Raw genomic sequence first — 56588 nt, forward strand, 5'->3', positions numbered from 1 at the left:
GCGGACCCGGCAGGACGAGGATCGCTGGTGTGCGGTGGGCGTCCTCAGTGACCGCGGGTATCGCGATACCCGGCGCAGTGCCGACCGGGGGGATCGGTTGTGCCCCTTGAGGAATCATCGCCTGCTTGCGGGTACCAGCCTGCGACGACTCTGCCGTCGGCTCACTGCGCTGCTGCTGCCAGCGCGAGATAATTTGCGCGATATGGGTTTCCAACTCCGCGTCGAGATGCAGCGGGCGTCGGCAGAACTGGGCTACCGTCTCCACGGTGAGGTCGTCGGCCGTCGGGCCGAGACCTCCGGTGGTCACGATGAGGTCCACCCCGGACGCGGCGAGGAAGTGCAACTGCGCGGTCAGATCGTCCGGGCGGTCGCCGCAGATGGTGATGTGGGCGACGTCGACGCCGAGGCCGAGCAGGCGTCGGGCCACCCACGGGCCGTTGGCGTCAGAGATTCGACCGGTGAGGACCTCGGTCCCGGTGACCACGATTCCCGCACGCACGTTCACGAAGTCGAGCATAGTGCGGCGGGGTCGTGGGCTGTGACGCCAGTGGTAGTTGCCGCAGGAGACCTACTTGCTCTTCGACGAGTTCCTCCGACGGTTCGGGCTGTTCTCCATCACCGAGTTGCCGATGCCGATCAGAATCCGGATTGCCTACTTCACCAACTCGAACTTGTGGGCCGAGATCCTGCGGCCGCCCGGATGGATCCAGGACAAGACCGAACAGTTGATGCCGCCAAGGCGCCGGGACTGAGAGCCACCCGGTCACAGGGCTGCGAGGGTTGGGCCCATCCAAGTTCGCATCGGCGTCGAAGTGCTGTTGTCTGGAGGCACGCCGGGCCGATCGTGGCCTGACCGACCAACGAGGAGTAGACCGCGCATGACCGAGGACCTGGCTGAGGACCTGGTGGTACTCGTCGAGCCCGACGGCACGCCATGCGGTACCGCCGACCGGACATCGGTGCACACCACCTCCACCCCGCTCCACTTTGCCTTCTCCTGCCACCTCGTCGAGGCCGGCCGGTTGCTGATGACTCGGCGGGCGCTGACGAAGAAGACCTGGCCGGGTGTGTGGACCAACTCCTACTGCGGGCACCCCCGTCCGGGCGAGAGAGCCGTGGACGCTGTGGACCGTTACGCCCAGCGGGAATTGGGCGTCGACGTCACCGATGTGCGCTGCGTCCTGCCCGATTTCCGCTATCGGGCCGTCGATGCCAGTGGTGTGGTGGAGAACGAGGTGTGCCCGGTGTTCGTCGCGCGACCGACCGGTCCACTGCGCCCCAATCCCGACGAGGTGATGGACGTCGCATGGACCGACGTCGACGACGTGTGGTCGGCGGCGCGACGCACCCCGTGGCTGCTCAGCCCGTGGTTCGTCGAACAGGTGCATGAGCTCGGTGCCCATCCCTACGCTGTGCCGGAGCGGGAGACGCTATGAGCCCGCGCCCGATGGCTTCGCGCCGATCGCCCGCGACCACCAGTCAGTATGTGCGCTACGACGAGGTCGCCGAGGCCAGTGCCGACCTGGTGATCCGCTCGTATTCGTCGTCGTTCGGCCTCGCCTCCCGGCTGCTGGCCGGTCGGATCCGGCGTGATGTACGCAACATCTATGCGTTGGTTCGCGTGGCCGACGAGATCGTCGACGCCCCGCGACCCGGCCAGGACGTCGACAGCAGGCGGGTCGCACTCGATCAGCTCGAGGCGGACACCCTCGCGGCGATGGACAGCGGGTCGAGTACCAATCTGGTGGTCCACGCCTTCGCCCGCACGGCCCGCCGGGTCGGCGTCGACGACTCGCTGACAGCGCCGTTCTTCGCGTCGATGCGCACCGACTTGACCTGTCGAGAACACGACGACGACAGTCTGGCCACCTACATCTATGGGTCGGCGGAGGTCGTCGGGTTGATGTGTCTGCGGGCATTTCTCGTCGAAGAACCCGACCCTGACGCCGGCTATGAGGCGATGGCACCGGGAGCGCAACGTCTTGGGGCCGCGTTCCAGAAGGTCAACTTCTTGCGCGACCTCGGAGTCGATGACGGTGAACTCGGCCGACGCTATCTCACCGGTCTCGACCCGCAAGCCCCGAGCGATGCGGCGTGGCAGAGGTGGCTCGACGACATCGACGACGACCTGGCCGCCGCGGCGCTCATCATTCCCGAACTGCCCGTTGCGGCACGGGTCGCGGTATGTACCGCCCACGATTTGTTCGCCGAGTTGTCGGCGCGTCTGCGCACCGTGGCACCGGAGGACGCGGTGACCGCGCGCGTACGGGTGCCCGGACCGGTGAAGGCACGTATCGCTGCGGCGGCTGCGGTGCGCCGCGGATATCCACGAGCGGAAGGGGTGTCGAACCGGTGACTACACCGAAGAAGGTCGTCGTCATTGGCGGCGGTGTGGCCGGACTGGCCACTGCTGCATTGTTGGCCGCCGACGGGCACGACGTCGACATCATCGAGAAGAACGCCAATCCTGGTGGGCGGGCCGGGAGTTGGGAGAAGGACGGATTCCGCTTCGACACCGGACCGTCGTGGTGGCTGATGCCGCAGGTCTTTGATCACTTCTTCGCGTTGCTGGGGACGTCGACGGCTGAGCAACTGGAGCTCACCCGACTCGAACCCGGATATCGGGTGTTCTTCGAAGGCGAGCCGGATCCATTGGAGATCTCCGGTGATCGTGTTCGTAACCGGGAGTTGTTCGAGCGCACCGAACCCGGTGCGGGCGTGCGATTCGACGAATACCTGGAGTCGGCACGCGACACCTACGACGTGGCCGTTCGACGATTCCTTTACACCAGCTTCTCCTCGGCCCGGGCGTTCACCGCCACCGAACTGCTACGCCGTCTCCCCCGGTTGGCGCGACTGCTCACCGAGAGCCTGGAGTCGTTCATCGCCAGGCACTTTCGTGACCGGAGGCTACGGCAGATCCTCGGCTACCCGGCAGTGTTCCTCGGGGCGTCGCCCGAGCGTGCGCCCGCGATGTATCACCTGATGAGCTGGCTGGATCTCGACGACGGGGTCCGATACCCGCAAGGGGGTTTCACCCGATTCGTCGACGCGCTCGTCGGCGTCGCCGTCGATCATGGCGCGCGCCTGCACACCGGGGTGACGGCGACCGAGATCTGTACCCGCGATTCGGGTCGCGGACCGATCGGGAGGCGGGCAACGGTTACCGGTGTGCGGGCGACCGGTGCGGACGGTACCGAGAACGTGTGGCCTGCCGACATCGTGATCGGCGCGGCCGATCTACACCACCTCGAGACTCGCTTGCTGCCAAGAAGGTTGCAGACATTCCCGCAACGGTGGTGGGACCGCCGGACGTCGGGGCCCGGTGCAGTGCTGGTCTTCCTCGGGGTGCGTGGGCGGCTTCCGCAACTCGCGCACCACTCGCTGTTCTTCACCCAGGACTGGCACGCGAACTTCGATGCCATCTTCACCGAACCCACCCGCGTCCCCGAGCCCGCATCGCTGTATGTGTGTCGGCCGTCGGCGACCGACGATTCGGTGGCGCCGAGCGAGTACGAGAATTTGTTCATCCTGGTACCCATACCGCCCGACCCGTCACTGGGCCGTGGCGGTGTCGACGGCGCAGGCGATCGGGTGATCGAGCAGACCGCCGACCGCGCCATCGGCCTCGTCGCCGACTGGGCAGGCATCGAGGACCTCGCGGATCGGATCGTCGTACGCCGCACGATGGGGCCGGGCGATTTCGCGGTCGACGTCAACTCGTGGTCCGGTGGTGCGCTCGGCCCCGCGCACACGTTGCGCCAGAGTGCCTTTCTGCGCGCCACCAACCGATCACGCAAGGTGGACGGACTCTACTATGCCGGTGGCTCGACTCGCCCCGGCATCGGACTGCCCATGTGCCTCATCAGCGCCGAACTGATCCGCAAGCGCCTGCGCGGCGACCATTCCACCGGTCCCTCTGTCTGACTGCGTCGGAATGCGTCTCGTCGCGCGTGCGCCTCAGCGCGCTACGCAACGAACAGGCACGCCCGCGCGATCTTGTCCATCCGATGGACGAGCGCCTCGCGCGGCAGCCCGCTGTCGAAGTTGACGATCGACTGTATGGCACCGATCGCGCTGTAGACCATCGCGCGCGCATTCGCCTCGTCGAGTTCCGGGCGGGTCTCGAGGAGAGTGGCAATCCACTCCTCGTTGTAGCGCCGCTGCATTCGCTTGAGCCGACGGGCATCCTCGGGGTTGAGGCTGCTGATCTCCTGGCGGTAGAGCTGCACCTCAAGGCGGCGGTCGATGCAGAAGTTGATTTGTTGATGGACGAGGCGGGTAAGGATGTCGCTGCTGGAGAGACCGGCATCAGCGATCTGCTCGGCCTCGTCGAGTAGATCGCTGATCGCCTTGTCGAGCAGAGCGACGAGCACGGCGTACTTGTTGTCGAAATGCCGGTAGATACCCGATCCGACGATGCCGGATGCGGAGCCGATCTCACCAAGACTGACAGCGTGAAAACCCCTGTCCGCGAAGAGGGTAGCAGCGGCGCTGAGGATCTTGAGCCCGCGTTCGGGGTCGCGCACGCGTTTGGCGCGCTTGGTGCCATGTGGTGCTGACAACCGCGCCGTCTCCTTCCCTCGTTCGCTCTCCGTCCTGGTTGGTGAGTGGACAGTAGTGATCATTCAATCACTCACCATTGGGTCCAACAAACGGGCGGGAATGTCGGTGTGGCGTGCGCGGAGGTATTCACCAAGGCCCTTGGCCTGCGCATCCGGGCGCACCGATGAGGCCACGCCGTCGCCGAGAAACCCGTCGATGACGAAATTGAGGGCACGCAAGTTGGCGAGCTCATACCTGGTGACGGTCAGTCCCGCGGCCTCGGGAATGAGTTCCACCAGACGCTCGACGGTGAGATGGTCGCACAACCACTCCCATCGCTCGTCGGTGTCGGTCCACACGCCCACATTCGCCCTGCCCCCCTTGTCTCCCGAGCGGGCGGCGATGACGCGCCCGATAGGTCTGCGCTGCGTTGGACCCCAATCCTGCTGGGCCACTATCTCTTCCGTACAACCGGACGTTCGCGGTTCGGCGACGCCGGGCGTATGCGGAATGACCTCGCGGTGCCCGTCGGCATGGACCACTGTGTGGGTGATCTCCTCGGCTTCCACCAGACACGGCCAGTACACGCCGAATTCGGTGGCCGAGGATGGTGGCGTTGTGGTGTGGAATCCCGCATAACCACCGAGTGCGAGTTCCATCAGCGAGTTCGAGAACGCGCGGTCGACCTTCTTGCGGTCACCGTCCTTCACCGTGACACGTAGATGCGCGCTGGCACGGGCGGCAGTGTCGGGATCGGGTGAGTCGTAGCGCAGTAGTTGAATATCGATGTCGTCGAAGGCATCTGCGCCACCGAGGATCTCCAGCATTTCCTCGGTCGCCCAGGCCGCCTTCTCCTCGATGTCCAGGCCGGTGAGTACCAAGGTCATCGTGTTGCGGAAGCCGCCGACATAGTTCATGGCGACTTTCAGTTGGGTTCCCGGCGCCGTGCCACGGACACCCGAAACGCGAACCCGGTGTTCGGCTTCCTGGGTGATCTGCGCGGTGTCGAAGTGTGCCACCACGTCGGGGTTGAGGTAGTGGGGGTGGTCGATCTCGTAGAGCACCTGTGCGGTCACGGTGCCCGGCGAGACCAGGCCGCCGGTACCGGGATGTTTGGTGATGACGGCCGATCCGTCGTGCGCGACCTCGGCGATGGGGAATCCGGGATAGCGGCGGTCAGTGATCTCGTGGATCTGTGAGTAGTTCCCGCCGGTGGCCTGCGGTCCGCATTCGATGATGTGGCCGGCCAACACGGCGCCGGCGAGCGCGTCGAAGTCGTCACGGTTCCACTTGTGCCACCACGCGCACGTTCCGACCACCAGCGAGGCGTCGGTAACGCGTGGGCAGATCACGATGTCGGCCCCTTGCGCCAGCGCGCTGGCAATGCCCCACCCACCGAGGTAAGCATTCGCCGACACCGGGTGCACGCCCGCGTCGGCGAGCGGGATGCCCTTGTCCAGGTGCCGGAATTCGTGTCCGGCGGACTGTAATTCGGCCAGCCGGGGCAGCACGTCGTCACCCTCGATGTAGGCGACGGACATGTCGACGCCGAGATCGGCGATGAGTTTCTCCAATTCATCGGCCAGGCCCGCGGGATTGAGCCCACCGGCGTTGACCACGATCTTGATGCCGCGCTCGGCGCAGTCCCGCAAGACATCGCGCGCCTGGGTCACAAAAGTTCGCGCGTAGCCGGTTGTCGGATTCTTCTGCTGGGCCTTCCACAAGATCAGCATCGTGAGTTCGGCCAGGTAGTCACCCGTCACGACATCGACGGGGCCGCCGTCGATCATCTCCCGGAAGGCGGCGAGACGGTCACCGTAGAAACCGGAGATGTTGCCGATGCGGACGGGGGGCCGGCGTGCGTGCGCGGTCGTCATAATGCTCCTGGCCGATCGTTGTTGGGGGTGCCCTGATCCGCGGCTGGGGGTGCGAACTGACCGGGGTCACGGCCTTGGCCGGCCGGTCCGGCAAAGGCCTGGGCGATGGTCATCCATTGATCTGCGACCGCACCAGAGATCTCCAGGGCGGTGTCGTCGCGATGGCGCCGTTGGGTGACCACAAGGCAGAAGTCGAGGGCCGATCCGCGGACCGAGTCTGTTGCTGCCGGGTCGCCCCACTGCCACACCGACCGACTGTCGGGTGCGGTGAGTTCGACGAACACCGGGACGGTCGGCACGTCGAGTCCGCGAGTACGGAAACTGTTGGGGAGGGCAAGCACACCGATGCGGCAGACGTTCTGCAGGCGATCGGTGGGCTCGCGGACGACGCCGAGGGCATCGGCGACGTCCTGACCGTGTGCCCAGGTCTCCATGATGCGGGCGGTGATCTTCGAGGGCAGACTCATCGCCGGCCCAAACCAGGGGACGCGCTGGGCGGGATCGGCGGCGAGCATCGCCGCGGTCAGCTCGGCGCTCTCCGAGCGCCACCACTGCAGCATCTCGGTGCCGGTCCTATCCGCATAACGGGCGCCGACCTCGTCGACGTAGCTCTGCAGATCGTCCACGTCGTCGTCACGCAAGGACTCGAATGCCACCGGATCGGCGATGGCGAGTCGGGTGATGCTGTCGAAGTGGGCGAGGTGGGCGATCTGGTCGCGGATGGTCCAGCCCACGGCCGCAGTGTCGATGTCCCAGTCGGCATCGTCGAGGGTCGCGAGAATCTCCTGCAGCGCAGCGGCTTCGGCGCTCAGATCCGCGACGAGTCCGGCCACCACCTCTGTGCGGCTCATCGTCCCCGCCAGACGGGGGTGCGCTTCTCGGCGAATGCGCGCGGTCCCTCTTGCGCGTCTTCGCTGAGATACACGGGTGTCCAGATGGCCTCGGCGGCGTCGAAGGCGTCGTCTCGGTGGTGGCGCGCCGCAGCGTAGACCGTGGCTTTGCCCGCACGTACCGACAGCGGTGCGTTTGCGGCGATGCGCGAAACCCATTCTCTTGTGCGCGTCATCAGCTTGTCGTACGGGACCACCTCGTTGACCAGGCCGACCTCATAGGCCCGCTGGGCTGTCAACGGATCGCCGGTGACCAGCATCTGCATGGCGATACGTGGCGGGAGCAGCCACGGCAGCGGCGCGGCCCAGGGCGCGCCCCGGCCGATCTTGATCTCGGAGATGCCGAACCTCGCGTTCTCCACCGCGATCACCAGGTCGGCCGACTGCGCCAGCAAGAAGCCGCCACCGTAGGCTCCACCGTTGACTGCCGCAATGACAGGCTTGGTCATCGGTACCGTCCGATTAGGTTGCGGCACATAGTCCGGCGGCGGGACCGTCAGCGACACGTCGGCCATCTCCTTGAGATCGCCGCCGGCGCAGAATGCCTTGTCGCCGGCGCCGGTGAGCACCACCACCGACACCTCGGGGTTGGCCTCGGCAGAGACGAAGGCCGTCTTGAGACCTTCACGCACCGCCCTGTTCAGCGCGTTGCGCGCCTCCGGGCGATTGATCGTGATCCACGCGGCGCCGCCTTCGACGTTGTAGAGAACCTCGTCGGTCATTGGCCTTGCACCTCGGAGTTGTCCTCAAGCACGATCAGGACGGTTCCGGTTTCCACGGAGCGGCCCACCGAGACGGGGATCTCGCTGACCACCGAATCGGTTTCGGCCACAATGGAATGCTCCATCTTCATGGCTTCGAGGACGAGTACAACAGTGCCTGCGGCGACTTCGTCGCCCACAGCGACCTGCACACGTGAGACGGTGCCTGGCATGGGAGCGACGAGCGACCCCGGGGTGATTGCCTCGGTGGAGTCCGGGAATCGGGGCACGTCGACGAACTCGATGCTGCCCGATGCCCACGTCACCAGGCGGGAGTTGTGGCCGGTCGACATGGTGAATCGACGACGCACCCCATCGGTCACGATGTCGACGTCGGTGGGTGTCATCGTCAGCACCTGCGCGTTTACCGGCTGGCCATCCACCTCGAACCGCGGGGCGACGCCGAGACCGTAGCCGACACGCACCACCTCATCGCCGACAAGATATTCGCGAGACTGCAACTGGGCGAGATTGTTTCGGAAACCCGAGGCGATTCCGGCCAACGCTCGCGCCTGGGCCCGCTGCTCGGACTGGTCGGCGAGTGCGGCGGCCAGAGCGGCAGCCCGCACCGTGGCGGCGTCGGGCCGTCCGATCAGGTCTGGGATGTCGCTGCGGTCCAGATAGTGGGTGTCGATGTCGCCGGCGGCGAACTCGTCGCTGCGCAGAACACCCACGAGCAGATTGAGATTGGTGGTTACCCCCTGAATCCTGCTGCGTTGCAGGGCACGTGCCAGACGTGTGGTTGCCTCCGCGCGGGTGGCACCGTAGGCGATGACCTTGGCCAGCATCGGATCGTAGTTGGTGGAGACCACATCGCCGGACCGCACACCGGTGTCGAGCCGGATACCGGGTTCCATGGCGATCTCGAACAGATCGAGATGGCCGGCCGCAGGCAGGAAGCCGTTGGCGGCGTCCTCGGCGTAGATACGCGCCTCGATCGCGTGCCCGGTGATGGTCGGGGCGGTCGCCGCCGATGGCAGCGGGGCGCCATTGGCGACGTCGATCTGCAGCCGCACCAGGTCGAGTCCGGTGACCAGCTCGGTGACCGGATGCTCTACCTGCAGGCGGGTGTTGACTTCGAGGAAGTAGAACCGACCGTCGGGGGCCAGGAGGAACTCGACGGTGCCCGCGCCGACGTATTCCAGCGTTCTTCCCGCTTGGACAGCCGCCGCACCCATGGTGGCGCGCAACTCGGGACTGACTGCGGGGGATGGGGATTCCTCCACAATCTTTTGGTGACGACGTTGGATCGAGCACTCACGTTCGTTGAGGTGAACGATGGTGCCGTGCGTATCACCGAAGATCTGGATCTCGATGTGGCGCGGTTCGTCGAGGTAATGCTCGAGGAAGACGGTGTCATTGCCGAAGGCGGCATCCGCCTCGCGCCTCGCGGAGGCGATGGCGTCGATGAGCGCGGCATGGTCGCGGACGATACGCATTCCGCGTCCACCGCCACCGAAGCTGGCCTTGACCAGTATCGGCCAGCCCACCTCGTCGGCCAGCGCGGGGATGTCGGCGTCGGCGACCCCGGTCAGGTCGCAGCCCGGCAGCACCGGCACCCCGGCGTCCTTCATGAGGTCGCGGGCGGTGAGCTTGGAGCCCATGAGTTCGATGGCCCTGATACCCGGACCGATGAACACGATACCGGCTTCGGTGCACTGCTCGGCGAATTGTGCATTCTCCGAGAGGAATCCGTATCCGGGGTGGATGGCGTCGGCACCGACTCGCTGCGCTGCGGCCAGCACCAGGTCGGCGCGCAGGTATGACTCGGCGGGCGTCGTGCCGCCGAGCGGCACGGCTTCGTCGGCCTCGAGCACGAACAGGGCATCGGCATCGGGGTCGGAATAGACGGCCACGGTGTAGACACCCATGTCGCGGCAGGTACGGAAGACCCGGCGCGCGATCTCGCCGCGGTTGGCGACGAGGATCTTGGTGATCACGGTAGGCACCTCACATCCGGAACACCGCGAAGCCGCGGGTTCCCTCGATCTTGTTGTTGTGGCACATCGACAAGGAGATCCCGAGGACCGACCGGGTATCACGCGGATCGATGATCCCGTCGTCGAAGCCCTGGCCACTCATGAACAGCGCCAACGACTCTGCTTCGACCTTCTCCTCAAGTGCGGCTCGCCGAATGTTGTCGGCCTCCTCGTCGAATGGACGTCCTGCGGCTGCGGCCGCTTGCCGCGCGACGATCGACATGACGCCGGCCAACTGCTCGGGCCCCATGATCGCGGTCTTGGAGTTCGGCCAGGTGAACAGCAGTCGCGGATCATACGATCTGCCTGACATTCCGTAATTGCCTGCGCCGTATGAGGCCGCCATGTTGATGGTGATGTGCGGTACCTTCGAGTTGGTCACCGCGTTGATCATCTTGGATCCGTCTTTGATCATGCCTTGCTGCTCGTACTCGGTGCCGACCATGAAGCCGGTGGTGTTCTGCAGGAAGATCAAGGGCGTATCGGTCTGGTTGCACAAGAGAATGAACTCCGCGCCCTTTTTGGCCTCGGCGTTGAAAAGCACACCGCGTGCGTTGGCCAGAATGCCCACCGGGAAGCCGTGAATGGATGCCCAGCCGGTGACCAGCGCGGTACCGTAGAGCGGCTTGTATTCCTCGAATCGTGAGCCGTCGGCGACGCGGGCGATCACCTCGCGCGGATCGAAGGGCACCTTGAGATCCACCGAAGCGATGTCGAGCAATTCGTCTGCGGAGTAGAGCGGTTCGTCGGGTGACTCGGTCGGGCCGGGGCCCGCCTTGCGCCAGTTGAGATGTTCGACTATCTCCCGGCCGAGAGAGATGCACTCGAACTCGTCGTGCGCCAGGTAGTCAGCAAGACCTGAAGTGCGGGCGTGCATTTCGGCACCACCGAGGCTCTCGTCGTCGGCGTCCTCGCCGGTGGCCATTTTGACCAGTGGGGGGCCACCGAGAAACACCTTGGCCTGGTTGGCGACCATGACCGTATAGTCACACATGCCGGGTACGTATGCGCCGCCGGCCGTGGAGTTGCCGAACACCAAGGCGATGGTCGGTACTCCCGACGCCGACAACGCGGACAGATCGTGAAACAGCCGTCCAGCCGGAACGAAGAGCTCGGATTGCCGCTCGAGGTCGCCGCCGCCGGACTCCACCAGGTTGATCAACGGTAGGCGGTTCTCGCGCGCGATATGCATGGCGCGCAACACTTTTTTCCAAGTGTACGGATTGGACGCGCCGCCACGCACGGTCGGATCGTGCGCGACGATCATGCACTCGACGTCGCTGACCACACCGATTCCGGTGACCACGCTGGCACCCACCGCGTATTCGGTACCCCAGGCCGCGACCGTGCCCAGTTCGAGGAAGGGTGCGTCGCGGTCGAGGAGTAGCTCCACGCGCTCGCGGGCCAGCATACGGCCGCGATCACGATGCCGCGCTGTGTATTTCGCGCCACCGCCGGCGTTGGCCAACGACTGCTGGCGATGGAGGTCGTCGATCCGTTCCAGGTTCCCGGTGCGGTTGGCACGCGCCGTCTCCGACCGAAAGTCGAAGGTGCTCTGTAGTGTTTTCATCGGCACTCGTCTCCTTCGGAAAGTCTTCAGTACGACCGGGGGAGGCCGAGGGAGTGGCCGCTGACGTAGTTGAGAATCATCTCGCGGCTGACCGGGGCGATCTTGAGCAGGCGCGCCATCCCCCAGAGGTGTGCCAGTCCGTACTCGGTGGCCAGGCCGTTGCCGCCGTGGGTCTGGATGGCGGTGTCGATAGAATGCAAAGCCGACTCTGCGGCGAGGTATTTGGCCATATTCGATACCTCGCCGGCGGGCTTACGGTTGTCGTGGCACCACGCGGCCTTGGCCATCATCAGACGAGAGGCCTCGAGTTCGATGGCGGCCGCCGCCATCGGATGTGCCACACCCTGGTGGCTGCCGATGGGCACCCCCCACACCTCGCGCTCGCTGGCATACCGCGCTGCCTTGGCCAGCGCGTAGCGGGCGATGCCGTTCTCGATCGCCGCACCGGTGATTCGCTCGGGATTGAGCCCGCGGAACACGATCTCCATACCGGCATCGACCTCGCCGACACGGCGGTCGTCGCCGACGCGGACATCGTCGAAGGACAGGGTGAACTGCTTCTCCGGAGCGCGCACCTCGACCGGAATCATGTTGCGCTGCAGACCCGGTGCGTCGGTATCGACGACGAACAGCGTCATCGTGCCGCGACCGGAGTCGGTGGTGCCGGTGCGCGCAACCACCAGAAGGTGAGAGGCCTCGTCGACACCGGAGATGTAGTACTTGGTGCCGCGCAGGAGCCATCCGTCACCGTCGCGGGTGGCCGTGGTGGAGATCTGGTGACTGTTAGAGCCCGCATTGGGTTCGGTGATGGCGAAGACCATCTTGTCGCTGCCGTCGGCCATTGCTGGTAGCCAGCGCTGCTGTTGCTCAGCGGTCCCGAAGTCCTTGAGCACCTCCCCGGAGATCGCGGCCGACACCAGCAGCAACAGCAGCGGTGACCCGGCTGCCGCGGTCTCTTCGACTACGATGGCCAGCTCGGCGATCCCCGCTCCGCCACCACCGTATTCCTCGGGTAGGTTGACGCCGAGGAAGCCGTGCTCGCCGAGTGCCGACCACAGCTCGTCGGTCTTGGCGTCGCGGGCCAGGACATCGCGGAAGTACTCGTCGCCGAAGCGCTCACACAGCTTGGCGACTGCTCGACGCAGGTCCTGATGCTCGGCGGACTCTTCGAAGTTCATCCGGTATTACCTCTTCTGATCTCAGGTATGGAAGGTGGTGCAGTCAGGAATGCAAGGCGCGTAGTTTGTATTTGAGGACCTTGCCGCCGACGGTCTCCGGGAGTTCATCGGTGACGATGATTCGCTTGGGGGTCTCGTAGCCGGCCAATCGTTCACGCGCGTAGGCGATGACATTGTCCGGATCAATATCTGCACCCTTCACGGGCACGACGACGGCGGTCACCACTTCGCCCCAGCGCTCGTCGGCGAGTCCGATGACGGCGGCTTTCTCCACCAACGGATGTCCGACAACAACCGATTCCACGCGCAGCGATGAGACGTTCTCGCCCCCGGTCTTCACGATGTCCTTGAACCGGTCGACCATGATGCGCAGGCCGCTCTCGTCGTACATGCAGCTGTCGCCGGAGTGGAACCAGCCATCGGCGAAGGCTGTCCGGGTGGCTGCCTTGTCGCGGTAGTAGCCGGCGGTGACGCTGGGGGTCCGATAGACCGCCTCGCCGGCGACTCCTGGTCGTCCGGCGAGCGAATTGCCCTCCGCATCAACGATCTCCGATGCCAGCAAGGCGCTGGGGAGACCGACGTAGTTGGTGGCGGGCGCAGTGGTGCGGTAGACATCGACCTCGCGCGACGGCCAGAATCTGTGGCAGGCGATTGCTTCGGTCTGTCCGAAGATGCCCATCATCTTCAGTTCCCGCGCCTGTGCGCGGAGTTTATCGAAGATTGCCGGTGGTACCGCGCCCCAGCCGTAGACCAGGACGGTCAGTGAGGAGATGTCCTGCTCGGCGACGGAGGCGGCATCCGCGAAGGCCGCGACCATCGCGGGGGAACCAGCCCACAGCATGGTGATCCGGTGGTCGGCGACAGCCTTGGCGGCCACCACTGGGTCGGGACGCCGCCCGAGGATGAAGGTACCGCCGGCGGCAAAGGTGGCGAGAATGAAGATGGTGTGACCGACGTGGTAGATCATCGGCAGTTGTGTTCCCGAGACGAGGTCGGACTCGATGTCGAGGCCGCGGGTCAACGACAAGGCGAATCCGTGTGCCGACATTGTGCCGCTGACATGGGACATCATCGCCGCCTTCGGCATCGACGTAGTCCCTGAGGTGAACAGGATCTCCCAGATGTCGTCGCCGTGGATGGCCACTTCGGGTTCGGAGGTGGGTTGGTCGTCGACGAAGTCGGCGAACGACACCGACCCAGGAGCGATCGCGCCGCCGATGGGGATGGTGACGTCGATCGCCAAGCCACTCGGCTCGAGGCTGCGCGTGACGTGGTCGACGAAGGCGCCGTCAACCACGACCAAGCGAGGCTCGATCCTGCGCACGATATCGGCGATCACGTCCGGGGCCATCGACGGATTGAGTGCCGCGCCCACCGCACCTGCTTTGGCGGTGCCGAGCTTCATGGCGTACCCCTCGGCGGAGTTCTCACCGACGATGAGCACGATGTCGCCGCGTCCGACGCCACGCCCGGTCAGCGCCTGCGCGATCTGGTTGGTGAGTTCGTCGAGCTGGCGATAGGTCAACGACGCGAACCGTTCATCGCCATACGCGTCAGAAAGTGCAAGCAGCGCAATACGATCGGGGTGGCTCCAGGTCACCCTCTCGACCAGGTCGGTCACGCTGACCCGGTTCCACCGGTCGTCTGCGTGCCGTCCGTACAGGGCTTCTACGTCGAAGGTCACGATGTCTCCTACTCGGCTCGCTCAAACGTCCGATCCGCCTCCGGCTCGAGCGTAGTCAATCCTCATTCACTAATCAATAGATTCGGCCACTTGCCCGCGGCTGACCCACGCATGACCTTATCTCGCCAGGTAGTGACAATTGGGGAGAATTGCTGAAACCCTTGCGAGCCGTACTGAGTCCCTGTTTCACTGATCATCGAAGTACATCTACATTCACTAGGAGGCCTCAGTGACCACCAACGCGCTCCAGTCGAATCTCGTCCACCGTGTGAATGTTGGGGACAGCCTGACGCGTAGCGCTGCGCGTACGCCGTCGGCGACCGCGGTGGTCGAAGGAGAGCGACGGATGTCCTACGCCGAGTTCAATATCGGTGTGAATCGGCTGGCGCATGCGCTCACCGACCGCGGTATCGGCACTGGTGACGCGGTGTCCCTGGCTTCGGGCAACAGTATCGAATTCCTGATGGTGTACTACGCCTGCGCCAAGCTTGGTGTGGTCTGTGTGCCGATCAACCTCGCCTGGCGTGCCCAGGAGGTGGGCTACGTCCTCAACGACTCGGCGGCGCGGATCTTTCTCGTCGCAGACACTTTGACCTCTGTCATGTCGGCCGCGGTGAAAAGCGCCGCGCGTATCGAGCGAGTCATCGTGATCGGTAAGGGCGCAACAGGATCGGGTGGCACGACGTTCGGTGACACTCCGGTCGAGAGCTTCGACGACCTGGCAAGCCACGACGACAGCTCCGAACCCGAGGTGGTAGTGGACGACCGCGCGGCACTGACCTACCTCTACACCAGCGGCACCACCTCGGCGCCCAAGGGTGTCGTGGGCAACCACACCGCGGTGTATCTCGAATCGATGACGATGGTGATCGAGGGTGCTTTCCGTCCCGATGACCGATTCGCGGCGCTCCTGCCGATGTTCCACACCGCTCAGCTCAACTGTCACTGCACCACCGCGATCATGGTGGGCGCGGCGATCCACATCTTGCCGGGATTCGACGCGGGGCAATTGCTGTCCCTGATCGAGGCCGAAGGCATCACTCAGCTGTTCGGGCTGCCGATGATGTTTCGCGCCATGCTCGAACACCCGACGATCGGAGAACGGAACCTGTCGAGTCTGCGACGTGCGCTCTACGCGATGGCGCCCATGCCGCAGGATCTGCTCGAGCGCTGTATCTCCACCTTTGGCTGCGAGTTCTATCTGCTCTTCGGTCAAACCGAGATGAGCCCCACCACAACGATATTCCGTCCGGAGAACCAACTGACCCATCCCGGCGCGGTTGGCACGCCCGTAGTCAATGTGCAGGTGGCAATCGTCGACGAGGCAGGCAACCCGGTCCGGCAGGGGGATGAGGGCGAGATCGTCTATCGCGGCCCGCATGTCATGACCGAGTATCTCGGTCGGCCGGACGACACCGATGACGCGTTCCGAGATGGCTGGTTCCATTCCGGTGACATCGGGCGCTTCGACGAGGACGGGATCCTCTGGTTTGTCGACCGCCGTAAGGATGTCATCAAGACCGGCGGCGAGAACGTCTCCTCATTGGAGGTCGAAAAAGCGCTCTACACAGCGGCTCCCGAGGCCGCCGAAGTGGTTGTGGTCGGGTTGCCTCATGCGCATTGGTCGGAGGCGATCACCGCGTTCGTGGTTCCGAAGGAGGGCGCGCACATCGACCCAGCGATCGTCCGCACGAACATGGGTGCGCACATCGACGCGTACAAGATTCCCAAGCGGATCATCGTGGTCGGAGAACTGCCGAAGACGGCCACCGGCAAGATTCAGAAGAACATCGTGCGCGAGGAGAATCTGGCGTTGTATGACCAAGGGTGGTCTGGCAGCAAATGATGCTGGCGGGCTGTCAGGCCCGGCCGATGAGCCCGGCGGTGATCTTCGCTGAGAGCAGAACCAATGGCAGGCCACCGCCGGGGTGGGCCGAACCTCCGACGAGGTAGAGGCCGGGGATGGGGGAGGCGTTGGCGGGGCGCAAGAACGCAGCGCGCGGACCGTTGGATGAACTCCCGTAGATCGAACCGCCCGGCGTGAGTGTGCGGCGGGCGAGATCGGCGGGGCTGAGTTCGATCCGGTGACGAATGCGATGGCGAACGTCGATTCCGCGAGCAGCCATCACTTCCAGCACGTGGTCGGCGTAGGACTGCACGAGACCGTCGCTGTCCCAATCTGTTCCTGATTCCGGGTCGTGACGCGGCGCATTTACCAGGATGAACCACGCGCCGGTTCCTGCGGCGGGCACGATGGCCGGGTCGTCCGGTGCGGTGATGTAGACGGTGGGATCGGTGACGGGACGTGGAACTCCCTGGCGGCCGAAGACCGCGTCGAACTCGGCGTCGTAGTCGGTGGGGAACAACACTCGATGATGTGGCTGTCCGGGTGGCTCGTCGCCGAGGGCGAGCAGGATGACGAAACCCGACAGCGATGGCGTGCTCCGTTGCAATCGACGAAGCTGGCGACGCGCCGGCGATGTGTCCACGAGTGAGGAATACACCTGAGCTGCATCGGCATTGGCTACCACCAGATCAGCGGGACGCAGATCGCCCGCCGCGGTGATGACACCGTCGGCGCGGCCGTCGCGGACACGGATTTCACGCACCGCGGTCCCGGTCTCGACGTGCCCGCCGAGGGCGTTGAGCCGATCGGTGAGCGCGATGGCGATGCGGCCGAGGCCGCCGCGCACATACCAGGAGCCCCAGTGCTGTTCGGCCCAGGGCACACTTGCCAGTGCGGCCGGGGCGCGACGCGGGTCGGAGCCGGTATAGGTGGCATACCTGTCGGCCATCATGCGCAGGCGTGGATCGTGCAGATACCGCGACGCAAGGCCGCGCAAGGACGACCACGGGGCGACAGTGCGCACATCGTCTACACGTCGGGCCAGAGAAGCCATGTCACGCAGGCTGATCGGAGACTCGAGAAAGGGGCCGTGGGTGGCATCCCAGATCCTGCGGGCGTGATCGAGAAAGCTCGACCACTGCGCACCGCATCCGGCTCCGAGGGCTGCGTCGAGTGCATCGGGGATCTCGGCGAGGTCGCCGGGGACGTCGAGATCGGTGCCGTCGGGAAACCGGTATCGGGCGGCGATCGGCAGCCGCTGCAGATCGAGGACGTCGTCGACGGGTGTGCCGGTCGCCGCGAACAGTTCGGCGAGGATGTGTGGCATCGTCACCAACGACGGTCCAGTGTCGAAGACGAAGCCGTCGTGCTCCAAGGTCCCGAGTTTGCCTCCGACGGAACTAGATTGCTCTAGGACGCTCACCCGATGCCCGGCGTGCTGCAGCCGGATGGCCGCGGCCAGCCCGCCGACGCCCGCACCGACCACTATGACCTCAGCCACGGCGAACCTCCCGCTCTCGCGGTGTTGTCCCCGCAAGCGCACGCCCCTTCCAGCGCAATCGGTCTCGGCGATGGGCCTGCAGCGAATCCGCGGTGAGCGCGGCGAATCCCGCGATGGACAGCGGATGGGCCAAGGCGTCGGGCCACGCGCGCCCGCCGGTGACAGATGCCGAGATCGCTCGCGACGCCACACCTGCGGCGTAGCCCAGCAGCCCGATTCTCGAACCCGTGAGTGCCGCCACTGCCGGGATGATGTAAGCCAGTACCAGCATCGTCACCACGCCGACGGCCCCGGCGGACGAACCGAACGCCGACCACAGCGACTTGCGGTAGCCATCTCGAATCTCGCGGTGGCCGTGATACATCCGGCATTGCGCCAGGTGCGCACCGGCACCGACCCCACCCAGACCGCCGACGGACTTGATCGCACGCAGCAGAGCGATGTCCTCGAGAACTTCATCCGCCACGGACGCGTGACCGCCCGCTCGGTGGTAGGTCTCGGCATCGACGGCCAGGAACTGGCCGTTTGCCGCCGACAGACTGGGACGCGACGACCGCTCGGCGATGCCGAGTGGCAGCGTGCTCATCCACGACCATTGCAGCAGCGGCTGGATCAGCCGCTCTGCCGGGCCATCGGCACGTTGACGGGGATACGGGCACAACACCGCGAGACCGGCCGCGCGCAGGGCCGCGACGGTCGCGGTGAAGGCGAACGGGCTGACCCGCACATCGGCATCGACGAAGACCAGCACCCCGTCACCGGGAACATGGTGTGCTGCCTGATGACACGCCCACGATTTGCCGAGCCAACCGGCCGGCGGCGGCGTTCCCGAGATGAGAGAGAGGCGCGAGTCGTTGGCGGCGACAAGCGCCACGATCTCCGCGGTGTCGTCGGTCGACTCGTCGTCGACGACCACGACGCGGGCCGGCCCTGGCCAACGATCGATAGCCGCGAGCACCGTACGGAGACACCCCGGCGCGTTCGCGGCCTCGTCGCGCATGGGGATGAGCACTGACAGCGGCTCGGCGACCGGCAGCGCATCGACGTCGGGCGTGCGAATCCGCCGGGCATTCGACGCGGTCAGGACGAGTGAGGCCGCGGCCAATGCGGTACCGGCGTTCACGGCCCATCGGAGGACGACGCGCTGCCGGACGATCATCGTCGAACCTCCCGGAACATGCTGATGGCCAGTGGGATTGCGACAACACCCATCACCAGTCCGCCGACCAGTGCGACCGGTGGCCGGCCGAAGAACAACAGATGAGCGATCACCGACGACCCATATACCCACAGGTAGGCGACCAGCGGAAGCAACTCGGCGGAGCGAGGGTCGGCCGTCGGTGTCGGTTCGCGACGCCCGATCGCTGCGCTGAGTACTGCCATCATCGACGCCGATACCAGCAGCCAACCCGCGAAGTTGGTCAGCGGAATCCCCTCGACACCCGGCAATCCCGGATGCGGCGACGACCATCGCCAGTACCCGGCGTCCACCATCTGCGGATCGAGGAACACATCCCACGCGGTCAACGCGTACGCGCCCAGAAGTGGTACCGCCCATAGCTTTCGGCCCGCAAGTCGTTGTGCCACGAGGAACGCCGGCCAGCTCATCATGATCCAGGCAAGCGGTACCACCACCGGGACGCCAAGGATCTTCCCGCCGAGTTCGTCGGTATAGGTGTAGTCCCCGAACGGGATTCCGGTGTGAACCCCGACGGCCTCGGCGAGCAGACCACCGCCGCCGCCCACGGCGAGCAAGCAGAGAAGTCCCCGCACACCGTGTGTCGCCGCACCATGACACAACATTGCCGCCGACATCGCCACCACGACGATGGTGGTGAGCACGACGTTGCCGCCACCGGTGAGGGGGAACGCGATCTGCACACCGACACTGATGGCCAACAGAATCCACGCCGCCACCCGTAGGGGCGGGGGCTGCCGTCCAGACGCGGCTTCGGCCCGGTCGGCCACCTCGCCGGCGGTCACGGCGTGTTCCCCCGGTAGGTCCCGGTCACCGAGTCGACGCCGAATCGGGCGAACAATTCTTCGGCGTACCAGCGCTGTGGACCCGTGTCGCGGATCGCCGACACGTGACCTGCACTTCGGTAGGCGAAGTCGGTCAGCGCTTCGGAGTTCTCCCAGAGTGTGAAGGTGCCCTGCAGGCCGATCGGCGCCTCGCCGACTCCGAGTGCCAGTCGCACTCCTGGTGCGGCCGTGAGGTTTTCGACCACCGGGGGTACCGCCCGCCAGAACGACGTCATGCGCGTGGGTCGCAGCCGGGCCCGGGTCAAAGCCGCCACCGGGCCTGTCCAGTCGTTACGGTGCGCTCGAGGAGCGTTGGTGCCGAACGGCTCTTGCCGCGACCACCGACCGCGCGATGCCAGCGGCACCATGCGCACTGTCAAAGCCTCGCTGCCCGCTCGATCCCAGGACCGCAGATAACGTGACGCCGCACCGTTGGCCGCGGCATCGGCGTCGGTCCACACCGTCAGTAGCGCCCAATGGTGGATGTCGGCGTCGCGCGGGGTGAACGTGTGGGCCGATCCCGTTCCCATCATTTTCGCGAACCGCAGGCCGGGCTGATGGCGCAATGCCCGGCGGCCCGACGCGACGCGCAGGAGTGCAGGTCCGACCCGATCGACACCCCAGATACGCAGTTCGACGACAGGCTTCGCCGACGGCACCACCGTCATGAGCGTCGCCTCACCGACTGTCGCACCAATTCTCGCAGCCTCGCGCGCGTGGATTCGTCTACCTCGATGCGACCGATCACCTCCTGCGCCGAAGCGGTGAGGTCATCGATGCGGTCCTCGGTATCGGCGAGAGCGCCCGTGGACACCATCAGCTCCCGCACCGCGAGAAGGTCGTCGACGGTGACCTGCGGGTTGCCCAGCGACGTGGTCAGCAGGCGCCTGCCTGCGGGGCTGGCGCGCTCCTGGGTCAGGGCGACGAGCAGGGTCCGTTTGCCCTCGCGGAGGTCGTCGATGACGGGTTTGCCGGTCTCGGCGGGGTCGCCGAACATCCCGAGGACGTCGTCGCGCAGCTGGAACGCTTCGCCGGCGAGGACGCCGATCTCGTCGTACTGCGAGAGGAGGGGGACGGGCGCACCGGCCAGCGCACCCCCGAGCCGCAAGGGATGAGAGATCGTGTACTTGGCGCTTTTGTAGCGCAGGATGGTTCGCGCGCGTTGCCGTGTGACGGTTTCCCGCGTCTGTGCGAGCATGTCGAGGGTCTGCCCGGCGAAGGCTTCATCGCGCATCGTCGACCACATCGACCGGACAGCCGATCGGGTGGCGCGATCGAGGTCGGCGACGGCGTCGCCGAGCAGCTCGTCCGACCACGTCAAACACAGGTCGCCGGCGAGGATCGCCATCGCCGACCCGTGCGTCCCCGCGTCCCCCGACAGGTGTTCAGCCACATGTCGATCGGTGAAGGAGCGGTGGACCGTCGGCACCCCGCGCCGTGTGTCGCTGCCGTCCATGAAGTCGTCGTGGATGAGCGCGGCCAGGTGGAACATCTCTATCGCGGTCGCTGTGTTCAACACTCCGGGAGTGCTCGGGGACCCGGTGGAGCCACTCGCCTCGGCGGCGACTCGCGCGCCCCAGACGCAGAACTGCCCACGCAGCCGCTTGCCGCCCATCGCGGCGGCGCGGATGGCCTCGACGAGACTCCCGACGTCCGGGTCGACGCCGACAAGTATCGCCGCATGGCCGTCGATCGTGTCGAGCAGCATCTGGTCGACACACGTGCGGATAGTTTCCGCCGCGCGGCATACGGGATGCTCGCGCACCGAATCCATTCGGCCTCCTCAGGGCGGGACAGGACTGGACAGGTGGTCGAAATGCTTATGGTCCATTCGGAGCCGGTCCGACGCCGGATGGGCGCGCGCTCGGTAGGACGAGTACCCCACCAGGAAGGTAGGAACGCCATGATCCCAGTGGTGATGTCGTCGGCGGCCTGGCTGGAGCCGGGTACTGCCGATTCGGTGCGTCCGAGTAGGAGGCGGCTTCCCCGCCGGTGAGGTCGGTGCGTAGTGCGACAGCGGCGTCCTCGGGTGTGGTCCCGGGTTTGGTGCTCGCGTGCGTTGGTGCGGGTGTCGATATGGCGTTGATCGAGAGAGCGCGTGGCGCGGGCTCTGCTGACCGCGCTGGGTGTGCGCGGTGCTCGGCGGGCGCCATCGCTCGACGATGCTCGATCGTGATGACCCGGCGACGCCGGTGTGCACCTGCTGGCCGATGGTCACTTCTCGGTCATTGAGCACCGGGACGCCGTGGCGAACCACCTGGTCACGGACGTGGATGCAGCCCTGGCAGGTCCCATAGCCAGTAGTCGGTGATCCGGGTGAATCCCATCCGTGCGTAAACGGGGTAGCCCGCGGGCGTGGCCTGCAGCACCGCCGTGCCGGCGCCCGGGTTCGCGCCGGCGTGAATCGCGTGCCAGGTGACGGCCGTAGCGAACCCGCGCCGGCGGAAGCCTCGCCGGACGGCGACGAAATACACGCCGACGGTGTCTCCGGACCGCACGCTCACGCTCACGGCGACGCAGCGCCCGTGGAGACGACCGAGGTGGAACCGCAGATCGCCCTCCGCCAGCGCCGCGTTCGTGGCGAGCGGCTTGAGCAAGGCCGGGTCCATCCGATACCCGGCCCCGGCGCAGTCCACGAACAAGCGGAGGCCAGCGATGTCGTCCGCGGTGGAGAGCACGAGCGGCGTCTTCGGCGGCGGCATGGAACCAGCCAAGGGCATGGCCATAACCGGGTACAGCGGTTGGCGCTCGACTCCGTGACGAGTGGCGAACGCCTCGGCCGCGACGCTGGGGCCTTCGCTAACGATCCGCCACGACCCACTCGACCCGAAGTGCCTCTCGGCGGCAGCGATCGCCGCCTCGTCACTCTCCTGCGGTCCGCCGTCACAATGGAGCTGGTTGAATCCGGTGGCCTGAATACCGGTCTCGACGATCAGGCCACCTGGTGCCTCGTTCACGGCACCGCCGCACACCCGGGCGATCTGTTGCCAGAAAGCTCGGTGATTGCGGTGCGCTGCCCGTACGTCGATGCAACTCCCCTTTGCTCGGTGACGGGTCGAACCCGAAGATACCGTCAGACCGCCTCGCCCTCGCGTCGGGCGGACCGATAGTGAGCGTCGCGATACGCGAACGCTTGCCGCGCGCCGAACCTACTCTGGAACTGCATCACCCTGAATTCAGTGCGACCATCGGACCTTCAAGGTCCGTCAAGTCAGCGCTGATGCACGTCATCGCCGGACTCGACGGTATCGCGTGAACCCTGCTCCGCGTCGTCGGCGCGACGCTGCTCCTCGTGGGGCCGGACTCCTCGCGCTTTCCGCACTATTGGGCGAGCGCGCGGCAGTCTTGCGCGACTCTTTATCGTATTTTTCTGCGCGGCAACGTGTTCCGTCGGCACACTTAGCGACGCACTGCTGATCGTGTCGGCCTCGTGCGGCTGAGGGACGCGCCCCTGGGTGGCGGTGCGTCTCGGTTTGGCTGCGATGTCCCGGTCGGTTGACAGCTGAGACATCTTACCCGCCAACGCTTTCGGCCACCGTGAGACGGTGTCGGTGATCACGGTGATCCTGATCGCCAGTTGCCATCATCATCTCCATCGGCGAACGTCAGTCCGGTTGTGCACAAATATGGCTTCGGCATTTCCTGATCCTCGCCGCAGGGCGTGCTTTGGTAGTCCTGTTCAGAAAACTGAATCGGATCTCACTACGCGAGCAATGATGCAGCATCTCCATCAGGTTCGTGCAATGTTGATGGCGGATACGGCCGTGATCGGCTTGGTTCTCTATGCGTCGTTGCTTCTGAAGTAGGGTTCTACCCGGCGTGTCGAACGAGCGTTACTCGAACGCGCCGGATCAGCAGTAGCCAACGCGCGCCATCGATTCCGCCCACGGGAATAGCACCCACCGCGTGCGGGCGCAGACCAGCCAAGCTCCGTGACGTTTTCGTCGCTGGTGACGAGATGCTCTGCCGACCAATATCGATTGGTAACCGGGCGCGTTGAAATAGGACGAGTTGCGAGCGCCGCCGCTGCGCGTACCGGCTGAGTCGGCGCATTCGCCCCGGCCTGACATCCATCCTTCCCGGCTCCCCGCTCCGGGGGAATACGCGGTCGGCCACGAGCCCGGTATTACCCCCACTGACCCATCATTTCTCTCGCTATGGTGACTCGTCGCCCACTGGTTCGCTTGACGAACAGCCTCCGCCATGATCTTTTGTGTCAAATGGTCTGTGGATCGTCGGCGTCGGGTGTGGTCCCGGCGCAGCCACCGGAGCCGCCACCGGCATGGTCGGAGGTACGGTCAAAGAAGCACGGAACGCATGGGGGTAGATCAATGACAGCACGCACGATAGAGTCCAAGACTTTTCCGACCGGCTCCTTCGGCCAGCAATCCGCGAGGGCAGCTCTGATCACTGCGGGCTGGCGCATCGCCTCCTCACCGAGTGACGACACCGTCGTTGCAACTCACGGCTCCCGCATGCTGATGCGCTTCCTGGGGATGCCATTGGTCGGGCGACGCGCCCCAGTCAAGCTCACTGTCTCATTCCCTGACGGACAACCCATCCAAGCGGACGCCACTCCGACCCGGGCTTCTACCTGATTGATCTGTCGGTAGCGATAGGTCTCGACCTCTATCAGAATGCGTCGCGCAGCGGATTCGACGCGCTGAACGCACTCGCTGCCGAAGGAGTTCGCCAGTGACGACTGACGACTTGTCGGCGGTTCCGGCGCAGCGCGATTCTTCTTGTGGGTCTTGCTTGTCGGTGCTGCGATCACCGCGACGATCTTCGCCGCGCGGTTGTCGACTCGGATTCCGATCAGCCGTCCACGGCTGATGTCACCGTAGCGATCTCCAACTACGTCGGCGCTCTCAACACAGCCGATGCGACCGCAATCGGGACACTGTCCCGTGCGCTGCTCAAACAGGACTTCGACCGGACCGGTACCGCATCGGTACACCAGCAACTCACCCAAGCAGTCGCTGACCGAGGGCCGGCCCACGATCGCCGGCCACCACGTCTCGGTGGTCGCCAGCCGAGTGATTCGGGCATCTCGGCATCGGCGGACCAGGTGTAGAACCGGTAGAGCCGGTGGCGGACGCGGGCGGGAGAGGACCGTGGAACGTGCTGCTCGGATCGTGGGCATGGTGTCGATCGATGACCGGCCCGACGCCGCAACCGACCGCCGCGTGACAGGCCCGCGGGCAGGGATCTGATCATGGGTGCGGGCAACCAGACCGCCGCTGTCACTCTGGTCGAGCGTTCCACGTGCTACGTGTTTGGCCTCGAGGCCGTCCGATTCTGCGGCGAGGACTCCGACTCCCGCGAGCACGCCCCATAGAGGTCGCCGACGACCGGTCGCGTAGATTGCGCCGTATGCCGACACTTGAGGGCGCTCTGTTGGTCCTGCGTTTGGTGGGTGGACATCAGGTCGCCCCGGACATCGAGATCCCGCACACCGTCCTGCATCCGGGCGCACACCGCGAGTTGCGGCGATACGGTACCGATGAGCAGGTCGCCGCGGCTCGCGCCACGGAGCGACCGCCGGTGTTGCTCGTACCGCCGCTCGCGGTGTCGGCGCGATGCTACGACCTCGGGCCCGGACAGTCGGTGGTCGAACAGTTCCTCGAGATCGGGCGGGTGCCTTATGTGGTGGACTTCGGGGAGGTCGGTCGCGCCGAGCGGGGCATGGGGTTCGAGGACTACTTCGACGACATCGTCCCGCAGGCCATCGGTCGGGTCCTCGACGACCATCCGGGTGCCGATCAGGTGGATCTGGTGGCGTGGAGTATCGGCGGAACGATCAGCTTGTTGACGGCTGCCGCGCATCCGGAACTGCCGATCCGCTCGATCGTCGCCATCGGCACGCCCCTGGATTACGATGCGCTGGCGCCCTATCCAATGGTCAAGAAGCTGATGAAGCCGACCGGCGGCAAGGCCGTCACCGTGGCTCTGCGGGCATTCGGCGGCATCCCCGCCCCGCTGGTGCGCATCGCCTACCGCGGGACCGCTTGGCAGCGGGAACTGAAGAAGCCCGGCTACATCATGCGCAACGCCCACGACACCGAGGCGCTGGCACGCATGCAGGTCATCGATCGCTTCCAGAACTCGATGCCCGGATATGCGGGCAAGGTGTCGGAACAGATGTGGGAGAACTTCGTCTTCCGCGGCGAACTCGCTTCCGGTGTAGTCGATTTCGACGGACGCCGTGTGGACCTCACCTCGGTTGGAGTGCCGATCGCGCTCTTTGGTAGCCACCGCGACGCCATTGCCAGTTGGCAAGCGGTGCGTCACGGGGTGGAAGTGCTCGCCGATTCACCACAGGTGCACTTCTCCACAGTCGAGGCCAGCCATCTCGGCCTGATCGCCGGTGAGGCGGCCACCAGCCAGACCTGGCCGCGCGTTGCGGAGTTCCACGCCGCGTTGGATGACTGAGCCGCTCTCAGCCGAGTGCTCCGCCCTCTTCCCGGCGACGCCGTGGGGCCAACATCGCCCGGACCTACGGTGATGGGCGCAGCACGGACGACTGTCGATCTCCGGTGGGGACGCAACGGGAATCGTCCACGGTAGGACCGTCACACAGTGCGGGTGAGCGACCTGCGTAAGCTGACGATCATGGCATTCGATCCGACTGTTGCTGGTGTCGCCGTCGGCCTGGTCGGCGGTTTTGGCGCTTTTCGTGCGACGGGCCGTCGCGAACTCGGCGGCGTCGTCGTCACCTCGGCCGGCGCCTACTGCACCCGCGAATGGCTGCGGCGCGGACCCGCCGTCGCTGGCGGCCTGCTCGGCAGCTACATTTCCGCCTTCACCATCTCGCACCCCCTGGCGAAGAAGATCGGTGCCTGGCCCGCGGTCTTCGCGGCGACCACGGCGGCGGCGGCGGTGACCGTCGCGGTGACCTCGGCGGTACCGGCGAAGAGCTGAGGGGCGCTCGCGGCGGCGAACTTTCTGCCACAATCGGCGAGGTGAATGCGTCCCAACGCGGCCGGAACACCCGGCCGCACGTAGTCATCCTCGGTGCCGGTTTCGCCGGTATACACGCGGCGCGCAGCCTCCGGCGCGCGAAAGCGACGGTGACCGTCATCGATCGCGGTACGAGTCACCTGTTTCAGCCGTTGCTCTATCAATGCGCGACGGGTCTGCTGTCGGAGGGCTCGATCAGCAGCCCCATCCGGCACCTACTGCGCAAGCAACGCAATGCCGACGTCTACTGCGCCGAGGCGACCGACATCGATCCCGAGGCGCGCACTCTCACCGTCACCCGGCTCGACTCGTCGATCGAGCAGGTCGGGTACGACTACCTCGTCGTCGCGGTGGGTATGCGCACCGCCTACCACGGCAACGAACACCTGATGGAGCACACCATCGGGATGAAGACCCTCGACGACGCACTTGCCATCCGCCGCCAGGTGATGGGCGCATTCGAGGTCGCCGAGACACTGCCCGATCCCGATCAGCGCAAGCCGTGGCTGACCTTCGCGATCGCCGGCGGCGGCCCCACGGGGGTCGAATTGGCAGGCCAAATACGGGAATTGGCGCACAACGCGTTGGCCCGGGAGTTCCGCAGCATCGACCCCGACGAGGCGCGGGTGATGCTGTTCCAGGGGGCCGACCGACTGTTGCCGTCGTTCAGTCCGTCGCTGTCGACGAGTGCGTTGCGCACCCTCGAACGACTAGGTGTAGAAACACATTTCGGGGTGCATGTGACCGACGTCGGTGCCGACACCGTCGAGATCACCGAGAAAGAGTCCGGGGCGGTGCGCACCTTCGGTGCCCGCACCACGCTGTGGACGACCGGCGTCGAGGCGGTGCCGTTCGTGAAGTCGCTCGCCGACGCCGTCGGGCTCGAACAGGAGCACGACGGCACCATCCCGGTTGCCGACGACCTCTCGGTCCCGGGTCATCCGGACATCTTCGTCGTCGGTGACGTCAGCTCCTACAATAAACTGCCCGGTGTCGCGGAGGTGGCGATGCAGGGCGGCAGGCATGCCGGAGAGGTGATCGCCGGGCTCCTCGCCGGAGGCTCCGATCGACCTGGATTTCGGTACCGGGACTTCGGTAGCGCCGCCTATATTTCCCGGAAGAATGCGATCCTGGAGGCCGGACCGCTGCGTCTGTCAGGGCGAGTGGGATGGTTTGCCTGGGGTGCGATCCACATCGCCTTCCTTGCCGGCATCCGCAACCGCACCGGCACCCTGGTCACCTGGGCGGCGACGCTACTCACCGACACCCGGCGCGAGCGCGCCTTCACCTACGGCGATCCGAAGACTGCGCGTAAGTCGTTCTGAGAGAAGCCGTGTCGCAAGGCGAGTACCGGACCTCCCGCGAGCCGACTTTTGGGCACAAGTGCACGAACGGGTACCGATACAACCGGCCCGGTGATCGCGCGACCGACAGAATCTGAGGACAACACCTTCGGGCTCGTGGAAAGGGTGTGGATGTGGCTGCGATACTGGTCATCTCACCAGGTTCTCCAGACTCGCCGCACGCGGCTCATCCCTCGACCACCGGGGGTCAGGGGCGAGCGAGGGGTGGTGAAAACGCTCGACCGTCAGGGGCGGAGTCGACGATCTGGTCGCGCGGCATCTCAGACATGGCGGTGGGGGTCAATGGCGTCAGGAGTCCCAGTCGACGGCGTCGGCCATCTGTAGGAGACGTCGGCGGCGCGTGGGATTGGTGGCACCGACCCAAGAGATCAGTCCGAGCACGTGTGCGCGGAAGTCGGGATGGTTGGTGTGATTCTGCGACTGCGCGCCGTGCGCCGCGGCATTGTGCAGCAGTGCGCGCAGGTTGTCGTAGGAGGCGCGTGAGACCTGGGGTCGGTCGTTGACCACCAACCCGGCAAGGCGTTGCTGTTGGTGCTGGTACATGACGCGGACCTTATCGGGGTGTGCTGTGAAGCCTTCGGCCTCAATGATCTTCAGGACCACCCACAACGTGCGATCGGCGTCCATGGAGTCTCCCGAGAGGGCGAGATCGTCGCCGTATCGGGTATAGCGCAGCCCATTGGCACGGGCGTACCCATCCAACCGGCGATCGAGTCCGCGCATTACCAGGTTCGCCAGCTGGGGTGACGTCGGAGCGCCCTGCGGGAGGTGGCGGTCGCGCAGCAGTGCGCGATGAGCCGGATCAATACCACCGAGTTCATCGATGGGTGTTGCGGTGGTGCAGAGTTCGGCAAGGATGCGGGCGATGTGTGCCGGGTAGCCGACCTCATGGAACACCCTGCGCACTCGGGCAGTGGTGATGGTTTCGAAGCAGTGTCGGAGGTCGGCGCGCAGTACGACGGGTTGATCGGAGTGGGGCCACGCGAAAGCGGTGGTCGACGATCCGGCGACGAACCCGCGCGCGCAGGGATGTGCCGGTATGTGTTCCACGAGGCGCCGCAGCAGGCGGCGCTGGGTTTCGCGCATCCGTGGCTTCGGTGCTTCGATCACCCGAAAGCCGTCCCGCTTGCTCCGGCGCCAGATTCGATAGTGGCGTAACGGCGGTCGCGAAGTCCGTAGCCAGCCGCCGCGATCGGCAAACCATTCGAGTTCTGGCACGGTGAAATCCAGCCAGTGCGCCAACTGTGTCACGTCGTAGAGGTCGGGAAGTCCTTCCGGCACAGTCCCACTCGATCGGGGCTCCTGTGGCCGGAGGATGAGGGGCGGCTCCGGCGGCAGCAACGTCCACGGTGCGAGGGCCTCGATGAGTACCGCTTCGGGATGGCGAGGTTCGGTCGGGGAGAGCTCGAACAGGCGCGGTGCCACCGCATCCGCCAGATCCTGGGAGAGTACTGCCCGCAGTGCGCGGAGCACCTCCGGCCAGGTCCATCCGGTGTGGATCCGCGAGAACTCGGCGGCGAGATCGCGGACTTGATCGAAAGCCAGAGTGGCGTCGGTCATCGAGTGATCCAACCGCATCGACCACGTCGAGCACGGGCGTTCGGACGATGGATGACGGGTGCGGTGACCACAACCATGCTGCGGCGCCGGCCTGCACGTGCAGCGTGCTGCGCGGCGTCGGACGCAGTGCCCAACTGTGAACTGCACCCAGGGGTTACCCCTGAGACGGATCGAACCGATCCCCTCTCACCACACCCGTCGCCCATCACCTGCCATCGTGCCACGGGCGGCGTGCATAGTGGCGGACTACAACCAGTCTCGCCGCTTGAACGTGGTGTACAGGGCGATCACGGTGACCGCGATCAACACCGAGCTGACCATGAAACCGGTGGTGGTCTGGAAGAACGGGAACGAGACGTTCTGCCCGTAGAAGCCGGTAATGGCGGTGGGCACGGCGATGATCGCGGCCCACCCCGTCAGCTTCTTCATGACGGTGTTCAGGCGGGCGTCGGCCAACGACAGGGTGGTCTCGAACACCGTGGTGATCATGTCGCGCAACGATTCTGTCCACTCCGCCGCTCGCAGCGCGTGGTCGTAGAGGTCGGAGAAGTGGGGGTCGAGTTCCGGTGGCGCCTCGTTCTCGTAGCGGTGCCGCTGGATCGCCGCAATGACCTCGCGCATGGGCACCACGACTCGGCGCAGAAGCACGAGGTCCTTACGGAGATCGTAGGTTCGGCGCTGCAATGTTCGAGCGGCGACGGACTCGTCGAACAGTAGGGCCTCGAGATCCTCGATGTCGTTGTCGAGGCGCTGGACGGCATCGAAGTGTCCGTCGACGACGACGTCGAGCAGGCCGTGCAGCAACGCGCCGATGCCATATTGTTCGCCGCCGATCTCCGCCCATCGCTGGGTTACCACGGAGATGTCGAATCCCGGCGTCATCCGCACCGTGATCAACGCATTTTGCTTGACGAAAATCGAAATGCGATGCAGAACAAACGACTTGGCGCGTTGCGTGTACGGGGAGTGCTGATCCGAACGCGCCGCGTCGCCCGTCGGTGGATTCGTGTCGTCGCCGGTCGGGGCGGCGGTGATCGCGTAGACGGTCATGAAGGTGTAGTCGCGGTAATTCACGGTCTTGACGCGCTCGGCGGCGGCGATCGTGTCCTCGATCGCAACGCTGTCGAGGTCGAGTTCTTTTGCCAACGCAATCAGATCATCGTGAGACGGGCAGTCGAGATCGGCCCAGATCAGCGTGTCGGCGCAGTGGAGACGATCGGAGATGCCGTCGAGTGAGAAACCATCGACCTTCTGCCCCTCCTTCCAAATCTGGCCGCGAATACGCGTTCGGCGATCCGAATCCGGTGTGCCCGCCATGGAATCATCGTGCCACCACCTGCGCGGTGGGCGGCGCAGCGGCTGGCAGGATCGGCGCATGGCCTCGCGCGTTCCCGCACTTACCGGCGTGCGCACCATCGCTGCGCTGTCGGTGTGCTTGACCCACGCCGCGTTCTGGACCGGGCACTACACAGACGACTACGCCGGCCGACTGTTCGCGCGCTTCGAGATCGGTGTCGCGATCTTCTTCGTGCTCTCGGGGTACCTGTTGTTCACGCCCTGGGTGCGGGCGGCGCGCGCGGACATCCGCGACTCGCAACTGCCTGGCGTCGGACGGTACTTCTGGCACCGGGCGCGACGCATCCTGCCCGCGTACTGGATCACCGTCATCGGCGTCTATCTGCTGTACGCGATCGCCCCACCCGGCGGCGAGGAGTCACCGACCGGCACCGGCTGGTCGGGCTTCCTGCGCAACATGACGCTGACGCAGGTGTACGGGTTCGGGCACCTGCACTCCGGGCTGACGCAGATGTGGAGCCTGGCCGCCGAAGTCGCGTTCTATTTGGTCCTGCCGCTGGTCGGCTGGATCGTCATGGCCGGTCTGATCCGTGGACCGGGTCGTCGCGGCGGGTGGCGACCGGATCTTCTCATCGCGGCGCTGGTGCCGTTGTTGCTGGTCAGCCCCGTGTGGTCGGCGATCGTCGCGGGCAGTGCGGGGATGAATCCGACAGCACGTTTGTGGGCGCCGGCCTTCTTCGGCTGGTTCGTCGGCGGGATGCTACTCGCGGTCTGCGCGCCGCTGATCCGCCGGTGGAACACCACCGCATGGGTAGGCGTCGCTATCGCCGCGTTTCTGGTGTCCGGGAGCTCGATCGCGGGCGAACCGACGATCACCCCGACCACTGCGTCGGCGACGATCGTCAAACACGTGTTGTATCTGGTGATCGCCGTCGGTCTCGTCGGCCCGCTCACCGGCGCCGATCAGTGGTCCTGGTGGGCGCGGGTGTGTGCCAGCCGACCGATGGTGTTCCTCGGTGAGATCTCCTACGAGTTGTTCTGTGTGCACGTCATCGTTCTCGAGGTGGTCATGGCCGCGCTCGGTTATCGCGTGTTCAGCGGAAACGTACTGATCGCGTGTGGTCTCACCACGGCCATCAGCGTCGTGCTGGCGTGGGCGCTGCACCGTGTGACCGCGCCGCTGTGGCGTGCGCGGACACCCGGGGCCGTCGGTTCCCGCAGGTAGGATGGATGAGCAAGACGGCGCAGAAGTAGCCTGGCCAGCAAGCAGGGTGACGAGGTGGGTTCATGATCGACGACGACGGAGTGCGGGGCAAGGCGGCACGCGTCAGCGGCCCGAGCAGCGGGGAGATCCGGCAGTGGTGCGACCGGTCGGCCATGCCCGGTGAACGGCCGGAATTGTCCGATGTGGCCGCCATCCTGGTCGCGTCGGGTTATCTCACTCCGACGGGCCGGGCCATCGTCATCCGCCGTGTGTCCACCGGTCTGCCGTTGCCGATCGTAGCGGGTGGCTTCGGCGAGATGCGACGTCTGCAGCGGGCGATCGTCCAGCTTGAGTCACAGCAGTCGGGTCCGATGGTGCCCGGTGTGATCGCCGCGGTGATGCGTAACCGGCTCAATGGTCTGGTCCGGCGACGCGAGGACGCACACAAGGCGTTCGTCACTGGCAAGGGCGTCTTCGCCGGCGGTACCCGTGCCATTCGCCGCGAACGTCGCGAGAACGTCTATCTTGAACTCGATGAGCGCGAACGGCTCTTCGCCGGGTTGCTGTGTACGCCGACCCCCAACGTGAGCACGATGCGCGCGGTGCGCCGTGCGGGCACCGTCGCGGTCGAGCGCATCGCCAGTGTCGTCGGACAGGTCGCGGCGCGGTCCGGTAATCGGCAGGTGGAGCAGTGGGCTGAGCAGGTCACCGCGGCGACCGATCGTGACGCCCACGTGCCCGCGGTGCCCGGGTCGGCGAATTTCGTCGACGGATACGAGGCGCTGCTATTCATCGCCGGCCACTACTACGACCGGATCATGACCAATCCCGCTTGGCGCTCAGACCATTTCGCGATGCAGCGGACTCAGGTGAACCTGCACTCCGAACTCGCCGAGATCGCCGCCGACGTCATCGCCTTGCGTGCGGTGCGCGTCGACCTGGACCGGGCCAAGCGCAATGGTGGCTTCGACCGCGCCTTCGCCGAGCAGATCGACCGCCGCGAGACCACGTTGCGACCGGTGTGGTCCGAGCTGATCGATCGGGTGCAGGCGTTGTCCGACGTGGCACACGTCGTCGAGTCCGCGGCAACGGAATTGCGGATCCTGGCCGAATACAACAAGGCCGCCACGATCGACGATCGGATCGATGCCCTCGTTGCCCGGTCGGGTGATCGCGAGATCTCGATGGACAATGCCAAACGGCTGTCCGAGCAGGTTCGCAGCGGCGAGGAGCAGTTGCGCATCTACCGTGATGTGTTGCAGGGAAACATCGCTCGGATCTCACCAGCGGTTCCCAGGGAGCTCCCCGCACGGTACGAACCGTCCTGACCCCTCGGTCGCTCGAGGCGGTCAGCGTGACCAGGCGCGCAAGTAGCCCTTCTCGGTATCAGTGAGGCGACGCAAACTGTGAGCCTCGATGTCGACGACGGCCATCTGGGTGCTGGCCACACACGCCGGTTTGCTCATCGGGTCGGCGTGCGCACCCCGGATCTCGTAGCCGATCGTGAAGTCGACGGACCGAAAACCCTTGATCCACATGCCGATGCGCAACGGCGAGTCGTCATGGCGGAGCTGACTCTGATATCGGATCTCGACGTGCACGATCATCGCGCTCTTGATCAGCGGGGTGTACTCCTCGCCCGCGGAGAGCAGCCACGCAATCCGGGCTTCCTCCATGAGCGTGACCATCCGGGCGTGGTTGATGTGACCAAAAGCATCCATGTCAGACCAGCGCACGCCGACCTCGGAAGTGAACGCGCATTCGCGTGCGGCCACACCGCTCTCACCTGCGGTGTTTGCTGGGTTACGGCCGGTGTTTGCGGTACTCACTGACCCACGCTCCTGAATGCCGGCTGTGAAATCACCTTCGGGTCTTCACGCTTTCGTTACCCGTAGTAGTCTTCCATCCGCACCGCGTCCTCGATAATGGGGGGCGGTGTATCTGCGAAGTGCGGTACCGCAATGCGTTCGTGGGCTACCGGGTTCGGTGGTTGGGATGAGGTTATTGATGATGCGCACAAGGCGAGTCGCCGCAATGGTGGCGACCATACTCGGTGTCGGGGTGCTGGGTGCGGGTTTGCTCGGTCCCGCAGTAGCGGACGCGGCACCACGCGTCGAGGCGCGCATCGTCACCACCAGGGCGATGAGTGAATTACGCACCGACGTCTGGGTGGATTCCCCGTCGATGAAACAGCGCATCAAGGTCAGCGTGCTGACCCCGGCGTACTCCAGTGGTCCGCGCCCGACGGTCTATATGCTCGACGGCGCCGGTGCCGATGGCGACGTCAGCGACTGGATCACCAAGGGCCACGCCGGCGCGTTCTTCGCGAACAAGAACGTCAACGTCGTCCTCCCTGTCGGTGGAGCGGGCACGTTCTACACCGACTGGCAGCATGCCGACCCCAAGCTCGGCAAGCCGATGTGGGAGACCTTCCTCACCAAAGAACTTCCCCCGCTAATCAATTCGCGGTTCAACGGCAACGGCAGCAACGCGGTGATCGGGTTGTCGATGGGCGGACAGGCGTCGTTCGCGCTGGCCATCCGCCATCCGGAGCTGTACTCGGGTCTCGCATCACTCAGCGGTTGCCCGCAGGTATCCGGGGCAGTCAACGAGGCCTACGTGCGCACCACCGTCGGTCGCGACGGCGGCGATGCCACCAACATGTGGGGCCCGTTCGGGTCCCTCGGCTGGCAGGAGCACGACCCGAGCCTGCATCTGAACGAGCTGCGCGGCAAAGACATTTTCATCTCCGCCGGTTCCGGTGCCATCGGCCCACTGGACATCACGCGACGCATCGAGCCCGATGAGGGTCCGCCCGCAGCGGTCACCGCGTCGTCGTCGGCGCTGGAGGCCGGGGCCTACCGATGCTCATTGGAGTTCGCGTGGGACCTGCGCACCCACAACGTGCCCTACACCGACGGCTTCCGCCTGATCGGCACACACACCTGGGCCTACTGGGAGCAGGACCTGCCCGCCGCGTGGGCAACGGTCTCGCGGCACCTGTACTGAGCCCACCTGCCGCAACCAGACCTCAGTCGCCGCGGATCCACCGCTCGGCGAAGGACAGGAAGCTGTCGTTCTCGTCGAGATGGGTGACGGTGACGCGCACGCCGTCGTCGGCGAAGGGTCGCACCACGAGCCCGGCGTCGATGGCTGCGCGCGCGAACTCCGACGACTTCTCGGCCAGATCGAGCCAGACGAAATTGGCCTGGGAGTCGGGTACCCGGTAACCGGCGGCGCGGAGCCGGGCGGTGACCCGCCGACGTTCGGCGACCACCGCATCGGTGCGCTCGAGCAGTTCGTCGCCGGCCTCCAGGCAGGCCAGAGCTGCGGCTTGCGTGACGCTGGTGACCGAGAACGGCACATGCGCCTTACCCAGGGCGGTGATGATCTCCGGATCGCCGATCGCGTACCCGACGCGTAGGCCGGCCAGCCCGTACGCCTTGGAGAACGTGCGTAACGCGACCAGGTTCGGGAATTCGCGGCGCAATTCGACGGTGTCGTAGGCGTGGTCGTCGTCGAGGCGGGTGTACTCGAGGTACGCCTCGTCGAGGGCGACGACGATGTCCGACGGCACCGCCCGAAGGAAGGCGCGCAGATCGTCGGCGGTGACCACTGTCCCGGTCGGGTTGTTGGGGTTGCAAACGAAGATCAGGCGGGTGCGGTCGGTGATTGCGTCGGCCATCGCCGAAAGATCGTGAACGTCGTCGCCGGTGAGAGGCACCTGAATGGGCGTCGCCCCGACGAGCCGCGTCGCGAGCGGATAGGTCTCGAAGGAGCGCCAGCCGAAGATGACCTCGTCGCCGGGGCGGCAGGTGATCAGGATCAGGTTCTGGCAGAGGATCACCGATCCGCAACCGACTTGGATCTCCCCAGGGCTGACGCCGAGGTTCTTAGCCAAGGCGTCGGTCAGCTCGACCATTCCGTTGTCGGGGTATCGATTCGCGCCGGCCGCGGCATGTGAGATCGCTTGCAGAACCGAGGGGAGCGGACCGAAGGTGACCTCGTTGCTGGCGAGCTTCACCGCGTCCGGGAACGTCTTGCCGGGAACATAGACGGGCAGGTCGGCGAGGTCGGGACGGATGCGAAAGGTCACCGTGCAACTGTAGGTCCACGGTCGTGGCCGACGATGCCCGGACCCGACGATTCGGCTCTGACCGGGCGGTTTGCTTCTGCTGCCGGGCGGTGTGTAGTCTTTCGCTTCGGCAGTTCGAAAGGACTCCGCGAGGAGGCGTGCCAGAGCGGCCGAATGGGACTCACTGCTAATGAGTTGTCTCGCTAAAACGGGACCGGAGGTTCAAATCCTCTCGCCTCCGCCGACCGCAGTCGCGCCGACCGCGGTGACAACTGAACAGCATGACAACAGAACAGCATGACAACAGAACACTCGCGCGCCCGTAGCTCAACGGATAGAGCATCTGACTACGGATCAGAAGGTTTGGGGTTCGAATCCCTACGGGCGCACTCTCAAGACCCCGTCACCAGCGACAACGGTGGCGGGGTTTTCGTCGTTTCGCCGCCGGATGGTCAGCCTGATCACCTTTCGCCGCCTTGTGAGGAAAAGCATTCGTGAATGTTGTGCACTAAAGTTGCTCAAGGTCTGCCAGTGATGTTTGTGCTCACCCAACGATCTCTCGAGAGGCTGTCATGATTCCTGCACCGTTCACCAAATACGCGGCCGAATTGTTCGGCACATTCTGGCTTGTTCTCGGAGGTTGCGGAACCGCGGTCTTCGCTGCCAAGCAAGTCGCCGAGGGGGACGGCAAGGGGACGCTCATCCAGGTGGGCGTCGGCTATCTGGGCGTCGCGCTGGCCTTCGGGCTGACCGTGGTCACCATGGCCTATGCGCTCGCCCACATCTCCGGGGCGCACTTCAATCCGGCGATCTCGCTCGGCGCTGCGGTGAGCGGGCGACTCGAATGGAAGGATCTGCCCGGCTACTGGATCGCTCAGGTCGCCGGTGGTCTGCTCGCCGGTCTCGCGATCTATGGCATCGCGCAGGGCAAACCCGGCTGGACGGCCACCGGAAACATGGCCGCCAACGGATACGGCGATCACAGTCCGGGCCATTACACCCTCGCCGCGGTCCTGATCGCCGAGATCCTACTGACCGCTTTCTTCCTCATCGTCATCCTCGGCGCGACCGATGGCCGGGCCCCGAAGGGATTCGGGCCGTTGGCAATCGGCTTGACCCTCACGCTCATCCATCTGGTATCCATCCCGATCTCCAACACCTCGGTCAACCCGGCCCGCTCAACGGCGGTGGCGTTCTTCAACGGCGACGGCGCGCCCGGCCAGCTGTGGGCGTTCTGGGTCGCCCCACTCGTTGGCGGCATCGTCGGCGGCCTGATCTATCCACTGCTGTTCGAGGACGGCAAGTGGAAGTACGGTTCGTCGGCGCGCGGGGAGACACCCGCCGCCTGACCGCGGTCGGCCGCGTGAACGCAGGCATTTGACGGAACTCCGCAACCGGCGAAATCGGACATCCGCTGCGAGAATCCTGCACATGGAACTGTTGATCCTGGTGCTCGTGGGTGCCGTCATCATCACCGCGATCGCCGACCGGCGTGGCATGCAACCTGCGTTGATCATCGTGGTGGTCGCACTGGCGGTCTCGTTCGTCCCAGGCATGCCGCACGTGGAACTCGAATCCGAGATCTTGCTCACGGTCGTGCTGCCACCGCTGCTGTATTCAGCGGCACTGGGCTTCTCCGTGCCGAGCTTCGTGCGCAACATCAAACCGATCCTCGGGCTCGGGGTGGCGATGGTGGTCATCACCGCCTTCGCCGTCGGGTTGATCGCATCGCTGTTGATCCCCGAGTTCACCTTCGCGTTGGCGTTGCTACTCGGGGCGATCGTCGCACCGCCCGACGCGGTCACCGCCGTGGCGATCGGACGCAAGCTCGGACTGCCGAAGCGGCTGATGGCCATTCTCACCGGCGAGAGTCTGGTCAACGACGCCGCGGCGCTGTCGCTGTTCGCGATCGCGATCTCCCAGATCGCCTCCACCCACGCGTTCATCGACAACCCGTTGGCGCTGTTCGGGTACAACGCAGTTCTCGGTCCCATCGTCGGCGCCGTCCTGGGCTACCTCACGCTCTGGATTCGACGCCACCTGCGCAACCCCGCTCTGGAAACAGTGCAGGGTGTCGTGGTTCCCTTCGCGGCGTTTCTCGCCGCCGAACACCTCCATGCCTCCGGGGTGCTCGCGGTGGTGATCGCCGGCTTCGTGGTCGGGTCGGGGTCGGTGCACGCCGGCTATCAGACGCGACTACAGGAACGCTATGTCTGGAACTCGGTTGACGTGCTGCTCGAGGCATTTGTATTCGCCTATATCGGGTTACAGATGAGGTTCATTATCGAAGATCTCCGCGAGGCGCGAGAATCGCTGCTGCAGGTCGCCATTGCCTCACTCCTCGTGTTGGCCGTGGTGCTTGTGATCCGGCCGATCTGCGTGTTCGCGATGTTCGGGCGCGGAGTCGTCAGCCGCCATCTCGACGCCACGGTTGCCGTGGAGGTCCCGCCCACCCCGCGTCGCGGCGCAGCCATACGACGCGACCCCGACCAGTCGCCGGTGTGGCGGCGACGTCTGCGCGAACGCATCGACAACCGGCCGCTGACCTGGCAGGAGTCGACGGTGGTCGCCTGGACCGGCATGCGCGGCGTGGTCACCCTGGCGGCGGCCTCCGGCATCCCGCTGACCGTCGCCGACGGCAGCGAGTTCCCCGAACGTTCCGCTGTGCAGGCGATCGCGTTCGTCGTTGCCGTCGGGACGATCCTCATCCAGGGCCCAACCCTGCCCTGGCTGATCACCCGGCTACGGCTGCGCAACGAGGACGAGGAACGGTACGACCACGAGCAGACCGCACGCGCCGAGGCCATCGTGCACGGCGCGGCCGATGAGGTCATCGTGGGCTTCGTCAACAATCCACCCGCCAACCTCGACCAGATGACGGTCGACTACATCAAGGAGACCGTCGCACGACAGTCCCGGGATGCCGAGGAGATGCCCGACCCAGACGCGCACACCGCCCGCACCGACGCCTTCGCCGCGCTGTACCGAAACGTGCTCGCGGCACAACGTGACGCTCTCGTCACGGGCCGAGACAACGGCCATCTCGAGGACGAGGCGGTCCGCGCCATGCTCGAACGCTTGGACCTGCAGGAAGCCGGACTCGCGGCCCGACTGGAAAGCCGCCTTTGAGACGCGTCAGTAAGGTCGAAGGTGCACATGTTGGATACGGGCGCGCCGGCTCGGCGCCCCGACGGTGATCGGGAGTGGCCACATGGGACAGCCCACCGGGCAACGGCCCGACGGCGCCGACGATTACCGCACCCCGCTGCTGCCGGGCAACTATCCGCCGCTCGGCTACTCCGATCGTGGACTTCCGCGCTACACCGCGGCCGACCTCGCCGCAGGCGGGAGACCGCAGACCGCCTCCCGCCACCATGTCGGGCCGGTGACGTTGTCGGACGGCCTGGACGGAGACGAGATGGGGACGGCCGGCACCGATGCCGAGCCGCCGCACCATCCACGCCGCTCCGGGGAAGAACGCGGGGTCGGCGCCACCGTCGTCATCTCTGCCGTCGTCGGCCTGATGATTGTGGGTCTCGCCGTCGTGGGGGTCCGCTCGCTGCACCACCAACAGAACCCGACCATCACCCTGCCGTCCGCCGAGCCCACCGCCATCTATTCACTACCGGTGTTACCCACCCGGCCCGGCCTACCCACGCCGCCCGGCGGGGACCAACCCGGTGGCGGGTCCGGTGATGGTTCGGGTACGACGCCGGGCGCCCAGGTGACCTACACCGTCACCATCAACGGCGTGGGGACCATTCTCTACATCGACGACGTCGGTGTCCGGACCGACTTCACTCCGTCGTCGAACTGGACGGTCACCTTCGCCGCGAGCCGCAATCCGCTGCGCCTGGTGGTCGTCGCCGGCGACGGTTCCTCGGTGCACTGCACCATCACTGTCGCCGGTCGGCCGGTCGCCGACGACAGCGTCGAGATCTCCTCGACGCGGAGAACGGCCACCTGCATCGCCTGACCCGCCGGTCAGTTCGGGGTCCTCGGCGTGTGTCAGCGGTCCGAGGTCGCTACCGTATGTGTGTGAGTTTCCCGCAAGCAGCCCCGCAGGCGTCGGCGAGCGACGCCACCGAGTTCAAGACCATGATCACGTGGCGCGGTGTCGATACCGACCGCCTCGAGCAGGTCCGCCTCAACGTCCAAGGCGCTCGGATCAAGGCGTACGGCCGCATCATCGCCGCGGCGACTGCCGACCACGACGCCTTCTCCGCGTCATATGAGCTGGTCACCAACGATGTCGGCGTCACCAAGCGGCTCTCGATCCACCTCGTGCAGGCCGGTGGTGAGACGCAGCTCGGCATGGCTCGTGACGAGGAGAACACCTGGCTCGTGCAGACCGGGGGCGAGACCGTCCGCAAGGACTTCGGTGGGGCCGAGGACGCCGACCTCGCTCTGTCGCCGATGTTCAACGCCCTGCCCATCCGCCGCCTGCACCTCACCGGGGCCGACGCCTCCGGCACCGTCGAGGTCCCCGTCGTCTACGTCTACCTGCCTACGGCGGTCGTCGAACCGGCCACCCTGCGCTACACGCCCGGCCCCGATGGGATCGGTGTGTCCTCGCCGGTCGCCACCTCGACACTGACCGTCGACGACAACGGCTTCGTCATCGACTACCCGGGACTGGCCAGCCGCGTGTGACCTGGGTGATCAGCCCAGCCATACACTCCCGCGGTGCGCCTGGCGGCGCATCTCCGCCTGCCAGCCCGCGGCGCCCGGCTCGACGCCGGTGATTGCCACCCGCGGCGCATTCGCCATCGCCTCGTAGGCGTGCCGTGCGCGGTAGCCGTCGTCGATCAGCACCTGCGTGGTGCCATGATCGCGGAGTTCGTCGCGCGCCGCGGTCAGTCGATCGATCACCTCGCTGAGCGTATTGAGTACCGCGATCCCGTTTGCCTCGATCATCGCCCGCTGCAACTGCGGAGCGGTCCCGGCAACACGGGTGCCGTCGCGGAAACTGCCCGCGGCCAGCCGGATCGCCAATGCGCTCTCCGCGGCACCGACCGCTGCCGTCGCCGCGGCCGTCAGATGCGGCACATGCGAGATGGCAGCCACCGCGCGATCGTGCGCGTCGTTCGCGGCGGGCACCACTGCGGCACCCAGCGCGCGCGCCAGCCCGGCGACGACCCGCCAGTCCTCGGCGTCGGTCCAGTCCTCCGTGGTCACCATCCACATCGCGTCGGTGAACAGGGCGGGATCGGTGGCCTCCCACCCCGAGAGACTCGAGCCGGCCATCGGATGCCCGCCGACATACCGGGCGTTGGGGAACAATCGCCGAAAGATCTCGGCGACAGGCACTTTCACGCTGATGACGTCGGTAATCAGACAGCCCGCCGCATGCTCGGCAATCGCCGACACGATCGGTTCGATCGTGGTGACGGGGGTCGCCAGCACGATCACCGCATCGGTGTCGGCGGCGCGGTCCAGCGTCGCCGCGAGGTCGGTGGAGGCATCGTGGCCGTCAGCGCGGGCATGCTCGACGGTCGCCGACGAGCGGTTGTAGCCGAAGGAGGACGCGCCCGACGCATCGAGCGCCCGCATCATCGACCCGCCGATGAGGCCGAGACCGAGAATGCAGACCGGGGTGGAGCGGATGTCTGTCACCATCCCAGATTTCCACATCGCCGTGGTGCCGGTAGGACTTGGGGAGTACGCCCCCGACGGTCTACCGTGACCTGCATGGCAGGTGCCGGCGCGGGAGTATCGGGTTCCAACAGCAACGACGTCGTCGACGGCGTGGAGGGTTTCGCGGTCGCGGTGGTGCGCGAGGATGCCGCCTGGAAGGTCACCGGACTCACACCGGACGCCCTCATCGATCTCGATGCCGCCGAACGGCAACTGCGTGACCTGCGGTCGGCGGGCGCGGTGTTCGGACTGCTCGATGTCGACGAGGAATTCTTCATCGTCATCCGCCCAGCACCTGGCGGTGCGCGGATGCTGCTCTCCGATGCCACCGCCGGCATCGACTATGACGTGGCCGCCGATGTGCTCGACGCATTGAACGTTGACGTCCCCGACATCGACCCCGACGAACTCGACGACGTCGACCCATGGGAAGAGGGCGATCTCGGCATCCTGTCCGACCTCGGCCTGCCCGATGCCGTCATGGGCGTCATCGTCGGCGACACCGACCTCTACGCCGACGAGCAGATCGGGATGATCGCCGCGCGGCTGGGATTCGCCGACGAACTGTCCCGCGTACTCGACTCACTGGGGCATTGAGCTCCTCGACTCCCGCCGGCGCCGAGCGGATGCGTGTGTGGGAGTCGATGATGAATGCCGCTATCGACGCCTCGACCCTCTCCGGTGACGACGACGTACCGATCGGTGCCGTCGTCTTCGACCCCGCAGGGGTCGAACTCGCCCGCGCAGCCAACCGACGAGTGGCCGACTCGGACCCGACCGCGCACGCCGAGATCCTCGTATTGCGCTCCGCAGCCGCTGCCTTGGGTGACGGATGGCGACTCCCCGGATGCACTATCGCCGTCACCGTCGAACCTTGCACGATGTGCGCCGGAGCCATCGGCCTCGCCCGACTCGACACCTTGATCTTCGGAGCGTGGGAACCTAAAACCGGCGCGGTGAGCTCACTCTGGGACGTGGTTCGTGATCGGCGGCTGACCCATCGACCACAGGTTCGCGGCGGCATCCTCGAGCAACGGTGCCGAGCGCTGATGGTCGACTTCTTCACCGCCCGCCGCGATCTGTGACTCTGTGGCAGATTTGGGGGTGCACGATAATGGACAAATCCGTAGTCCATCCCGAACCGCAGGAGGACGGCATGGCCGACGCAAGCGACAAGGTCAACGAGGCCATCGGTACGGCCAAGGAAAAACTTGGTGAACTCGCCGACAACCCCAAAGTTGCCGAAGCCCTCGGCGCGGCGAAAGGCAAAATCGGCGAACTCGCGGAGAACCCCAAGATCAACGAAGCCCTCGATACCGCAAAGGAAAAGATCGGTGAGCTCGCCGGAAACGAGAAGGTGCAGGGCGCGCTGGGCGCCGCCAAGGAGAAGTTCGACGAGCTGAGGGGCAAGTTGGGCAACTGACGACACCGGTTGCCGATCGGCATCGGTACAAGGCGGGGCAGCCCCCTTCCATACGACCCGCCGAGACCAGGCGTCGGTGCATCGTCCGATCGCCTCGAGGCGCGCGCACCCGGCAGAGGAGACGCCCCTTGGCGCTCTCCGACGACGCCAAGAACCGACGACGCAAAGAACCGACGACGCAAAGAACCGACGACGCAAAGAACCGACGACGCCAAGAACCGACGCGACGCCAAGAACCGACGCGCCGCCAAGAACAAGGCCGAAGAACTCGACGGACGCGGGAAGGACGCCACAAGCAGGCTGACCGACGGCCCGGACCTCATGAACGAGTGCAAGGATGACCGGGCGGTTGCCCGGGGAAGCAGAAGATCGCGGGCACGGCTGACGCCGTCAAGGGCAAGGTCGGCGACATCAAGGACAAGCTCAGGGGCATCTGACACCCGCGACTTGCGCGCGCCTGACCAGCCGATTTAAGGCCGGGCGCGGGCCTGCGGTACAGTCTTCGGCGGTGGCGTGTCCGAGCGGCCGAAGGTGCAGCACTCGAAATGCTGTGTGCGGTAACCCCGTACCGAGGGTTCAAATCCCTCCGCCACCGCCACGAAAGTGCAGGTAGACGCTCGAAAGTGGTTCCCGACCATCGCGGGGAACCACTTTCGGGTACCGCCGCAGGTAGAATGCGGTTCATGCGTCCCTCACAACCCGTCATCAGTGCGCCATGAAGGCGTCAATTCACGCGCGTTCGCGCGCTGATGGCACCACCGCCTATCGGGTCCGATGGCGAGCCGACGGCAAGCAGGTCATCCAGACCTTCGACGCTCTGGGTGCGGCAGAGGTGTTCCGCCACAACGTTGAGAAGTGGGGGCCCGCGAAGGCGTACGAGCTTGCCGGCGTAAGCGACGTGGCCGAGTCCGCTGGCGCCTACACCGTGACCGACGCAGCCAAGCATCACGTCGATCATCTGACCGGAATCGAGCCAGGCACCATCGCGCAGTACCGGCGCTACATCGCCAACGATCTCGGGCCGCTTGCGAACTTGCCGCTGATCGCGGTCGAGGTCACGACCATCTCAGCATGGGTGCAATGGCTCGAGACCGAGCGTAAGAATCGCGGCAAGACAATCGCCAACAAACACGGTTGGCTGTTCGCGGTGTTCGCTCGCGCAGTCAGCGAGAAGCGTATCCCGAAGAACCCGTGCGAAGGCACCAAGCTCCCCGACATGACGCCCGAGGATGAGCCGGTGTTCCTCACCCGCGCCGAGTTCGACCTCATCCACTCCACGATCACGCCACACTGGCGCCCTCTCACTCTGTGGTTGGTGGCGACCGGGATGCGGATCAGCGAGGCCACCGCGCTCCGGGTCGGTGACATCGACCCTCGGCAGAAGACGGCGCGGGTATCGCGGGCATGGAAGGCGAAGCGCGGCGAGGCGCGGCTCGGCGGACCCAAGTCGAAGGCCGGTCGCCGCACTGTGGACATTCCGGATCGGGCACTCGCCGTGATCGACCTCGACCGCCCTGCGGACCAATGGCTGTTCGTCAACACCGTGGGTAGTCGGGTTACCTACGAGGCGTACTACAAGCGTTGGTACGCAGCCAGACTCAAGCACAAGATCGCGTGCTCTCCGCACGACCTGCGCCACACCTGCGCGTCGTGGATGATCGCTGCCGGGATACCGCTACCGGTGATTCAGCAGCATCTAGGTCATGAATCGATTCTCGTCACCGTCGGAACGTACGGTCACCTCGATCGGTCTTCGAAGCGCGCGGCCGCGGCGGCGATAGGTCACGTGCTCAGCTGAGATCCAACATCCCAGCCTGGTAAGAGTTGGTCATGGCTGAAACCGCTCGCTATCTCGCCCGGCCCGTGGACGATCTGTGCGAATCTGAATTGTGGCCACTGAAGCCGAAGTGGGTGAAAGCCCAACTGCACCACGGCAAGTTCCTAGGACTTGGCATCCGCCACGGCCGCCGCTGGCTACTCACCGACGACGACAGCGAGCAAATACGCGACAGAATGCACGTTAAACCTGAGGTGCTTGCCCACGCCCACCCGTCGGGTCTTTCCGATAGATCACTCACGCTTCGTAAGATCGAGCGAGCGCCTCATTCCGGGTAGAACTTGCCCTGCTCCTGGGCAGGTTCGACACGTAGAAGTCGGTACGCCTTGTCGCCGAGTCTGCCGTTCTTCTTGACCCATTGCGTTGTTTCCAGGGTCATAGTGACTCGCGTGTGTTCGAACTGCTCGACCTCTTGCACCATAGCTGCGTCAACGGCGCCGACGATCTCTTGGTCATCGTCTTTGACGAGGTAAAACACCCGTCGCGTTCCCCGGAGTCCATCCAAGAGGCCTGAGTGGCGCTCTTCGTCAATGACATCCTCGCGATTGTCGAGCTCTGTGCGCAGTAACGTGGCGCGGGCGTGCGACAGCGCGGCCTCGGTTTCCGATCCGGTTTCGGGTATCAGGCGTAGCGCGATGCCGTCGGGTAGGTCTGCCACCGCTTTGCTGACATCATGCACCGCCCGCCTAACGAGTGGCGGCGCGCCCATGACGCCGAGTGGCGACCACGCGTCATCGTCTGCCTCCGGAAGTGTGGCGATCAACTCCCGGAGCGCCGACCCGGCGACGGTTGCGTGGCGTCCGACGTCCAGGCCGCGGGGCTCTATGTCGATCGCAGGCACGCGAAACACCAGGTTCGATCCGAACTGGGCCTCCTGGACAATCTCAAACCGGCGACGGTCGGCGCGCGTCAACGTCGACTGTGGAGACACGGACCGGTTCTTCTGGTACTTGCCGATGTACGCGACTGCATTCTGGAGCGAGGTGGATATGCGGCCTACGTCATACGAACCCGCGCGCGCGACGCCGCGAAGTTCTACGCGGAGTGTATCGACGTCGGCCTCGCCACGTTCGCCGGTTAGTCCTTCCCACCCGAGCAGGATTGCTCCGCGCTCATACTGATCGGCGAGCGATCTACCGGCAACCGATGTCAGGGCCTCATCTCGAAGGCTGCGCAGGTCCTCGATGCTCACACCATCACCTCCACGTATCCGCGATCCTGCTTCGGGATGCCGTTCTGGCCCGTCCCCTTGATCGTGGACCACAGCCCTCGCCAGTACGCGTAGCGACCCGGTGTCGCAAGGAAAGCATCCACCTTCCCACCGACAGGTTGGAGGCGGTCAAACCCGAACATTGCGGGATGCAGCACATATCCCTTCTGGAGTGTCAACAATTGCAGCGCGTCGGGGTGCGTTAGGACCGACTCAAGGTGCTCGCTGTCTCGGCACAAGTAGACCAAGTCTACGTCGGTTGGCGGTGTGGGTTTGTGTGAGATGAACCCTCCCCCGATAAGTACTGGGCCACTCCCGGCGATGTCACACAAGATGTCCAGGTGTAGCCGGAGTGCAGTGTGGAGGCGACGGCGGACCGTCGAATGTGGCGCCTGTTCCACGAACACTTCGTAGAGCTCAGTGTCGGTCAGCTTGTAGGGGTCAGGAGACGGTGACAACTCCCCCTCACGAGTGAACGGCAACGAGGTGGTCACCGGCCCGCCTCCTCCTCTTGGGCAGAGCGCTCCTCGATCTCTGTTGAATCAGCCTGCGCCGAGATGAACCCGGGTGGGATTTCGTCCTCTCCACCGCCGCGCCGCCGCCCGCCGGCAAGGTCGACGTCGGACTGGCTGGTGTCATCGACTTCGTCGGCCGCTGGGTCAGGCTCGGCCGCAGGTGGTCTGCCGCTTGTGGCGCGATCGAAGTCCTGGATCAGGTCCGACAGAGCTTGCTTATCGCTCGCAATGATGCCGATCGTCCCTGAACTGATGAGCAGACCGAAGCCGGCCATCGTAAAGTTCTCGATTTCACGATCGCTACACCCTAATTCCCGTGCAGGCTGAGCAGCCGCCCACGCAGACCGCACGGCCTCCAGGAGGTCGAGCTGCCGCTGAACTTCGAGTTCCGGGTTCCTGGATCGCCGCGCGATTGATCGCTCAATGGCGTCGGCAATAGCCTGCTGCGCGCCCCCTCCCGCGGGCATGGCGATGGGGATTTCGCGAAGGGAGGTCTTTGGCTGGACCCCCTCCAGTACACCTGTTGCACTACCAGCCGACCACCCGAGCCCCTGGTCGACTTTCCGTAGCGTGTTGGCCGCACGCTTAGGCCTCCATGTGCCTGCCTCGATCTTCGAAAGCGTCGTATCTGAAGGACCACCACGTTTGGCGACCTCGATCTGTGTAAGCCCAAGCCTCAACCGGCGTGAGCGCACCTCATTGGCAAGGCGGAGCCAATCTTCGTCCGAGACATCGTTCATGCTGCCAACAGTGCCCGAAAAGTTTGGCAAACAACAGTTCCGTTCGGCAAACACCGCAAGACGGCTGTCACCAGGCCGGAGAACGACATTGGTGTGTTTCTGCACGTCCAGCAAAGTTTGCCCGCAGAAACCTCGCTAGAGAGCAATGTTTGCTGTATTGTTTCTCTCATGGCAACCGGAGCGAGGCGCTACCACGACCAGCGACCAAAACTTCCCGTCCCGATGGTTCCTTTGGCGGTGGCACGCAAGGCTGGAGGAAAAACCCTTCAGGACGTGTGCGACCACATCAATCGAGAATTTCAGTTCCCGAAGACAGTCGAGCGCGGCACCATCTCAGCAATCGAGAACGGTCACCGTGGAGCAAGCGTTGAGATGCTTGTCGCGATCGCCAGCGCCCTAGGCTTTCCTGCGGACGACATCGATACCCAGTACGAGCCTCGGCGCGGCCGACGCGTCGACGACGGTAAGGACGAGGTCGCCTGATGAGTGCCGATCTAGTTCTCGTCGACGACACCGGAAAGCCGTTCACCACCTCGCTCATCGTGGCGAGTGGCACTGAGGTTGAGCACGCCTCGGTCATCAAACTCATCCGCAACAACCTTGCCGACTTCGAGGAGTTCGGCCCTATCGGATTTGAAATCCAGAAGGGTCGCGCACTGCCGCAGGGTGGTTTCGCCAAGGCGACCGAATACGCAACCCTCAACGAGGCGCAAGCGACGCTCCTGCTGACCTACATGCGCAACAGCGACATCGTGCGCCAGTTCAAGAAGAGGCTCGTCGCTGGCTTCTACACGATGCGTGAGCAGCTGACTCGCCAGCGGTCGGAGGTCGCACCCCTGACGCCCCTCGAGTACGCGCGCAAGCTCGTCGACGCCGAGGAGCGGGCAGAGTCCGAGCACGCAGCTCGCGCCAAGGCCGAGGCCACCCTGGCCGCTGAGCAGAAGCACCGCGCAGCGATCGAAGGTGGCGACGGCATCGATCCCACCACCTTCGGGAAGAAGTACTTCTCGGAGGTCCGCAAGACCGACTTCGAAGACCACCTGTACAACCACGGGTACCTGATCGACCAGCGCAACACCCGAGTGCGGCCTGATGGCGAGGTCCGCAACGGTCACGACCATCGGAAGCCGACGGCCAAGGGGCGCAGGTACTTCTATGCGCACGACGGTGGCACTTATGGCGGTCGGCGGCGGTTCGCCCCACGGGTTCGCCCGCAGATGGAGATCGCCCTCCGTGATCAGCTCGCAGCCGAGGGTCTGCCCGTCAACGAACACAGCACAGGATTGGTGCTTCTGACCGACGACGATCTGAAGCAGCTGTCATGACCCTGCACTCGCTCGACGACGTCGTCGATAACCATATCGGCCGCGAGTTCATCTGCCGCCGAACCTTGATGGAGAACCTGCGCCCGGGCCGGAAGTACGACTACGTCCGGTACCGAACGGCACGCAAGGTCGGCAACCGTTGGGCGTTCACCGACGACGACATTGAGCGCCTCTTGGATCGCATGTGCGATGGCGGTTCTCAGGATCTCGACACTGCCCAGGGCGAGGAGCCGGCAGCGCCGGTCAGGTTGCCGTCGGGGATCTCGCCTCGCTCGCCGAGGGCCCGCGGCAGGTTGTCCGCGCTCGCCTCCCCATAGACCCCCGCGCGCCTTCCGAAGGGAAGCGGGGGCGCGCGGGTTCTTCCCTAACACCTTCCCGTGATCGGAGAAGTCCTGTGTTCGAGTTTGTTCTTCGCAATATCGGCGTCTGCACCGTGTCGGGTGCCGGGGTCGTCGTCGGAGTCGGCCTACTGGCAGACCTGGTGTTCTCGGCCCTTGCCGATGACGTCGATGATGCCTACACCCGTGTCCATCACGGCGAGATCGTGGAGGTCGATCGGTGAGCGCCAAGATCATCCGGTGCAGCCGATGCCGGCGCCGTCTGCGTAACCCGGCAACGGATACCGCATGGAACGTGACGGTGGAAAGAGGCCAGATCGTCGGGCATCTGTGCCCTGACTGCCAGACGCCGGAGGAGAACGCCGAGGCTGAAATCAACTTAGCGACTTTGGAATACGGCTATGACCCCGCAATCGGGTTACTCGGCCGTCCACGAATCGATTCCCCGTAGGAGGACTGATGTCCGTAACACCTGCACTGCTCGAATCCTTGATCGCCCAGCGGCGACAGTGTCGTGGCGACAGCTGTCGGAGGCGACGGTGCAAGCGGTGCCGTCGCGGAGTCGAGTACCGCGAGCGGCACCTGAATTGAGAACTTGCTCAGCGCAAACCGTGCCTGAGTAGAACAAAACCCCCGGTCCGATCTTGGCGGACTGACCGAGGGCCTGTCGGAATCCCTGAGGAGGGAACTGGGAATGAGTGTATCAGCAAACCCTCGTATTGGAAGAGGTCCTATCGAGATTGCGGAGGTGAACCGATGACCACACCCACGCTCGATGATCTGAAGTGCGCGCGAGAGACGAACCGGCGTCTCATGTTGGCACTGTGTGGCACCTGCGCGTCGGTCCGTCGTGTCGTGCAGCCTCGTGGTCGTGATACCCGCGATGAGACTGCGCGGCTCAAGTGTGCTGAGTGCCAGAGGATCACCGTGCACGCGCTCGTCACGGGCAGTGACCACGACGAGCAAATTGCCGCCGCATCGCTGGGAATGCCCACCGAGGAAGGCGCACAGAATCACTCGCTGATGGATCGCTATCGCAATGGGTTCACGGTCAACCCGAACTTGCGGCACTGGTGGTCGGTCACCAGAGCAACCACTGCCCGGGAGCGGGGCGAGTCCACTATCCGTGTGTACTGCGGCGAACTGGTGATGCTGCCGGCCGAGTCTGAGATCACCATGGCCGCAGCCGGACCAGTGGGCCCGGAGGGAGACACGCTCGACGGGCGAGGCTACGACCCCGATGATCACGGTGAGTGGCGGTCGATGGACTGTACGAACTGCCTGCGTATGCTGAACCATGTCCGGATGATCCGGCGGCGCGAGCGCCTGCTTGACCTGATGGCCAAGGTGGTTGCCGATCTTCACAACCCGGCTCGTGTAACCGCCTATGACCAGCACACCGAGGCGCTGATCGACGCCCTGTCCGCCGTCCGTCCGGAGGGGCAGTGATGCACCAGTGGCAGGTCGACGAATTCAGGCAGGAGCTCGCCTTTCCACCGCTCCCGTGCTTTGCCGATTCCAACGAGCATGACTTCGTCCACCGTGCCGATACCGGGTTCATCGACGGATTGAAGGTCGACGGTGAACCCAGCCGGTGGGGCACCCTCAGTGTGGAGCGGTTCGCGAACAACGAGGTCGGGTTCCCCCGCCCGGAGCTCGATTACGTCATCCGGCTCAATCTCGGGCCGAGTGTGCCCGCACTGGAGATGGAGCCGCAGACGGCGGTCGCTCTGGGTCACTTGCTGCTGCTGGCAGGCACGGCGTCGTTGCGGGATCTTGCGGAGAACTCCGCCTTCCTCACTGAGTTGGGGGTGGACCGGTGAGAGCGCATGCCGTCACGCCTCCAACTCAGATCCCCGCGGTGCGGTGTGTGTCGTGGTGCTCCGAGGGGACTGGCCACGTCGACGAGAATTCGCGAGTCGATCAATGGTGCGAGAGCGAAATCAGCTCTGTGCCGCTCGAACTCGAGGATGTCCGCCTGGAGGGTGAGTACTTCTACACCACCGAGATCGGTGTCTCGGCGAGGCGGGGATGGCGCCAGAATCCCTGCGTGACACTGCGCGTCGACGCGGAGGGGCGTCATCCGGGGATCGATACGAGCTTCGACCTCACCGTCGATGAGGCACGGGAGATAGCTGAACTGCTGATCTTCCACGCGGATCTCGTGGAGGGCAAGTGATTACCCCACTCACGAACCAGATCACCGGACCACCGCGCAGTCCCCTTGAGGCGACCGCAGATCTCGGGTTCGACGACGGCACCTTCACGACCATCGCACAGTTCATTCAGGGCGACGCCGAGGCGGAGGTTCGGCGATACGACTGGCGCGGCCACGACTCGGTGGAGTCGACGTACGAGCTCGACGCGAACTGGATCGACGAGGGTGCCGGTATGGCTGATCTGCAACTCTATCGCAACGACTGGCCGCGCCTCGCCGACATCATCGCGGTTCTCACTGCCGCACAACACTTCCTGACTACTGAAGGGCTACACCTATGACCGACAGTTTCGACCCGCACAACCCGCCGAGCGAGTTCTTCGTCACCGGCCCTGACGGTGTGCCCGAGTCCCACATTCAGCTGGGCGCCCTTCAGGCAGATGCGACTCGGCTGATGTATCAGCTCGCAGCGAGCGCTGGCGATGACGACGCTACTGACGCGGTCGCGAATACGTGGGTCTCACAGCACGATCCGCAATACTTCGGCTACCTGGCGGCAGCCGCCCTGTCGCTGATGGTCAGGTGCATTCTGGCGCCCACACTGGATGCTGTGGCCGCGGCGGGAGTAGATCTTCGGCCCGGCCTGCGGCGCGCGGCGGCGGACGCCGAGGCGGGGCTCGGTGGTGGCCATGCCTGAGGTTGCCGAGATCGTCATGCATGACGGGGAGCCAACTCTCAATGAGGTCGCGGCCGCGCTTCTCTTCGGTATCAGCGTGGATGCTCTGCGGTCGTATGCAACGAAGAGGGACGACGGCACCACGGCGTTCAAACTGCCGGCGGTCGTCGCCGCCAACGGCCGAGCCCGGACGCGAGAGTTCGCTCGCCTCACCGGAACCGAAGACGACCCCGACATTTGGGACGCACTGCGTTACTACGCCCGTCAGGAGGGCGTGGGCCTGGTGTTCGTGGCCGAGGATGGGCAGCGACGGACCATCGAGGAGCCGCAGTGCTGACGGTGACGGCGGGTCCACCGCTGACTGCCGACGAGGTGCGCTGGGTCCAGGAGTGCTTAACGCTGGATCGACTTATTGCTTGTGACCGCGATGATGCCGCGGAACTCACCGCGAGACGACAACTGGTGACCAAGAGGCTGAACACCTCGCGCCGACGCACATGGGCTGCCTGGAGGCGCACCGACGGAGGGATGCGCCATGGCGCGTGAATTCGGCAAGCACCAGTTCGGCATGTGGTCGGACGACGACTTCCTCAACCGACCACGGTTCGACAAGATGCTCTACGGCGTCTTGATCGACCAACCGTCGTTCAATCAGGCCGGCGTCGCACCGCTGAACCTCCGACGGCTAGCGAAGGCTATGCGCGATACCGACATCGAGCCGTCTGAGGATGAGCTCTTAGCGGCGTTCGCGCGCCTCGAGGCCGACCGCTATGTGTTCCTCGATCTGGACACCGGCGAAGTCCTGCTCCGCACGATGATGCGTTCAGACGGCGTCGACTCGAAGCCTACAGTCCTCGTTGGCGCCCTCCGTAAGGCATTGCAGACTGAATCCGCCAAGCTGCGGGCAGTCCTGCGTGACGAGGTTGCGCGGATTGAGCTGCCGGACGTGAAAGGTGACGGCCCACAGGCGAAGCGGCTCCGTGAGCAACTCCCCGAAATGGTGTCCCAGATCATGACGAAGCTACCCGAGTGGACCGAAGAAATGGGGCGGATCGACTACGCGCCGCCGACCCCCTCGCGACCCTCTGCCAGACCGTCTCAAGAGGGTCACGTAGGCCCTCTGCCAGACCCTCACCGAGAGGGTCGTAAAAGCCCAGGTCGCCCAGACCCTCTCGCAGACCCTCAGCGAGACCCCCTCGTAGACCCCCGGTTTGCGGTTGCGGTTGCGGTTGAGTCGCCTACCGCTGTGGTTGAGAAAGAACCGCAAAAGCCGAAAACTGCGCCCAAGGGCGCGGCCAAGCCGAAAACGATCGAGCAGCAGGTCGCCGACTCGGTCTACGAGAGGTTGGGCAAGGCCGTGAACTTCATGGGTCTGCGAGGCGTGGTGAAGTGGGCGATCCACGAGCGGGGTTCCGATCCGCAGCGGGTTGAGGCGGCATGCGTCGCGGTGCACGGGCTGGGCAAGCCCATCACCCGCCAGGTCATAGATCAGTGCCTCGACGGCAAGTTCGGTCCGATCCGGGTTGGTGACGGTCCGGCGGTCGAGGGCCGCGACTTCATCGACTATCCGGGCGTAGTCCGCGATGCCAGCGGGCAATTGCCGAAGGGATTCTGCGAACGATGACGATCGCTGTAGGGCATTCAGGCACGCTCGCCTCGTGCCCGGCGTGCGCCGAACGTGACGGCTGGGCTCAGGCGTCGGGGTTGGGTTATGCGGCGCAGGTCATCTGGCATGAGGCCGAGTCCGAGGACGACCTCGATCTGGCCACTTTGTGCGAGTACGTCGCGGAGGCTCACCGCCCAGATGTCCACGGCCGGTGCGCCGAATGCGGGGAGCTGTGGCTGCCGGCAACGGAGTTCCCGAACCTTGGCGGACTGCGGTGCAGCGCCTACGTCGAGGCTCAGCAACTCAAGAACGAGTGGCTTGCCGGGCGTGTGCGCCGGATCGTCGAGCGGTGGGCCCGGTGAGCGACTTCTCCGACCCGGCCGCTGAGACCGCGGTGCTCGCCGCAGCACTGGCGCAGAAGCAGGTTGTCCCGGCGGTCGTAGCGCTTGAGAGCAGCGTGTTTACCGTTCCCACCCTCCGGCTGGTGCACGACGCGATCAAACAGCTCGCCTCAGGCAGTGACCCTCTGGACCATGCGACAGTCGCCAGACGGGCCAGTCAGGGGGCAGTAAGTCGCGAGCAGGCGACTGCGGTGGACCGCTCCGTGATGGACCTCATTGGGAAGGGAGACGACTACGCGGTCAGCTTCTACCTCGATCGGCTCACCTCGCTGCACACCGCGCGGCAGGCGCACGCGACGGTGCAGCGGTTGGGCCAGATGGTCAACGAATCGCTACGGCTGGACGATCCGACGGTGCTCGAGCAGGGGGTCGCGCGCGCTGTCGAGGACCTTCAGGCCCTCGGGGTCGGGCATGAGCCGACCGAGGCGGATCGGCCGATGAGCCTCAATGAGCTGCTGGACAAGAAGTTTGAGCACCGCTGGTTGATTCCGGACTTGCTGGAGGTGACTGACCGGTTGGTGATCACCGGTTTCGAAGGCACCGGCAAGTCGTATCTGGTGGCGCAGCTGGTCATGTGCATTGCCGCCGGCTTGCATCCGTTCCTCGGGGTGCCGGTTGCTGATCATGCACAGGTGTTGGTGATCGATGCTGAGAACTCGGAGCGGCAGACCGCCCGTCGGTATCGCCACATTCGCGACATCATCGAAAAGCAATGCGCCAAAGTGGGTTCGGCGGTTCCGGATTGGGGGGAGAAGGTCCGGTTCGTGATCCGACCGGAAGGTATCGCGCTCAACGAATCCCGGGTGATCCGCAGCATTGAACGGGCGATCGCTGCCACCCAGCCGCAATTCGTAGCGATGGGCCCGCTGTATCGGCTACACCGGCTCGATACCCGCGACGAGCAGGCCGCGAAGGAACTCACCGACGCGATCGATCGACTACGGGTGAAGTACCAATTCGCCGTCGTCGCCGAGGCGCACGTCGCGCATGGGCAGGCCGGGGCACAACGTGCCCTGCGACCGACCGGGTCGTCGTTGTTCCTGCGGTGGCCCGAATTTGGGTACGGATTACGTCCGGCGCTCGGGCAGGAGAAGGAAGAACATCCCAGTCGGGTCGAGCTGGCGCCTTGGCGCGGAGGCCGCGAAGACCGCATGTGGCCGCGCACATTGCAGCACTCGATCACCATGCCCTGGGGCAACGGCGACCCCGACTACTACCAGGAGGCCAAACGCCGTGGATACGTCTAACCCCTCAGAGCTCGACAAGCCAACCCGCACAACCAACGTAGGGAGTAACCGCATGACCACCACCTCACCCAACCTCGCGACCGACCGACTCATCGAGGCCTCACGCCGGTTCGCGAGTGTTACCGACTGGGCCGTGGACGCGCTCAGCGCACACGACATCTACTCCGACGAGTACGGAGAACTCGAGCTGATCTGTGAGTACTTGCCGCCGCTGAAGACCGCCCTGCGGGCCTTCACTCACTACTCCGATGGGCGCCCCGTCAGCAGCGAGATCGAAATCGAGGTCGGGCTCGTTCACAGCCAACTGTGGCCCGCAGCCCCGACGACAATGGAAGAACGGCTCGAGTACGAATCCCGGCTACCGGTCGACCCGGGCCAACCAGACCGCGGCGGCTACCGGCTCTACGTCAACGATCTCGCGTGCCGGATGCGTGTGGAGTTTCTGCCGGCCAAGCCGAACCTCGTGAGCCTGCCATGAGTGTCTGGGTATCAGCGTGGAGTGTCGGTTGCGACGATGATCAGCACTACTCCCGGGATGCGCTCAGTTATGAGCACTCTGGAATCTTTCCTTCCCCCAGCGACAAACCGGCCGAGATTATCCTCGCCTACATTCCGGGATTCGTTCGGCGAACTGGAACCGAGAACGTCGAGCATGACGACTTTCCATCGGCCCCATACTTGCGACTCGACATCGCTTCGTGGATAGAAGACCATGGCCGCCCGATGGTGCGGCCGGGCGCGACCGTGGTCCTTACACGTGCGGGAGCTGAGCAACTTCGAGACCGACTCGCCAGGTGGCTAGAACTGGGTTCCTATGCGGAGGACAGGCGATGATGAATTCGATCGGCAAGTGGTGGCGAGTCCATCCGAGGCTGCGCTTGTTCTGTTGGGGCCTACGCAATCCGACCTATCCGGTTCCACCGTGGCGCGATGATCCGGAGGCCGAAGCCCTGAGGCGAGTCGCTCTCGCGCCCATCCATATTCGCTATTGGATTGAGTACGGCGAGGCGCGTGGATGGCTGCTACCCGACTGGCGAGACAAGACTGACGACGTCGGGGCGTTCAAATATGTCAAGGCGAAGAGGGATATCAATCTGGGCCGCGCTGGCGCATGGTCGGTGACCGTGGATGACGACGCCACCGACCCGGAGGGGCAGCCTTAC

At 65.2% G+C, this 56588-nt stretch carries 60 protein-coding genes, 3 tRNA genes and 2 pseudogenes (2 of these 65 only partly in view); 41 read left to right on the top strand and 24 right to left on the bottom strand.

Going from position 1 to position 56588, the window contains the following annotated elements:
- Positions 1-505, bottom strand: partial view of a competence/damage-inducible protein A gene (locus tag EF294_RS07000; RefSeq protein WP_484103579.1) — the start only. It extends 803 nt beyond the left edge of the window; only the first 505 of its 1308 coding nucleotides appear in the window; its start codon is at positions 503-505; its stop codon lies off the left edge, out of view.
- Positions 506-572: 67 nt separating this feature from the next.
- Between EF294_RS07000 and EF294_RS07005 the strand changes: the two genes are divergently transcribed.
- From EF294_RS07005 to crtI, 4 genes are all read left to right on the top strand, one after another.
- Complete coding sequence (locus EF294_RS07005; RefSeq protein WP_123927313.1) at positions 573-752, top strand: hypothetical protein; 180 nt, start codon at positions 573-575, stop codon at positions 750-752.
- A 126-nt stretch (positions 753-878) separates the two neighbouring features.
- Positions 879-1436 carry an isopentenyl-diphosphate Delta-isomerase gene (gene idi, locus EF294_RS07010; protein ID WP_123927316.1) on the top strand — a complete coding sequence of 186 codons (558 nt, stop codon included), beginning with the start codon at positions 879-881 and terminating at the stop codon, positions 1434-1436.
- Entirely contained in the window at positions 1433-2356 is a 924-nt protein-coding gene (locus EF294_RS07015) for a phytoene/squalene synthase family protein (RefSeq protein ID WP_123927319.1), read from the top strand. Before idi ends, EF294_RS07015 begins: the two co-directional genes overlap by 4 nt.
- Complete coding sequence (gene crtI, locus EF294_RS07020; protein WP_123927322.1) at positions 2353-3927, top strand: phytoene desaturase family protein; 1575 nt, start codon at positions 2353-2355, stop codon at positions 3925-3927. The genes EF294_RS07015 and crtI overlap by 4 nt, the downstream gene beginning before the upstream one ends.
- Positions 3928-3968: 41 nt before the next feature.
- Here the strand turns inward: crtI and EF294_RS07025 are convergent, their stop codons facing one another.
- The 8 genes from EF294_RS07025 to EF294_RS07060 all read right to left on the bottom strand — a co-directional run bounded on the left by EF294_RS07025 (position 3969) and on the right by EF294_RS07060 (position 14484).
- Entirely contained in the window at positions 3969-4565 is a 597-nt protein-coding gene (locus EF294_RS07025; RefSeq protein WP_185090968.1) for a TetR/AcrR family transcriptional regulator, read from the bottom strand.
- 63 nt (positions 4566-4628) lie between these two features.
- Complete coding sequence (locus EF294_RS07030; RefSeq protein WP_123927328.1) at positions 4629-6422, bottom strand: acyclic terpene utilization AtuA family protein; 1794 nt, start codon at positions 6420-6422, stop codon at positions 4629-4631.
- Entirely contained in the window at positions 6419-7273 is an 855-nt protein-coding gene (locus EF294_RS07035; RefSeq protein WP_123927331.1) for a TIGR03084 family metal-binding protein, read from the bottom strand. Before EF294_RS07035 ends, EF294_RS07030 begins: the two co-directional genes overlap by 4 nt.
- Positions 7270-8034 (bottom strand): enoyl-CoA hydratase/isomerase family protein, encoded by a 765-nt coding sequence (locus EF294_RS07040; protein WP_123927335.1) that lies wholly within the window; start codon positions 8032-8034, stop codon positions 7270-7272. Before EF294_RS07040 ends, EF294_RS07035 begins: the two co-directional genes overlap by 4 nt.
- Positions 8031-10013, bottom strand: a complete 1983-nt coding sequence (locus EF294_RS07045; RefSeq protein WP_123927339.1) for an ATP-binding protein — start codon at positions 10011-10013, stop codon at positions 8031-8033. The genes EF294_RS07040 and EF294_RS07045 overlap by 4 nt, the downstream gene beginning before the upstream one ends.
- Positions 10014-10023: 10 nt before the next feature.
- A complete protein-coding gene (locus tag EF294_RS07050; protein ID WP_123927342.1) occupies positions 10024-11622 on the bottom strand; it encodes an acyl-CoA carboxylase subunit beta in 1599 nt (532 codons plus the stop codon).
- A 26-nt stretch (positions 11623-11648) separates the two neighbouring features.
- A complete protein-coding gene (locus tag EF294_RS07055) occupies positions 11649-12800 on the bottom strand; it encodes an acyl-CoA dehydrogenase family protein (RefSeq protein WP_123927345.1) in 1152 nt (383 codons plus the stop codon).
- A 43-nt stretch (positions 12801-12843) separates the two neighbouring features.
- Positions 12844-14484 (bottom strand): AMP-binding protein, encoded by a 1641-nt coding sequence (locus tag EF294_RS07060; RefSeq protein WP_221182445.1) that lies wholly within the window; start codon positions 14482-14484, stop codon positions 12844-12846.
- 229 nt (positions 14485-14713) lie between these two features.
- Between EF294_RS07060 and EF294_RS07065 the strand changes: the two genes are divergently transcribed.
- The gene (locus EF294_RS07065; protein WP_123927353.1) at positions 14714-16330 is read left to right on the top strand and encodes an AMP-binding protein; all 1617 of its coding nucleotides are present in this window, start codon (positions 14714-14716) and stop codon (positions 16328-16330) included.
- Between the two features lie 13 nt (positions 16331-16343).
- Here EF294_RS07065 and EF294_RS07070 read toward each other — a convergent pair whose 3' ends face one another.
- The 7 genes from EF294_RS07070 to EF294_RS07100 all read right to left on the bottom strand — a co-directional run bounded on the left by EF294_RS07070 (position 16344) and on the right by EF294_RS07100 (position 24825).
- Complete coding sequence (locus EF294_RS07070; RefSeq protein WP_123927355.1) at positions 16344-17831, bottom strand: phytoene desaturase family protein; 1488 nt, start codon at positions 17829-17831, stop codon at positions 16344-16346.
- On the bottom strand, positions 17824-18990 hold the full coding sequence (locus EF294_RS07075; RefSeq protein WP_123927358.1) for a glycosyltransferase family 2 protein: 1167 nt from the start codon (positions 18988-18990) through the stop codon (positions 17824-17826). Before EF294_RS07075 ends, EF294_RS07070 begins: the two co-directional genes overlap by 8 nt.
- Positions 18987-19814 (bottom strand): carotenoid biosynthesis protein, encoded by an 828-nt coding sequence (locus EF294_RS07080; protein ID WP_123927360.1) that lies wholly within the window; start codon positions 19812-19814, stop codon positions 18987-18989. The genes EF294_RS07075 and EF294_RS07080 overlap by 4 nt, the downstream gene beginning before the upstream one ends.
- Positions 19811-20521, bottom strand: coding sequence for a monooxygenase (locus EF294_RS07085; RefSeq protein WP_123927363.1), 711 nt, complete (start codon positions 20519-20521; stop codon positions 19811-19813). Before EF294_RS07085 ends, EF294_RS07080 begins: the two co-directional genes overlap by 4 nt.
- Positions 20518-21627, bottom strand: coding sequence for a polyprenyl synthetase family protein (locus EF294_RS07090; RefSeq protein ID WP_123927366.1), 1110 nt, complete (start codon positions 21625-21627; stop codon positions 20518-20520). The genes EF294_RS07085 and EF294_RS07090 overlap by 4 nt, the downstream gene beginning before the upstream one ends.
- A gap of 487 nt (positions 21628-22114) precedes the next feature.
- Positions 22115-22810: a GNAT family N-acetyltransferase gene (locus EF294_RS07095; RefSeq protein WP_123927369.1), complete on the bottom strand. Its 696-nt coding sequence runs from the start codon at positions 22808-22810 to the stop codon at positions 22115-22117.
- A gap of 1505 nt (positions 22811-24315) precedes the next feature.
- On the bottom strand, positions 24316-24825 hold the full coding sequence (locus tag EF294_RS07100; RefSeq protein ID WP_123927372.1) for a hypothetical protein: 510 nt from the start codon (positions 24823-24825) through the stop codon (positions 24316-24318).
- A gap of 130 nt (positions 24826-24955) precedes the next feature.
- Here EF294_RS07100 and EF294_RS22665 point away from each other — a divergent pair.
- The 4 genes and pseudogenes from EF294_RS22665 to EF294_RS07120 form a co-directional block, all read left to right on the top strand.
- Positions 24956-25125: pseudogene (locus EF294_RS22665) on the top strand (IS30 family transposase); the annotation flags it as partial.
- A gap of 101 nt (positions 25126-25226) precedes the next feature.
- Entirely contained in the window at positions 25227-26285 is a 1059-nt protein-coding gene (locus tag EF294_RS07110; RefSeq protein WP_123927375.1) for an alpha/beta hydrolase, read from the top strand.
- 180 nt (positions 26286-26465) lie between these two features.
- The gene (locus EF294_RS07115) at positions 26466-26774 is read left to right on the top strand and encodes a hypothetical protein (protein ID WP_123927594.1); all 309 of its coding nucleotides are present in this window, start codon (positions 26466-26468) and stop codon (positions 26772-26774) included.
- A gap of 41 nt (positions 26775-26815) precedes the next feature.
- Positions 26816-28138, top strand: a complete 1323-nt coding sequence (locus EF294_RS07120) for an NAD(P)/FAD-dependent oxidoreductase (RefSeq protein WP_123927378.1) — start codon at positions 26816-26818, stop codon at positions 28136-28138.
- A gap of 327 nt (positions 28139-28465) precedes the next feature.
- Here the strand turns inward: EF294_RS07120 and EF294_RS07125 are convergent, their stop codons facing one another.
- Entirely contained in the window at positions 28466-29737 is a 1272-nt protein-coding gene (locus tag EF294_RS07125; protein WP_185090969.1) for a reverse transcriptase family protein, read from the bottom strand.
- Between the two features lie 246 nt (positions 29738-29983).
- Positions 29984-31054: a magnesium transporter CorA family protein gene (locus EF294_RS07130; RefSeq protein WP_123927383.1), complete on the bottom strand. Its 1071-nt coding sequence runs from the start codon at positions 31052-31054 to the stop codon at positions 29984-29986.
- A 58-nt stretch (positions 31055-31112) separates the two neighbouring features.
- Between EF294_RS07130 and EF294_RS07135 the strand changes: the two genes are divergently transcribed.
- Positions 31113-32258 carry an acyltransferase family protein gene (locus EF294_RS07135; RefSeq protein ID WP_123927386.1) on the top strand — a complete coding sequence of 382 codons (1146 nt, stop codon included), beginning with the start codon at positions 31113-31115 and terminating at the stop codon, positions 32256-32258.
- Positions 32259-32320: 62 nt separating this feature from the next.
- Entirely contained in the window at positions 32321-33565 is a 1245-nt protein-coding gene (locus EF294_RS07140) for a hypothetical protein (RefSeq protein ID WP_123927389.1), read from the top strand.
- 21 nt (positions 33566-33586) lie between these two features.
- On the opposite strand, the gene EF294_RS07145 is transcribed toward EF294_RS07140, so the two are convergent.
- Positions 33587-34012, bottom strand: coding sequence for an acyl-CoA thioesterase (locus EF294_RS07145; RefSeq protein WP_185090975.1), 426 nt, complete (start codon positions 34010-34012; stop codon positions 33587-33589).
- 235 nt (positions 34013-34247) lie between these two features.
- On the opposite strand from EF294_RS07145, the gene EF294_RS07150 reads away from it, so the two are divergent.
- On the top strand, positions 34248-35246 hold the full coding sequence (locus EF294_RS07150; protein WP_123927396.1) for an alpha/beta hydrolase: 999 nt from the start codon (positions 34248-34250) through the stop codon (positions 35244-35246).
- A 22-nt stretch (positions 35247-35268) separates the two neighbouring features.
- Here EF294_RS07150 and hisC read toward each other — a convergent pair whose 3' ends face one another.
- Positions 35269-36333 carry a histidinol-phosphate transaminase gene (gene hisC / locus EF294_RS07155; RefSeq protein ID WP_123927400.1) on the bottom strand — a complete coding sequence of 355 codons (1065 nt, stop codon included), beginning with the start codon at positions 36331-36333 and terminating at the stop codon, positions 35269-35271.
- Positions 36334-36464: 131 nt separating this feature from the next.
- Here hisC and EF294_RS07160 point away from each other — a divergent pair.
- From EF294_RS07160 to EF294_RS07185, 6 genes are all read left to right on the top strand, one after another.
- Positions 36465-36553 (top strand) — tRNA-Ser (locus EF294_RS07160).
- Positions 36554-36628: 75 nt separating this feature from the next.
- Positions 36629-36701, top strand: a tRNA-Arg gene (locus EF294_RS07165).
- A gap of 183 nt (positions 36702-36884) precedes the next feature.
- The gene (gene aqpZ / locus EF294_RS07170; protein WP_123927403.1) at positions 36885-37661 is read left to right on the top strand and encodes an aquaporin Z; all 777 of its coding nucleotides are present in this window, start codon (positions 36885-36887) and stop codon (positions 37659-37661) included.
- Between the two features lie 82 nt (positions 37662-37743).
- On the top strand, positions 37744-39441 hold the full coding sequence (locus tag EF294_RS07175) for a cation:proton antiporter (protein ID WP_123927405.1): 1698 nt from the start codon (positions 37744-37746) through the stop codon (positions 39439-39441).
- A gap of 82 nt (positions 39442-39523) precedes the next feature.
- Positions 39524-40288 (top strand): hypothetical protein, encoded by a 765-nt coding sequence (locus EF294_RS07180; protein WP_123927407.1) that lies wholly within the window; start codon positions 39524-39526, stop codon positions 40286-40288.
- A 56-nt stretch (positions 40289-40344) separates the two neighbouring features.
- Complete coding sequence (locus EF294_RS07185) at positions 40345-40965, top strand: putative glycolipid-binding domain-containing protein (RefSeq protein ID WP_123927410.1); 621 nt, start codon at positions 40345-40347, stop codon at positions 40963-40965.
- Positions 40966-40974: 9 nt separating this feature from the next.
- Here the strand turns inward: EF294_RS07185 and EF294_RS07190 are convergent, their stop codons facing one another.
- Positions 40975-41931, bottom strand: a complete 957-nt coding sequence (locus EF294_RS07190; RefSeq protein ID WP_123927413.1) for a prephenate dehydrogenase — start codon at positions 41929-41931, stop codon at positions 40975-40977.
- Positions 41932-42003: 72 nt separating this feature from the next.
- Between EF294_RS07190 and EF294_RS07195 the strand changes: the two genes are divergently transcribed.
- The 7 genes and pseudogenes from EF294_RS07195 to EF294_RS07225 all read left to right on the top strand — a co-directional run bounded on the left by EF294_RS07195 (position 42004) and on the right by EF294_RS07225 (position 45487).
- Entirely contained in the window at positions 42004-42546 is a 543-nt protein-coding gene (locus EF294_RS07195; protein ID WP_123927416.1) for a tRNA adenosine deaminase-associated protein, read from the top strand.
- A gap of 29 nt (positions 42547-42575) precedes the next feature.
- Positions 42576-43034, top strand: a complete 459-nt coding sequence (locus EF294_RS07200) for a nucleoside deaminase (RefSeq protein WP_123927598.1) — start codon at positions 42576-42578, stop codon at positions 43032-43034.
- Between the two features lie 29 nt (positions 43035-43063).
- Positions 43064-43372 (top strand): hypothetical protein, encoded by a 309-nt coding sequence (locus EF294_RS07205; RefSeq protein ID WP_425459404.1) that lies wholly within the window; start codon positions 43064-43066, stop codon positions 43370-43372.
- A gap of 246 nt (positions 43373-43618) precedes the next feature.
- Positions 43619-43809: pseudogene (locus tag EF294_RS21980) on the top strand (CsbD family protein); the annotation flags it as partial.
- A gap of 70 nt (positions 43810-43879) precedes the next feature.
- A tRNA-Ser gene (locus EF294_RS07215) sits at positions 43880-43970 on the top strand.
- Positions 43971-44087: 117 nt separating this feature from the next.
- The gene (locus EF294_RS07220; RefSeq protein ID WP_123927419.1) at positions 44088-45170 is read left to right on the top strand and encodes a tyrosine-type recombinase/integrase; all 1083 of its coding nucleotides are present in this window, start codon (positions 44088-44090) and stop codon (positions 45168-45170) included.
- Between the two features lie 32 nt (positions 45171-45202).
- Positions 45203-45487, top strand: coding sequence for a hypothetical protein (locus EF294_RS07225; RefSeq protein ID WP_123927422.1), 285 nt, complete (start codon positions 45203-45205; stop codon positions 45485-45487).
- Here the strand turns inward: EF294_RS07225 and EF294_RS07230 are convergent.
- Genes EF294_RS07230 through EF294_RS07240 form a run of 3 tightly spaced genes read right to left on the bottom strand, consistent with a single transcriptional unit; the run spans position 45475 to position 47779 of the window.
- Positions 45475-46401: a hypothetical protein gene (locus EF294_RS07230; RefSeq protein ID WP_123927425.1), complete on the bottom strand. Its 927-nt coding sequence runs from the start codon at positions 46399-46401 to the stop codon at positions 45475-45477. The two genes, EF294_RS07225 and EF294_RS07230, sit on opposite strands and share 13 nt — an antisense overlap.
- Positions 46398-46913: a DUF6932 family protein gene (locus EF294_RS07235; RefSeq protein WP_123927428.1), complete on the bottom strand. Its 516-nt coding sequence runs from the start codon at positions 46911-46913 to the stop codon at positions 46398-46400. The genes EF294_RS07230 and EF294_RS07235 overlap by 4 nt, the downstream gene beginning before the upstream one ends.
- A complete protein-coding gene (locus tag EF294_RS07240) occupies positions 46910-47779 on the bottom strand; it encodes a helix-turn-helix domain-containing protein (RefSeq protein WP_123927431.1) in 870 nt (289 codons plus the stop codon). Before EF294_RS07240 ends, EF294_RS07235 begins: the two co-directional genes overlap by 4 nt.
- Positions 47780-47842: 63 nt before the next feature.
- Here EF294_RS07240 and EF294_RS07245 point away from each other — a divergent pair, with 63 nt between their 5' ends.
- The 16 genes from EF294_RS07245 to EF294_RS07310 all read left to right on the top strand — a co-directional run.
- A complete protein-coding gene (locus tag EF294_RS07245; protein WP_123927435.1) occupies positions 47843-48157 on the top strand; it encodes a helix-turn-helix domain-containing protein in 315 nt (104 codons plus the stop codon).
- Positions 48157-48999, top strand: a complete 843-nt coding sequence (locus EF294_RS07250) for a Rha family transcriptional regulator (protein ID WP_123927439.1) — start codon at positions 48157-48159, stop codon at positions 48997-48999. Before EF294_RS07245 ends, EF294_RS07250 begins: the two co-directional genes overlap by 1 nt.
- Entirely contained in the window at positions 48996-49316 is a 321-nt protein-coding gene (locus EF294_RS07255) for a hypothetical protein (protein WP_123927442.1), read from the top strand. Before EF294_RS07250 ends, EF294_RS07255 begins: the two co-directional genes overlap by 4 nt.
- 77 nt (positions 49317-49393) lie before the next feature.
- A complete protein-coding gene (locus tag EF294_RS21350) occupies positions 49394-49561 on the top strand; it encodes a hypothetical protein (RefSeq protein WP_185090970.1) in 168 nt (55 codons plus the stop codon).
- The gene (locus EF294_RS07260; RefSeq protein WP_123927445.1) at positions 49558-49788 is read left to right on the top strand and encodes a hypothetical protein; all 231 of its coding nucleotides are present in this window, start codon (positions 49558-49560) and stop codon (positions 49786-49788) included. Before EF294_RS21350 ends, EF294_RS07260 begins: the two co-directional genes overlap by 4 nt.
- Before the next feature lie 305 nt (positions 49789-50093).
- Positions 50094-50786, top strand: a complete 693-nt coding sequence (locus EF294_RS07265; protein ID WP_123927448.1) for a hypothetical protein — start codon at positions 50094-50096, stop codon at positions 50784-50786.
- Positions 50786-51160 (top strand): hypothetical protein, encoded by a 375-nt coding sequence (locus tag EF294_RS07270; protein WP_123927451.1) that lies wholly within the window; start codon positions 50786-50788, stop codon positions 51158-51160. The genes EF294_RS07265 and EF294_RS07270 overlap by 1 nt, the downstream gene beginning before the upstream one ends.
- Before the next feature lie 38 nt (positions 51161-51198).
- On the top strand, positions 51199-51516 hold the full coding sequence (locus EF294_RS07275) for a DUF6907 domain-containing protein (RefSeq protein ID WP_425459406.1): 318 nt from the start codon (positions 51199-51201) through the stop codon (positions 51514-51516).
- Positions 51513-51836, top strand: a complete 324-nt coding sequence (locus EF294_RS07280; RefSeq protein ID WP_123927457.1) for a hypothetical protein — start codon at positions 51513-51515, stop codon at positions 51834-51836. Before EF294_RS07275 ends, EF294_RS07280 begins: the two co-directional genes overlap by 4 nt.
- On the top strand, positions 51833-52192 hold the full coding sequence (locus EF294_RS07285) for a hypothetical protein (protein ID WP_123927460.1): 360 nt from the start codon (positions 51833-51835) through the stop codon (positions 52190-52192). The genes EF294_RS07280 and EF294_RS07285 overlap by 4 nt, the downstream gene beginning before the upstream one ends.
- Complete coding sequence (locus EF294_RS07290; RefSeq protein ID WP_123927463.1) at positions 52185-52508, top strand: hypothetical protein; 324 nt, start codon at positions 52185-52187, stop codon at positions 52506-52508. Before EF294_RS07285 ends, EF294_RS07290 begins: the two co-directional genes overlap by 8 nt.
- 198 nt (positions 52509-52706) lie before the next feature.
- On the top strand, positions 52707-53795 hold the full coding sequence (locus EF294_RS07295; RefSeq protein WP_123927466.1) for a hypothetical protein: 1089 nt from the start codon (positions 52707-52709) through the stop codon (positions 53793-53795).
- A complete protein-coding gene (locus EF294_RS21355; RefSeq protein WP_185090971.1) occupies positions 53792-54139 on the top strand; it encodes a hypothetical protein in 348 nt (115 codons plus the stop codon). Before EF294_RS07295 ends, EF294_RS21355 begins: the two co-directional genes overlap by 4 nt.
- Entirely contained in the window at positions 54136-55425 is a 1290-nt protein-coding gene (locus EF294_RS07300) for an AAA family ATPase (RefSeq protein ID WP_185090972.1), read from the top strand. The genes EF294_RS21355 and EF294_RS07300 overlap by 4 nt, the downstream gene beginning before the upstream one ends.
- Before the next feature lie 52 nt (positions 55426-55477).
- Positions 55478-55903 (top strand): hypothetical protein, encoded by a 426-nt coding sequence (locus EF294_RS07305; protein ID WP_123927471.1) that lies wholly within the window; start codon positions 55478-55480, stop codon positions 55901-55903.
- A gap of 352 nt (positions 55904-56255) precedes the next feature.
- Positions 56256-56588 carry the 5' portion of a hypothetical protein gene (locus tag EF294_RS07310; RefSeq protein WP_123927474.1) on the top strand. 111 nt of this gene lie beyond the right edge of the window, so 333 of the gene's 444 nt are visible here — the first part of the coding sequence; the start codon lies at positions 56256-56258; its stop codon lies off the right edge, out of view.

Origin of the sequence: Gordonia oryzae (assembly GCF_003797185.1) — a bacterium.
GTDB lineage: Bacteria > Actinomycetota > Actinomycetes > Mycobacteriales > Mycobacteriaceae > Gordonia > Gordonia oryzae.

Excerpts from the sequence above, each read along its gene's own strand:
- EF294_RS07135 (WP_123927386.1), top strand. The coding sequence starts at position 31,113 with ATGGCCTCGCGCGTTCCCGCACTTACCGGCGTGCGCACCATCGCTGCG.
- EF294_RS07180 (WP_123927407.1), top strand. The coding sequence starts at position 39,524 with ATGGGACAGCCCACCGGGCAACGGCCCGACGGCGCCGACGATTACCGC.
- EF294_RS07305 (WP_123927471.1), top strand. The coding sequence starts at position 55,478 with ATGACCACCACCTCACCCAACCTCGCGACCGACCGACTCATCGAGGCC.
- EF294_RS07075 (WP_123927358.1), bottom strand. The coding sequence starts at position 18,990 with ATGATCGTCCGGCAGCGCGTCGTCCTCCGATGGGCCGTGAACGCCGGT.
- EF294_RS07205 (WP_425459404.1), top strand. The coding sequence starts at position 43,064 with ATGGACAAATCCGTAGTCCATCCCGAACCGCAGGAGGACGGCATGGCC.
- EF294_RS07125 (WP_185090969.1), bottom strand. The coding sequence starts at position 29,737 with ATGACCGACGCCACTCTGGCTTTCGATCAAGTCCGCGATCTCGCCGCC.
- EF294_RS07185 (WP_123927410.1), top strand. The coding sequence starts at position 40,345 with ATGTGTGTGAGTTTCCCGCAAGCAGCCCCGCAGGCGTCGGCGAGCGAC.
- EF294_RS07115 (WP_123927594.1), top strand. The coding sequence starts at position 26,466 with ATGGCATTCGATCCGACTGTTGCTGGTGTCGCCGTCGGCCTGGTCGGC.
- EF294_RS07200 (WP_123927598.1), top strand. The coding sequence starts at position 42,576 with ATGCGTGTGTGGGAGTCGATGATGAATGCCGCTATCGACGCCTCGACC.
- EF294_RS07085 (WP_123927363.1), bottom strand. The coding sequence starts at position 20,521 with ATGACGGTGGTGCCGTCGGCGAAGCCTGTCGTCGAACTGCGTATCTGG.
- EF294_RS07175 (WP_123927405.1), top strand. The coding sequence starts at position 37,744 with ATGGAACTGTTGATCCTGGTGCTCGTGGGTGCCGTCATCATCACCGCG.
- EF294_RS07245 (WP_123927435.1), top strand. The coding sequence starts at position 47,843 with ATGGCAACCGGAGCGAGGCGCTACCACGACCAGCGACCAAAACTTCCC.
- EF294_RS21355 (WP_185090971.1), top strand. The coding sequence starts at position 53,792 with ATGACGATCGCTGTAGGGCATTCAGGCACGCTCGCCTCGTGCCCGGCG.
- EF294_RS07150 (WP_123927396.1), top strand. The coding sequence starts at position 34,248 with ATGCGCACAAGGCGAGTCGCCGCAATGGTGGCGACCATACTCGGTGTC.
- EF294_RS07090 (WP_123927366.1), bottom strand. The coding sequence starts at position 21,627 with ATGGATTCGGTGCGCGAGCATCCCGTATGCCGCGCGGCGGAAACTATC.
- EF294_RS07255 (WP_123927442.1), top strand. The coding sequence starts at position 48,996 with ATGACCCTGCACTCGCTCGACGACGTCGTCGATAACCATATCGGCCGC.
- EF294_RS07285 (WP_123927460.1), top strand. The coding sequence starts at position 51,833 with ATGACCGACAGTTTCGACCCGCACAACCCGCCGAGCGAGTTCTTCGTC.
- EF294_RS07040 (WP_123927335.1), bottom strand. The coding sequence starts at position 8,034 with ATGACCGACGAGGTTCTCTACAACGTCGAAGGCGGCGCCGCGTGGATC.
- EF294_RS07250 (WP_123927439.1), top strand. The coding sequence starts at position 48,157 with ATGAGTGCCGATCTAGTTCTCGTCGACGACACCGGAAAGCCGTTCACC.
- aqpZ (WP_123927403.1), top strand. The coding sequence starts at position 36,885 with ATGATTCCTGCACCGTTCACCAAATACGCGGCCGAATTGTTCGGCACA.
- EF294_RS07130 (WP_123927383.1), bottom strand. The coding sequence starts at position 31,054 with ATGGCGGGCACACCGGATTCGGATCGCCGAACGCGTATTCGCGGCCAG.
- EF294_RS07050 (WP_123927342.1), bottom strand. The coding sequence starts at position 11,622 with ATGAAAACACTACAGAGCACCTTCGACTTTCGGTCGGAGACGGCGCGT.
- EF294_RS07035 (WP_123927331.1), bottom strand. The coding sequence starts at position 7,273 with ATGAGCCGCACAGAGGTGGTGGCCGGACTCGTCGCGGATCTGAGCGCC.
- idi (WP_123927316.1), top strand. The coding sequence starts at position 879 with ATGACCGAGGACCTGGCTGAGGACCTGGTGGTACTCGTCGAGCCCGAC.
- EF294_RS07030 (WP_123927328.1), bottom strand. The coding sequence starts at position 6,422 with ATGACGACCGCGCACGCACGCCGGCCCCCCGTCCGCATCGGCAACATC.
- EF294_RS07110 (WP_123927375.1), top strand. The coding sequence starts at position 25,227 with ATGCCGACACTTGAGGGCGCTCTGTTGGTCCTGCGTTTGGTGGGTGGA.
- EF294_RS07295 (WP_123927466.1), top strand. The coding sequence starts at position 52,707 with ATGGCGCGTGAATTCGGCAAGCACCAGTTCGGCATGTGGTCGGACGAC.
- EF294_RS07140 (WP_123927389.1), top strand. The coding sequence starts at position 32,321 with ATGATCGACGACGACGGAGTGCGGGGCAAGGCGGCACGCGTCAGCGGC.
- EF294_RS07190 (WP_123927413.1), bottom strand. The coding sequence starts at position 41,931 with ATGGTGACAGACATCCGCTCCACCCCGGTCTGCATTCTCGGTCTCGGC.
- EF294_RS07220 (WP_123927419.1), top strand. The coding sequence starts at position 44,088 with ATGAAGGCGTCAATTCACGCGCGTTCGCGCGCTGATGGCACCACCGCC.
- EF294_RS07195 (WP_123927416.1), top strand. The coding sequence starts at position 42,004 with ATGGCAGGTGCCGGCGCGGGAGTATCGGGTTCCAACAGCAACGACGTC.
- EF294_RS07225 (WP_123927422.1), top strand. The coding sequence starts at position 45,203 with ATGGCTGAAACCGCTCGCTATCTCGCCCGGCCCGTGGACGATCTGTGC.
- EF294_RS07265 (WP_123927448.1), top strand. The coding sequence starts at position 50,094 with ATGACCACACCCACGCTCGATGATCTGAAGTGCGCGCGAGAGACGAAC.
- EF294_RS07015 (WP_123927319.1), top strand. The coding sequence starts at position 1,433 with ATGAGCCCGCGCCCGATGGCTTCGCGCCGATCGCCCGCGACCACCAGT.
- EF294_RS07290 (WP_123927463.1), top strand. The coding sequence starts at position 52,185 with ATGCCTGAGGTTGCCGAGATCGTCATGCATGACGGGGAGCCAACTCTC.
- EF294_RS07270 (WP_123927451.1), top strand. The coding sequence starts at position 50,786 with ATGCACCAGTGGCAGGTCGACGAATTCAGGCAGGAGCTCGCCTTTCCA.
- EF294_RS07055 (WP_123927345.1), bottom strand. The coding sequence starts at position 12,800 with ATGAACTTCGAAGAGTCCGCCGAGCATCAGGACCTGCGTCGAGCAGTC.